The organism is Rhizobium sp. CG5 (assembly GCF_023701945.1).
Classification (GTDB): domain Bacteria; phylum Pseudomonadota; class Alphaproteobacteria; order Rhizobiales; family Rhizobiaceae; genus Allorhizobium.
This window is the reverse complement of record NZ_JABAEF010000007.1, coordinates 112176-168442: the sequence shown is the minus strand read 5'-3', so window position 1 is coordinate 168442 and position 56267 is coordinate 112176. Positions and strand designations below refer to the sequence as shown.

At 62.6% G+C, this 56267-nt stretch carries 58 protein-coding genes (2 of these 58 cut by a window edge); 29 read left to right on the top strand and 29 right to left on the bottom strand.

The genetic code is table 11. The annotated features are described in order from the left end of the window. A protein-coding gene (locus tag HGO38_RS13715) for a peroxidase-related enzyme (protein ID WP_250956457.1) crosses the window boundary here: on the top strand, window positions 1-501 show its 3' portion. Its footprint begins 66 nt before the window's first position; 501 of the gene's 567 nt are visible here — the last part of the coding sequence; its start codon lies off the left edge, out of view; the stop codon is at window positions 499-501. A gap of 137 nt (window positions 502-638) precedes the next feature. On the opposite strand, the gene HGO38_RS13710 is transcribed toward HGO38_RS13715, so the two are convergent. The 6 genes from HGO38_RS13710 to HGO38_RS13685 form a co-directional block, all read right to left on the bottom strand. Next, entirely contained in the window at window positions 639-1397 is a 759-nt protein-coding gene (locus tag HGO38_RS13710; protein ID WP_250956456.1) for an ABC transporter ATP-binding protein, read from the bottom strand. A 2-nt stretch (window positions 1398-1399) separates the two neighbouring features. Continuing rightward, window positions 1400-2464 carry a FecCD family ABC transporter permease gene (locus HGO38_RS13705; protein WP_250956455.1) on the bottom strand — a complete coding sequence of 355 codons (1065 nt, stop codon included), beginning with the start codon at window positions 2462-2464 and terminating at the stop codon, window positions 1400-1402. Continuing rightward, window positions 2461-3192 (bottom strand): hypothetical protein, encoded by a 732-nt coding sequence (locus HGO38_RS13700; protein ID WP_250956454.1) that lies wholly within the window; start codon window positions 3190-3192, stop codon window positions 2461-2463. The genes HGO38_RS13705 and HGO38_RS13700 overlap by 4 nt, the downstream gene beginning before the upstream one ends. Further along, a complete protein-coding gene (locus HGO38_RS13695; protein WP_250956453.1) occupies window positions 3185-3808 on the bottom strand; it encodes a hypothetical protein in 624 nt (207 codons plus the stop codon). The genes HGO38_RS13700 and HGO38_RS13695 overlap by 8 nt, the downstream gene beginning before the upstream one ends. A gap of 17 nt (window positions 3809-3825) precedes the next feature. Then, complete coding sequence (locus HGO38_RS13690) at window positions 3826-4920, bottom strand: ABC transporter substrate-binding protein (RefSeq protein WP_250956452.1); 1095 nt, start codon at window positions 4918-4920, stop codon at window positions 3826-3828. Window positions 4921-5156: 236 nt separating this feature from the next. Continuing rightward, complete coding sequence (locus HGO38_RS13685) at window positions 5157-6143, bottom strand: LysR family transcriptional regulator (RefSeq protein WP_284739410.1); 987 nt, start codon at window positions 6141-6143, stop codon at window positions 5157-5159. 106 nt (window positions 6144-6249) lie between these two features. Between HGO38_RS13685 and HGO38_RS13680 the strand changes: the two genes are divergently transcribed. From HGO38_RS13680 to HGO38_RS13650, 7 genes are all read left to right on the top strand, one after another. Next, window positions 6250-6690, top strand: coding sequence for a tripartite tricarboxylate transporter TctB family protein (locus HGO38_RS13680; protein WP_250956450.1), 441 nt, complete (start codon window positions 6250-6252; stop codon window positions 6688-6690). Between the two features lie 7 nt (window positions 6691-6697). Next, entirely contained in the window at window positions 6698-8209 is a 1512-nt protein-coding gene (locus tag HGO38_RS13675; RefSeq protein ID WP_250956449.1) for a tripartite tricarboxylate transporter permease, read from the top strand. 20 nt (window positions 8210-8229) lie between these two features. Beyond that, on the top strand, window positions 8230-9216 hold the full coding sequence (locus HGO38_RS13670; protein ID WP_250956448.1) for a Bug family tripartite tricarboxylate transporter substrate binding protein: 987 nt from the start codon (window positions 8230-8232) through the stop codon (window positions 9214-9216). A gap of 92 nt (window positions 9217-9308) precedes the next feature. Next, window positions 9309-10511 carry a CaiB/BaiF CoA transferase family protein gene (locus HGO38_RS13665; protein ID WP_250956447.1) on the top strand — a complete coding sequence of 401 codons (1203 nt, stop codon included), beginning with the start codon at window positions 9309-9311 and terminating at the stop codon, window positions 10509-10511. Window positions 10512-10572: 61 nt separating this feature from the next. Further along, window positions 10573-11028, top strand: coding sequence for a MaoC family dehydratase (locus HGO38_RS13660; protein ID WP_250956446.1), 456 nt, complete (start codon window positions 10573-10575; stop codon window positions 11026-11028). After that, window positions 11028-11963: an SDR family NAD(P)-dependent oxidoreductase gene (locus tag HGO38_RS13655; RefSeq protein ID WP_250956445.1), complete on the top strand. Its 936-nt coding sequence runs from the start codon at window positions 11028-11030 to the stop codon at window positions 11961-11963. Before HGO38_RS13660 ends, HGO38_RS13655 begins: the two co-directional genes overlap by 1 nt. A 1-nt stretch (window position 11964) precedes the next feature. Beyond that, window positions 11965-13161 carry an acetyl-CoA C-acyltransferase gene (locus HGO38_RS13650; protein WP_250956444.1) on the top strand — a complete coding sequence of 399 codons (1197 nt, stop codon included), beginning with the start codon at window positions 11965-11967 and terminating at the stop codon, window positions 13159-13161. Between the two features lie 51 nt (window positions 13162-13212). Here HGO38_RS13650 and HGO38_RS13645 read toward each other — a convergent pair whose 3' ends face one another. Beyond that, window positions 13213-13947 carry a GntR family transcriptional regulator gene (locus HGO38_RS13645; protein ID WP_250956443.1) on the bottom strand — a complete coding sequence of 245 codons (735 nt, stop codon included), beginning with the start codon at window positions 13945-13947 and terminating at the stop codon, window positions 13213-13215. A gap of 294 nt (window positions 13948-14241) precedes the next feature. Here HGO38_RS13645 and HGO38_RS13640 point away from each other — a divergent pair, with 294 nt between their 5' ends. From HGO38_RS13640 to kce, 7 genes are all read left to right on the top strand, one after another. Further along, window positions 14242-15474 (top strand): branched-chain amino acid ABC transporter substrate-binding protein, encoded by a 1233-nt coding sequence (locus HGO38_RS13640; RefSeq protein WP_250956442.1) that lies wholly within the window; start codon window positions 14242-14244, stop codon window positions 15472-15474. 72 nt (window positions 15475-15546) lie between these two features. Beyond that, window positions 15547-16488, top strand: a complete 942-nt coding sequence (locus HGO38_RS13635; protein ID WP_250956441.1) for a branched-chain amino acid ABC transporter permease — start codon at window positions 15547-15549, stop codon at window positions 16486-16488. Window position 16489: 1 nt separating this feature from the next. Then, on the top strand, window positions 16490-17770 hold the full coding sequence (locus HGO38_RS13630; RefSeq protein ID WP_502941554.1) for a branched-chain amino acid ABC transporter permease: 1281 nt from the start codon (window positions 16490-16492) through the stop codon (window positions 17768-17770). Next, window positions 17767-18528 carry an ABC transporter ATP-binding protein gene (locus tag HGO38_RS13625; RefSeq protein WP_250956439.1) on the top strand — a complete coding sequence of 254 codons (762 nt, stop codon included), beginning with the start codon at window positions 17767-17769 and terminating at the stop codon, window positions 18526-18528. Before HGO38_RS13630 ends, HGO38_RS13625 begins: the two co-directional genes overlap by 4 nt. Continuing rightward, window positions 18525-19235, top strand: coding sequence for an ABC transporter ATP-binding protein (locus HGO38_RS13620; protein ID WP_250956438.1), 711 nt, complete (start codon window positions 18525-18527; stop codon window positions 19233-19235). Before HGO38_RS13625 ends, HGO38_RS13620 begins: the two co-directional genes overlap by 4 nt. A 39-nt stretch (window positions 19236-19274) precedes the next feature. Next, complete coding sequence (locus tag HGO38_RS13615; protein WP_250956437.1) at window positions 19275-20063, top strand: SDR family oxidoreductase; 789 nt, start codon at window positions 19275-19277, stop codon at window positions 20061-20063. A 22-nt stretch (window positions 20064-20085) separates the two neighbouring features. Continuing rightward, on the top strand, window positions 20086-21021 hold the full coding sequence (gene kce / locus HGO38_RS13610) for a 3,5-dioxohexanoate:acetyl-CoA acetone transferase (protein ID WP_250956436.1): 936 nt from the start codon (window positions 20086-20088) through the stop codon (window positions 21019-21021). Window positions 21022-21042: 21 nt separating this feature from the next. Here kce and HGO38_RS13605 read toward each other — a convergent pair whose 3' ends face one another. From HGO38_RS13605 to HGO38_RS13575, 7 genes are all read right to left on the bottom strand, one after another. Continuing rightward, entirely contained in the window at window positions 21043-21981 is a 939-nt protein-coding gene (locus tag HGO38_RS13605; RefSeq protein ID WP_250956435.1) for a 3-hydroxyacyl-CoA dehydrogenase NAD-binding domain-containing protein, read from the bottom strand. A gap of 199 nt (window positions 21982-22180) precedes the next feature. Continuing rightward, on the bottom strand, window positions 22181-23284 hold the full coding sequence (locus HGO38_RS13600; protein WP_250956434.1) for an NAD(P)/FAD-dependent oxidoreductase: 1104 nt from the start codon (window positions 23282-23284) through the stop codon (window positions 22181-22183). Next, a complete protein-coding gene (locus HGO38_RS13595) occupies window positions 23274-24698 on the bottom strand; it encodes an NAD(P)/FAD-dependent oxidoreductase (protein WP_250956433.1) in 1425 nt (474 codons plus the stop codon). The genes HGO38_RS13600 and HGO38_RS13595 overlap by 11 nt, the downstream gene beginning before the upstream one ends. Then, window positions 24695-25012 (bottom strand): (2Fe-2S)-binding protein, encoded by a 318-nt coding sequence (locus tag HGO38_RS13590; protein ID WP_250956432.1) that lies wholly within the window; start codon window positions 25010-25012, stop codon window positions 24695-24697. The genes HGO38_RS13595 and HGO38_RS13590 overlap by 4 nt, the downstream gene beginning before the upstream one ends. Before the next feature lie 192 nt (window positions 25013-25204). After that, a complete protein-coding gene (locus HGO38_RS13585) occupies window positions 25205-25975 on the bottom strand; it encodes an amino acid ABC transporter ATP-binding protein (protein WP_250956431.1) in 771 nt (256 codons plus the stop codon). Between the two features lie 72 nt (window positions 25976-26047). After that, window positions 26048-26401: a RidA family protein gene (locus HGO38_RS13580; RefSeq protein ID WP_250956430.1), complete on the bottom strand. Its 354-nt coding sequence runs from the start codon at window positions 26399-26401 to the stop codon at window positions 26048-26050. Beyond that, entirely contained in the window at window positions 26398-27561 is a 1164-nt protein-coding gene (locus tag HGO38_RS13575; RefSeq protein ID WP_352230486.1) for an NAD(P)/FAD-dependent oxidoreductase, read from the bottom strand. Before HGO38_RS13575 ends, HGO38_RS13580 begins: the two co-directional genes overlap by 4 nt. 256 nt (window positions 27562-27817) lie before the next feature. Between HGO38_RS13575 and HGO38_RS13570 the strand changes: the two genes are divergently transcribed. Both HGO38_RS13570 and HGO38_RS13565 read left to right on the top strand, forming a co-directional pair. Further along, window positions 27818-28837: an ornithine cyclodeaminase family protein gene (locus HGO38_RS13570; protein ID WP_250956428.1), complete on the top strand. Its 1020-nt coding sequence runs from the start codon at window positions 27818-27820 to the stop codon at window positions 28835-28837. 10 nt (window positions 28838-28847) lie between these two features. Further along, window positions 28848-29996 carry an aminotransferase class V-fold PLP-dependent enzyme gene (locus tag HGO38_RS13565; protein ID WP_250956427.1) on the top strand — a complete coding sequence of 383 codons (1149 nt, stop codon included), beginning with the start codon at window positions 28848-28850 and terminating at the stop codon, window positions 29994-29996. A gap of 28 nt (window positions 29997-30024) precedes the next feature. Here HGO38_RS13565 and HGO38_RS13560 read toward each other — a convergent pair whose 3' ends face one another. The 6 genes from HGO38_RS13560 to HGO38_RS13535 all read right to left on the bottom strand — a co-directional run bounded on the left by HGO38_RS13560 (window position 30025) and on the right by HGO38_RS13535 (window position 37134). Continuing rightward, window positions 30025-30975 carry a LysR family transcriptional regulator gene (locus HGO38_RS13560; RefSeq protein WP_250956426.1) on the bottom strand — a complete coding sequence of 317 codons (951 nt, stop codon included), beginning with the start codon at window positions 30973-30975 and terminating at the stop codon, window positions 30025-30027. A 42-nt stretch (window positions 30976-31017) separates the two neighbouring features. After that, on the bottom strand, window positions 31018-31704 hold the full coding sequence (locus HGO38_RS13555) for an ABC transporter permease (protein WP_250956425.1): 687 nt from the start codon (window positions 31702-31704) through the stop codon (window positions 31018-31020). A 1-nt stretch (window position 31705) separates the two neighbouring features. After that, a complete protein-coding gene (locus HGO38_RS13550) occupies window positions 31706-32428 on the bottom strand; it encodes an ABC transporter permease (RefSeq protein ID WP_250956424.1) in 723 nt (240 codons plus the stop codon). Window positions 32429-32506: 78 nt separating this feature from the next. After that, a complete protein-coding gene (locus HGO38_RS13545) occupies window positions 32507-33280 on the bottom strand; it encodes a transporter substrate-binding domain-containing protein (protein WP_502941560.1) in 774 nt (257 codons plus the stop codon). Between the two features lie 58 nt (window positions 33281-33338). Then, window positions 33339-34673 (bottom strand): amidase, encoded by a 1335-nt coding sequence (locus HGO38_RS13540; RefSeq protein WP_250956422.1) that lies wholly within the window; start codon window positions 34671-34673, stop codon window positions 33339-33341. 178 nt (window positions 34674-34851) lie between these two features. After that, entirely contained in the window at window positions 34852-37134 is a 2283-nt protein-coding gene (locus HGO38_RS13535; RefSeq protein WP_250956421.1) for an FdhF/YdeP family oxidoreductase, read from the bottom strand. A 178-nt stretch (window positions 37135-37312) separates the two neighbouring features. On the opposite strand from HGO38_RS13535, the gene HGO38_RS13530 reads away from it, so the two are divergent. Together HGO38_RS13530 and HGO38_RS13525 are read left to right on the top strand one after the other, a co-directional pair. Beyond that, window positions 37313-38050: a cytochrome c oxidase assembly protein gene (locus HGO38_RS13530; protein WP_250956420.1), complete on the top strand. Its 738-nt coding sequence runs from the start codon at window positions 37313-37315 to the stop codon at window positions 38048-38050. A 6-nt stretch (window positions 38051-38056) separates the two neighbouring features. Continuing rightward, on the top strand, window positions 38057-38554 hold the full coding sequence (locus HGO38_RS13525) for a CopD family protein (protein WP_250956419.1): 498 nt from the start codon (window positions 38057-38059) through the stop codon (window positions 38552-38554). On the opposite strand, the gene HGO38_RS13520 is transcribed toward HGO38_RS13525, so the two are convergent. Continuing rightward, entirely contained in the window at window positions 38532-39026 is a 495-nt protein-coding gene (locus HGO38_RS13520) for a DUF2231 domain-containing protein (RefSeq protein WP_250956418.1), read from the bottom strand. The two genes, HGO38_RS13525 and HGO38_RS13520, sit on opposite strands and share 23 nt — an antisense overlap. Between HGO38_RS13520 and coxB the strand changes: the two genes are divergently transcribed. From coxB to HGO38_RS13500, 4 genes are all read left to right on the top strand, one after another. After that, window positions 38922-39752 (top strand): cytochrome c oxidase subunit II, encoded by an 831-nt coding sequence (gene coxB, locus HGO38_RS13515; RefSeq protein WP_352230477.1) that lies wholly within the window; start codon window positions 38922-38924, stop codon window positions 39750-39752. The genes HGO38_RS13520 and coxB overlap by 105 nt on opposite strands. Next, on the top strand, window positions 39752-42250 hold the full coding sequence (gene ctaD / locus HGO38_RS13510) for a cytochrome c oxidase subunit I (protein WP_250956416.1): 2499 nt from the start codon (window positions 39752-39754) through the stop codon (window positions 42248-42250). Before coxB ends, ctaD begins: the two co-directional genes overlap by 1 nt. Window position 42251: 1 nt before the next feature. Continuing rightward, window positions 42252-42572, top strand: coding sequence for a hypothetical protein (locus HGO38_RS13505; protein WP_250956415.1), 321 nt, complete (start codon window positions 42252-42254; stop codon window positions 42570-42572). Window positions 42573-42809: 237 nt separating this feature from the next. Further along, window positions 42810-43994, top strand: a complete 1185-nt coding sequence (locus HGO38_RS13500; protein ID WP_250956414.1) for a GGDEF domain-containing protein — start codon at window positions 42810-42812, stop codon at window positions 43992-43994. Between the two features lie 119 nt (window positions 43995-44113). Here HGO38_RS13500 and HGO38_RS13495 read toward each other — a convergent pair whose 3' ends face one another. Together HGO38_RS13495 and HGO38_RS13490 are read right to left on the bottom strand one after the other, a co-directional pair. Continuing rightward, window positions 44114-45460, bottom strand: coding sequence for an ATP-binding protein (locus HGO38_RS13495; protein WP_250956413.1), 1347 nt, complete (start codon window positions 45458-45460; stop codon window positions 44114-44116). Next, a complete protein-coding gene (locus HGO38_RS13490) occupies window positions 45457-46116 on the bottom strand; it encodes a response regulator transcription factor (RefSeq protein ID WP_250956412.1) in 660 nt (219 codons plus the stop codon). Before HGO38_RS13490 ends, HGO38_RS13495 begins: the two co-directional genes overlap by 4 nt. A 133-nt stretch (window positions 46117-46249) precedes the next feature. Here HGO38_RS13490 and HGO38_RS13485 point away from each other — a divergent pair, with 133 nt between their 5' ends. The 6 genes from HGO38_RS13485 (at window position 46250) to HGO38_RS13460 (ending at window position 51363) form a co-directional block, all read left to right on the top strand. After that, complete coding sequence (locus HGO38_RS13485; RefSeq protein WP_250956411.1) at window positions 46250-46528, top strand: PepSY domain-containing protein; 279 nt, start codon at window positions 46250-46252, stop codon at window positions 46526-46528. Between the two features lie 54 nt (window positions 46529-46582). Next, window positions 46583-46933, top strand: a complete 351-nt coding sequence (locus tag HGO38_RS13480) for a hypothetical protein (protein ID WP_250956410.1) — start codon at window positions 46583-46585, stop codon at window positions 46931-46933. 28 nt (window positions 46934-46961) lie between these two features. Continuing rightward, window positions 46962-47432 (top strand): DUF2271 domain-containing protein, encoded by a 471-nt coding sequence (locus HGO38_RS13475; RefSeq protein ID WP_250956409.1) that lies wholly within the window; start codon window positions 46962-46964, stop codon window positions 47430-47432. A gap of 18 nt (window positions 47433-47450) precedes the next feature. Continuing rightward, on the top strand, window positions 47451-49661 hold the full coding sequence (locus HGO38_RS13470) for a PepSY domain-containing protein (protein WP_250956408.1): 2211 nt from the start codon (window positions 47451-47453) through the stop codon (window positions 49659-49661). Continuing rightward, the gene (locus tag HGO38_RS13465) at window positions 49642-50583 is read left to right on the top strand and encodes an FAD:protein FMN transferase (protein ID WP_250956407.1); all 942 of its coding nucleotides are present in this window, start codon (window positions 49642-49644) and stop codon (window positions 50581-50583) included. Before HGO38_RS13470 ends, HGO38_RS13465 begins: the two co-directional genes overlap by 20 nt. An 84-nt stretch (window positions 50584-50667) precedes the next feature. Beyond that, window positions 50668-51363 (top strand): VIT1/CCC1 transporter family protein, encoded by a 696-nt coding sequence (locus HGO38_RS13460; protein ID WP_250956406.1) that lies wholly within the window; start codon window positions 50668-50670, stop codon window positions 51361-51363. 39 nt (window positions 51364-51402) lie between these two features. On the opposite strand, the gene HGO38_RS13455 is transcribed toward HGO38_RS13460, so the two are convergent. The 6 genes in view from HGO38_RS13455 to HGO38_RS13430 are tightly spaced (at most 44 nt apart) and all read right to left on the bottom strand, a layout consistent with a single transcriptional unit that may run on beyond the window. After that, window positions 51403-52239 (bottom strand): Pnap_2097 family protein, encoded by an 837-nt coding sequence (locus HGO38_RS13455; protein WP_250956405.1) that lies wholly within the window; start codon window positions 52237-52239, stop codon window positions 51403-51405. Between the two features lie 44 nt (window positions 52240-52283). Beyond that, window positions 52284-53558 (bottom strand): MSMEG_0569 family flavin-dependent oxidoreductase, encoded by a 1275-nt coding sequence (locus tag HGO38_RS13450; RefSeq protein WP_250956404.1) that lies wholly within the window; start codon window positions 53556-53558, stop codon window positions 52284-52286. Between the two features lie 10 nt (window positions 53559-53568). Then, window positions 53569-53856 (bottom strand): MSMEG_0570 family nitrogen starvation response protein, encoded by a 288-nt coding sequence (locus HGO38_RS13445; protein ID WP_250956403.1) that lies wholly within the window; start codon window positions 53854-53856, stop codon window positions 53569-53571. Beyond that, complete coding sequence (locus HGO38_RS13440; RefSeq protein ID WP_250956584.1) at window positions 53849-54979, bottom strand: MSMEG_0565 family glycosyltransferase; 1131 nt, start codon at window positions 54977-54979, stop codon at window positions 53849-53851. The genes HGO38_RS13445 and HGO38_RS13440 overlap by 8 nt, the downstream gene beginning before the upstream one ends. A 20-nt stretch (window positions 54980-54999) precedes the next feature. Next, window positions 55000-55968 (bottom strand): sll0787 family AIR synthase-like protein, encoded by a 969-nt coding sequence (locus HGO38_RS13435; RefSeq protein WP_250956402.1) that lies wholly within the window; start codon window positions 55966-55968, stop codon window positions 55000-55002. A 2-nt stretch (window positions 55969-55970) separates the two neighbouring features. Next, window positions 55971-56267: the 3' portion of an MSMEG_0567/Sll0786 family nitrogen starvation N-acetyltransferase gene (locus HGO38_RS13430; RefSeq protein WP_250956401.1), read on the bottom strand. 246 nt of this gene lie beyond the right edge of the window; 297 of the gene's 543 nt are visible here — the last part of the coding sequence; its start codon lies beyond the right edge, outside the window; it ends in the stop codon at window positions 55971-55973.

The following is a 56267-nucleotide window of genomic DNA, read 5'->3' as shown; positions in this document are numbered from 1 at the left end:
GATGCGACGCCCGAGCAACTCGATGCCATGAAGGTCACGCCGTCCGCCAAGAAAGTGTCGGACTATGTGCGCACGCTCGTGCATGACCCCGAGAGCTATGTGGCCCGCACAGTGCTGTTTAATGCCATCATGTATGTGGACGGCGGGCTGAATCGTCCCGACCGCGAACTGGGCGCTCTTGGCGCATCGCTCGTCAACGGCTGCCTGTTTTGCGCCGTGACCCATGCCCGTCGGCATGCCGAACTGACCAAGAGCGACGATCTCGTCACCACCCTCTACCTCGACAGAGCCGAGGATCTCGGCCCACGTGACGCGGCAATCTACCGCTTCGCCCGTCGTCTGTCGGTGACCCCATCCGAAGCGACCGCAGACGATATCGCCTCCCTTCGTTCGGTCGGCCTGGAGGATATCGAGATCATCGACCTGATCCACGCCATCTCGATCTTCGGCTGGGCCAACCGGCTGATGCACGTTCTGGGCCACGCCGACAGCGCAAAATGATCCGGCCTTTCCGCCTGTCGGGGCCAGTCCGACTGGACTGAACTGGCGAGGACAAGGACGTTCTTGCGAGCCGCGGCAAGGCGGGCCAAAGGGGCCTGACCTTTCATGAAGAATCGCCAAACCTGCAGCCGTGCCGCCTAAATGTCGATGGCCGAATAGCGGGCGACGATATGCGCCGTCCGCGCGTCACCGGCTTGATGTTCGAGCCGATCCATGGCAATGCCGTAGAGATCGGATAGCCGATCCTCGGTGCAGAACTGCTCCATCGGCCCCTGTTCGCAGCGCCCTTTGCCATAGAGCAGGGCCACCTGATCGGCGATCTCCAGCGCATGGGTCGGCTCATGCGTGGTCATGACGATCGTCAGTCCGCGTTCGCGCGACAGACGCCGCAGCATGGATAGCATGATGGCCTGGTTGTGGAAGTCCAGCGCCGAGGCCGGCTCGTCAAGCAGCAGGATGGCCGCTTCGGAGGCCAGGGCCCTGGCGATCAGCACCAGTTGCCGCTCGCCGCCGGATAGCGTGGCCACGGCTCGCTCGGTAAAGCCTACCATGCCGACCAGATCCAGCGCGTCGCGCGCCAGCCTTCGGTCACGGGCCGATGGTCGGGAGAAAAGCCCGACATGGCGAGCCCGCCCCATCAGCACCACATCCAAGACAGAATAGTTGAAGGCGGGAACGAATTGCTGCGGCACATAGCCGACAGCGCCACCGCACCGCACGCTGCCGATCACCGGCACAGCAAGGCCGGCCAGGATTCTCAGAAGAGTCGTCTTGCCGCGGCCATTGCGTCCCAGAAGGACGAGGGTGCGCCCCTTGTCCAAGGTGAAGGAGAGGTCCTGGAACAGATAGGAGCCCTGCGACGCATAGCGGAAGCCAAGGCGTTCAGCTTCGATCATGCCTACCACCCCTCCCCTTGAGCCCGGAGCAACAGGATCATGAAGACCGGCGCCCCGACGATGGCGGTCAAGACCCCAAGCGGAATTTCGGCGGCAATCAGCGTGCGTGCCATGGTGTCGACGATCAGCATGAAGCTGGCGCCCAGCAATGCCGTGGCGGGCAGCAGCCTATCATGGTCCGGTCCGACCAGCGTGCGCGCGAAATGCGGCACCACCAGGCCAACCCAGCCGATGATGCCGGAATTGGCGACGCTGGCGGCGGTAATGCCGGTGACGCAACAGAGCACCAGCCAGCGGGTGGGCTCGACGCGCAGCCCGAGTGACTTCGCCTCGTCGTCGCCGAGCGACAACACGTTGATGCGGAACCGCATCAGCAACAGCGGAAAGGCGAAGAGAGCGACGATCGGCAGCATCAGCATGGCGCGCTCGGGCGTGGCGCTGGCAAACGAGCCCATCAGCCAGAAGACGATCGCCGGCAGCGTATCGTTCGGATCGGCAAAATAGGTGGCGAGCGACACCAGGGCGGAAAACAGCGCCGAGATGACCACGCCGGTGAGCACCAGCATCAGGATGGAGGACCGGCCGCCCTTGCGGCTGAGCACCACCACCAGCAGCAGGGCCGACAGGCCCGAGGCGAAGGCCATGGACCACAGCGCCACGGCACCGAGGCCGAGAAGGATGGCGAAGACGCCGCCGAAGGCCGCACCCGACGAAACGCCGATCACATGCGGATCGACCAGCGGATTGCGGAATACGCCCTGCAGCACCGCGCCGCTGAGCGCCAGTCCGGCGCCGACACTGCCGCCCACCAGCATGCGCGGCAGTCGCACCAGTTCAACGACGCGCCACACGGGCTCGGCCACGCCGGCCCGGCCGGGACCCAGGCCGATCCAGCCACTCGCCAGCGTCACGACGTCCTGCACCGCAATGCCATAGCGTCCGATCGTCAGCGAACCCACCATGGCAGCCAGCAACAGAACGACCAGGGCCGGCATGACCAGGCGGTCGGCGGTCCGGTTCGCCGCAATCGGCACGGCAACCGGCGCATTGTCCGCCGACCTGCTCATGGCGTCGCGCCGAGCAGCACGGACGTGATGCCGTCGTCGCCCGCGTCCACCTTCGCCTCCGGCGGTTCATCGGAAAACACCAGTGCCTTGAGAATGTCATGTAGCAGGTTCGGCTGATGACGCGGATCGGAGCTGAACTGCTCGATATGGTCGCCATTGTGCATGAACACCTTGCCGCCGCCGGGCATGCGCCAGACCCAGTCCACGGGACCTTCGTGGATCGTTCCGTCAGCCGTTGGACCACCGATCATGCACAGGCACTGTCCGCCGCGCGGCAGGGCCGTATAGCCGCGCGAATATTGGCCGAGAATACCCTCGTGACGATGGAAATTCTCAAAATCCATGCGGCCGAAATAGCCTCCGGGTTTTGCCGGGCGGATCATCCAGTTTGTGAACGGGCGCGGGCTCACAGTCTTGAACTCCGAGAGACAGGGCAGCCACGGCAGAATGATATGGCCGTTGATGAGGAAATGGCCGCCGGAGGCCAGATACGCAACCAGTTTCGGCTCGATCGATTTCATGAAGATCTGGTCGTGCATGCCAGAGACGAACAGCACGTCGACCTCGGCGAGATCCCTGGTCTCCAGCTCGTAGATATCGAGGGCGCTGTAGCGCCAGTCCTGCGGGATCAGGCCGCCCATGCGGTCGATATTGTAGCTGCGCGTGGAGCGCACATAAAGCAGGTGCGGCCGCCTGCCGCCGCGGAACTTCATCGAATTCTCACCCACGGTTCTGCACCTCCGCCTTCAGCCAGGGATAGAAGCCATTGAGAAACCGGGTGGTCGCCGGCATGAAGCGCCGGCCGTGATGGGTATGCGGGTCGATGGTCGAGGCGATCAACCGCCCTCCGCCGGCCACCGGCTGGTCGTAGATCAGGCAGCCCTCGTCATTGTCGAGATTGAGGATCGGCGTGGCATTGTCCGGAAAGCGGAAAGCGCCGAAGAAATGCCAGCACATGTCGGCCAGCGGGATGGCCTGCGCCAGCGGGTGGCCGGGCTCGGGCTGATAGGCTTCCATGCGACCGCCGGGCTGCATCCACCATTTCCAGTCCTCGGTTTCACGCGAGAACCATTGAACCTCGACCACATCGAGCCATTCGTCCATGCGGTTCGGTTCAAAGACGATCAGGAAACCGCCGCCCGACAGGTAATGGTTCAGCTGTCGGGCATGGGCCTGCAGCAGGGCCTGGTTGGAGAAGTCGGGAATGACGATCGCCTTGAACTGCGTGAGATCGACGCGGTCGAGATGGCGTAGATAGATCTCCTCGTCCAGGTAGCGCTCGAAATCGCGATAGCACTGCAACTGCGCGCCATCGCCAGACGTGACGAAGCCGATATCCTTCATTCCCGCCTCCACCGGCTTTACTGGGTCTTGCCGAAGGCTTCGGCATAGCCGGCGCTGGCGCCGTTCCAGTCCATCTGCATCAGCTTGTCGAGCTGCGCCGCGGTCAACTGCTTGCCGTAGAGGAAGTCGAAGCCCTTGGCGACGGCAGTGCGCATGTCCTGCGTGAAGAGGTCGGGATAGCCGATCTCTGCAAACCACTGATAGGCAAGCTCGCCGCCGGCAGCCGTGGCCGGATCAATGGCCGGGGTCTTGTAGACACGGCCGTTCTTGACGGCATCGAGGCCCGCCAGAACCGGATGCTGGAGGATATCGGCCGGCTTGATGGCGTCGTTGTAATAGTTGACGAACACGATATCGGGTTTCCATTGCAGCAGGGATTCAGCACCCACCTTGACCGAACCCTCGGTGAAGCCGGCCTCCGTCGCCACGTTGGCAAGGCCGGACGCGGTGAAATAGGCTTCCTCGCGTCCGAAGACGACGAATTCATTGTCGTTCATGCTGTCGATGAAGACGATGCGCGGCTTCGGCCGGCCGGCAGCCTTCAGAACGGCGGCGATATCGGCCACGGTCTTGTCCTCCCAGTCGAGAAAGGCCTGGGCGCGGTCTTGCTTGCCGAGGATCTTGCCCAGCATGGCGACATAGCCGCGGCGGGTTTCGCGCGACTCGGTACTGACCGTCGCGACCGTGATGCCGGCATTTTCCATCGGCGCCACGCGTTCGTCGCCCTTGGCCTGCCACTGCAGCACGACGTCGGGCTGGGCTTTGAGGATTTCCTCGACATTGGGGATGAAATTCGGCGCGACCAGATCCGTGCGGATATCGCCGATCTCGGGAAAGATCTGCCCTATGACGCCGTTCATCAGTGCCGTCTTGGCGCGCGGATTGATCGCCACCAGGCGGCTGGTGCCCTGGTCGAGAGCGATCAACGCTTCGGGAATGGGCAGCGGGAAGATCGCAACCGACTGGACCGGGCTTGCAATGACAATGTCTTTGCCGCGCGAATCCTGAATGGTGATCTCGGCTGCTGTTGCGAAGGCGCTGGAGCCGAACAGGGCCGCGAAGCCGAGGGCGAGAAGCCGCGGCGACTGGCCGCGTATGGTCGTTGCTAACATGAACATCTCCTTGGTGAAAACGGCATGCGCACGGCGTATTAATCATGACTTTCATTGTCAAGTAATTTTGACCGGAACCACCCTCGATCGGCACAGGAGCAAAAAGGCGGGTGGGCGGCCCTACCGTTCATGCCCGTCCGCCAAGGCGCTCCCGGCGGGATCGTAAACGACGGAGGCCCTTGTTGCAGGGGGCTGAGCGAGAAGCAGTTCGGCGAGGATGCCGCAGCAGACCATTGTCAATCCTGCCCCGAAAACGGGGCTGCGATCTGGCCATCGACGGGTGGCCCCTCATTCGTGGCGGCCCGCTGCAAGGCTGCCCGCAGCAGGCCAATTTGAGGCAATGCGTCCATTTCCGCCAATGTCACGAAGTGGGTCAGGATCGGGCTGAGCTTGAGTTCCGGCACGGCCAGAGGAACGAGATCCGCGGCGCCGCTGATGGCACGGAAGGCGATCCGTGGAATACATATCAAGATATCGATCTGGGTTGCCATGGAGATGAAGGCATTCGGATCGCCGACCATCTCAATTTTCGGATCAGGGGGGAAAAGACCCAGATTGCGGAACGAATTGTCCAAGGACATCCGATTGTTGGTGTCCGGCGAGGTCAGCGCCCAGGGCCAATCCAGGAGTTCGCGTGCACTGACCTCCCGACGGCCCGCGAGAGGGTGACGGCGCGAGCACGCCAAGGTCAGGTCGGTTCCGGTCAATGGCGTGGCGCGCAAAAACGGCAAGGTATCTGCCGGCACCAGGTCCCAGTCGATACGTCCGACGTAGCAATCGAATGACCCGTCGAGCAGGCCTTGCATCATGGCCGGGACCACGCCCGCCACGATCTGGACCCTCATGTCGTTCTCGAGCAGTTTCAGTTCCTGCATCGCACGCGGTAGAAGGTCATAGCTGAGGGTGGGATTTGTGCCGATCCGGATCAAAGCGGGAGGTACGGTCGTCAACTCCCTGGCCAGATGTTCGAACGTCGCCAATCCGCTACGCGTGCGCTGCAGGGCGTGCCGCCCCGCGGCAGTCAAGGACGCGCCTCGCGCCGACCGATCGACGAGCGCCACGCCAAAGGCCGTTTCAAGATCCTTGACCATCTGGGAGATGGCGGGCTGGGTCAAATGCAGTTCATCGGCCACGACGCGAAGAGAGCCGTTCCGCTCGATCAATTCGAGAAGCCGCAGGTGTCTCAGTCGAAGCCGGTCCAGGTAGAGGGCTGAAGGGGTCATCAGCGAAAGTTATCACTTCCAAGAATCTTTTGAATTCTTTTTTGATCCAGTTTCTGTTTGCATCACTCGTGGAGGAGCCGCCCGTCCGGGCGGCGAGGAGGAAAAAATGAATCGTGCCGATATCTGGTCGGGCGCAGCCGTCTGCGTCATGGCCCTGGTCACCCTGTTTGTGGTGATCCCTTTGCAGATTGACGAAGTCGCGGATGGATATGTCTCCCCGCGACTCGTGCCTCAGATCACCATGGTATTCGTCGCGCTGCTTTCGGCGCTGCAGGTCATCAATGCCAGGCGCGCAGCCCATCAGCCGCAGTCTGCGCTCGTGACCCGTGCGGAAATAGCAGCACTTCTTAAATTGTCCGGCGCGTTCGCCTTATCCCTGGTCCTCTACCTTTATCTGGCTCCCGCCATGGGGGCGGTCAGTCTGATCGCTGGATCGCTGCTCGCCCTGGGGGAGCGTCGTCCCGTTCTGATCGTGGGGATAACCGGCGGCCTGATCTTCCTGGTGTGGCTGGTCTTCTACCGCCTGCTTGGCACGGCGATCGTGTGAGGCCGCCATGGATTATCTGATTGCAGGCTTCGGCAATATTTTAAACTTCCATACGATGCTCTGGATCGTCGTCGGCGTCACGCTCGGCTACGTCATCGGCGTCATGCCCGGATTGGGCAAGGGAACAGGGGTCGCCGTTTCGATCCCCTTGACCTTCTATCTGGACCCTGTCTCGGCGATCGCCATGCTGATCGGCATCGCCAAAGGCAGCGGTGCAGGCAGCGCGGTCTCGGCGATCCTGATCAACACCCCGGGGGAACCGTCTTCCGCTCCCACGGCCCTGGATGGCTATCCGCTGGCCCGGCAGGGCAAGGCGCAGAAAGCGCTCAAGATGGGACTTTATGCGTCAGTCATCGGCGATTTCGTCTCGACCGTCATTCTCATCGGCCTGGCGGCGCCGCTCGCCTCCTACGCCCTGCTGATCGGGCCCGTCGAACTGTGCGCCATTCTTCTGTTTTCGCTCACGTTTATCGGCGGCCTTTCAGGACACTCGTTGACCAAGGGGCTGGTCGCCGGGGCCCTTGGCGTCTTTTTCGCCACCATCGGGATCGAGACGGAGACCTTCGTCCCGCGCCTGACCTTCGGATTGCTTGAGCTCGATGAAGGCATTTCGCTGGTTCCGATGGCGATCGGCATGCTGGCCGTGGCCGAGATGTTCATTCAGGCCGGCAACATGACCCAGCTCGACATGGAGGCCCAGGTCATGGCTGAGGGGGAGACGGCGGACGACCGCCGCGTGACCGGGGCGGAATGGCGAAGGTGCCTGCCCGCGATCGCCCGAGGTTCGTTGATCGGCTCCGTGGTCGGCATCCTTCCCGGCCTCGGTGCAAGCGTCGGCTCCTTCCTGTCCTATGGTGCGACCGTGCGCGCCTCGAAGACGCCGAAGAAGTTCGGCACCGGCATGATCGAAGGCGTCGCTGCGGCCGAAAGCGCAGACAACGCCGTGGTTCCCGCCAGCCTCATTCCGCTGTTTGCGCTTGGAATTCCCGGAAGCGTCATCGCGGCGATCCTGATCTCCGCCCTGATCATGCACGGCCTGACGCCGGGTCCGCTGATGTTCAAGCAACAGCCGCAGATGGTGGGCGATCTTTATGCCGCGCTGTTATGCGCAAGCCTCGTCATGCTGATCGTCGGCTCCGTGGGCCAGCGCATCTTTGCGATGGTCATCCACTTGCCAAACCGGTTGATCATCCCGGTCGTGCTGTTTCTTTGCTGCCTCGGCGCCTACATGGAGACCAGCTCGGTTTTCTCGATCTATCTGATGCTGTTCTTCGCGGCGATCGGCTATTTCATGCGCAAGCTGGATTATTCGTTCATCACGTTCCTGATCGGCTTTGTCATCGGACCGAAGCTTGAACTGACCTTCCGTCAGTCGATCCAGATCCTCGACGCAAAGATCTTCAATCTCGCCCATCACCCGATCTCAATCGCCTTCATCGTGCTGACCGTTCTGACCGTCGTGCTCATCACGCGCGGCAAGCGTTCCGGCAGCATTCTCGATGAAACCGAAAGCGCATAACACAAAAGGGAGGACCAACCATGAACCAGACAAATCCGAGAACCCGGCCGAGCCGGTTTTCCATCACCGCTTTGGCAGCGGCCTTCGCAATCGGCCTAACGGCAATCTTGCCCACCCATGCCATCGCGCAGGATTACCCGTCAAAGCCGATCACCCTCTACATCGGCTATGGTCCGGGCGGACAGACGGATGTGGTCGGACGGGGCGTCGCCAAGGTGCTTTCGGAGGCGCTCGGCGTTCCGGTCAACGTGGTCAACAAGCCCGGCGCCGGCGGCGCATTGGCGGCCAGCCAGTTGCAGAAGGACGCGCCGGACGGCTACACGGCCATGTTCCACACGAACAGCGTGGTCGATGCCGATCCGTTCATGTCGGCGCGCATCAATTTCAAACCCGAAGACTTCGCCTATGCCGGCATGGTCACGGCCTTCCAGCAGGGCCTGGCGGCTCCGAAGGATGCTCCCTACAACTCTATTCAGGAATATGTCGCCTGGGCCAAGCAGAACCCCGGCTCCGTGTTCGGGTCGCTCAGCCCGCTTGCGAAAATGTATATCGACCAGATTGCCAAGCGCGAAGGGCTCGACGTCAACGTCATGCCGCTGGCCAGCGGCAGCGAGATGATCAACGCCCTGCTGGGCAAGCAGGCAGCGCTCGTCCTGTCGGGCGGCATACATTATCGTTACCCCGATGACACCAAGACAATCGTCGCGACGACGACGTTCCGCCATGTCTCGGCGCCCGATGTCGGCACGATAGACGAAGCCGGCTACGGCCTCGGAATCGATGCGCGAACGACCCTGATCTTGCCGAAAGGGACCCCGCGCGAAATCCTCGAAAAGCTGAGCAAAGCGCTGAAGGCGACCGAGACGGACAAGGACTTCAACACGCTGGTATCGGCGGCCGACATTCCGATCATGTACATGGATCTGGATCAGGCCGCAGCGGCGATTACCGAGGGCTACGCTCGAAACAAGGCAATCATCGAGGGTGCAGGTGTCGTCCCTCAATAACCTTGAGGCCCGCTGCAATCCCTCCGGCGGATCCCTGGTCGAGTCCGCCGCCCATTCTATTCCTTCATACAAGCGATGAAAGCGAGGACAATATGTTCGAACCGCTGAAGGGCGTTCGCGTTATTGATCTGAGCCAGGTATTGGCCGGTCCCTACGCGACCTATCTGCTGGCCCTGATGGGGGCCGAGGTGTTCAAGATCGAGAAGCCCGGCGAAGGCGACTGGACCCGGGTCGGGGGCACGGTCCAGGATCTGTCCGACCTCAAGATGGCGCCCAATTTTCTCACCCAGAACTCCGCCAAGAAGTCGGTGACAATCAATCTCAAGCTGCAGGAGGGCGTCGACATCCTGAAGACACTGATCGCGGACGCGGATATTTTCGTGGAGAACTTCAAGCCCGGCGTTGCCGCTCGGCTGGGCCTCGGATTTGACGAGGTCAAGGAGATCAATCCCCGCATCGTTTACTGCTCCATTTCGGCCTATGGGCAGACTGGGCCGCTGAGCCCGCGGCCGGCCTATGATCATGTCATCCAGGGCATGTCGGGCATCATGATGACAACAGGCAAACCCGGCGACGGACCAACCAAGGTCGGCGCGCCGTATATCGACTACGCCACCGGCATGAATGCGGCGATGGCGATACTGGCTGGCCTGCTGGAAGTGCGGCGGACCGGAGAGGCGGTCCAGGTCGACGTGGCCATGCTGGATACGGCGCTGATGCTGATGGCCTCCCTGATGACCATGCATCTGTCGACAGGGTGGAAACCGGCCCAGAACGGCAACGAGGCCTGGAGCGCCAGCCCCTCCTCCGGTGCATTCGAAACCGCCGATGGATTGCTGATGCTTGCAGCCAATCACGACATTCAGTTTCAGAATCTCTGCTGCGGCCTCAATCGCCTGGATCTTCTCGAGGATCCCCGCTGGAAGTGCGTCGATGACCGGGCCAAGAACTCCGATGCATTGCGTCTGGCCTTGCTGGAAATCTTTCGCACCCGCAGTGCAGCCGAATGGGAAGTCATCCTGGAAGCCGTTGCCGTGCCTGCCGCCCGTGTGCGCGGACTGGACGAGATCCTCGGCGAAGATCAGGTCCGCGCGCGGGGCATCATCAGCGAGGTGAAGATCGAGGGATATGAGGGCGCCATCCACGTTCCCAATCTGAGCTTTCTCGCCAACGGGACGAATTGCCCACCCAAGGCAGGCCCTTCGCTCCTGGGTGGCGACACCGATGAGGTTTTACGATCGCTGGGAATTGGTGACGAACGGCTCTCCGCCCTGCGGCGGGCAAACGCGATTTAGCAGCGGCAGACAGGATTTATCCACGGGCGAAAGGCAGGAGATCAGAGTGGAAGGACCGACAATGTATAGGCACGCGGATCTTAAGCGGAGCATCGGACAGGCGGTGGGGCAGTCGCGCTGGTTTACCATCAACCAGGGTCGGATCAATGCGTTCGCCAACGTGACCGAGGACCACCAGTATATCCATGTTGACCCCGACAGAGCGGTCGACGGACCGTTTGGCGCAACGATCGCCCACGGCTTTCTGACACTGTCTCTTCTCTCCGCCATGCTGTTCGACGGCGGCCCCCGGATCGAAGGCGAGGTGACGGGGGTGAACTACGGACTGAACAAAGTACGTTTCTTGTCCCCGGTTCGCGCCGGCAGCCGCGTGCGCGCCAATTTCACGTTGCGCGGCGTGGAGACGAAGGGAAATGCGGTCGATACGACCCTTGAGGTCACCGTCGAAATCGAAGGCGAGACAAAGCCGGCCTTGGTCGTGGAATGGATCACGCGCCACTATCTTGGAGACAATTGATGAACCCCATTCGCTTTGACGGCCGCACGGCCATTGTCACCGGTGCAGGTGCCGGGCTTGGGCGCAGTCATGCCCTCGGTCTTGCAGCGCGCGGCGCAAATGTCGTGGTCAACGATCTCGGCGTCGCAGCGGATGGCACGGCAAAGGGCTCGCGGGCCGCTCATGCCGTGGTGGAGGAGATCCGCGCGGCTGGCGGCCATGCGATCGCAAGCGGCGCTGACGTCACGGATTTCGAACAGGTGCGGGCCATGGTTCGAGATGCCATCGCCACCTACGGGGCCATCGACATCCTGGTGAACAACGCCGGGATCCTGCGAGACAAGACCTTCGCAAAGATGGAAATGGACGATTTCCATCTGGTCCTCGACGTCCATCTTGTCGGCAGTGCCAATTGCACAAAGGCGGTGTGGAACCACATGGTCGAGCGGGAGTACGGACGGATCGTCATGACCACCTCGGCCTCCGGCATGTACGGAAATTTCGGCCAATCCAACTATGGCGCGGCCAAGGCCGGCGTCGTCGGATTGATGAACGTCCTGGCACAAGAGGGTATGCGCAAGAATATCCGCGTCAACACGCTCGCGCCGACCGCGGCCACCCGAATGACCGAGGGACTGCTGACCCCGGACGTGCTGGATCTGCTGGCCCCCGAGACAATTACGCCCGGGCTGCTGGCGCTGGTCAGCGAAGATGCGCCGACCAAGTTGATCCTCGGTGCAGGCGCCGGCTGTTTCGCTGAAATCCGGATCTGCGAAACCCCAGGTGTCGCCCTGCACGACGAGGCGTTGAGCCCGGAAGGGGTCATGGCGTCGCTGGCGGCCATTCGCGACCCCGAAGGGCAGGACGTCATGGAGAATGCGTTTTCGCAGACCCGCAAATATGCTCGCATGGCCGCCGCGGCCCGTGGCCTGCCCCTCCCCTGGAACGAGGTTTGACATGCGCAGCGCAGTGATCGTATCGACGGCACGGACGCCGATCGGCAAGGCCTATCGCGGCGCGTTCAACACCACCTCGCCGCAGGAATTGATCGGCCATGCGATCAGTCATGCCGTGGCAAGGGCCTCCGTGGAACCCGCCGAAATCGACGACTGCGTGATCGGCTCGGCCATGCAGCAAGGCTATGGCGACTACAATATCGGCCGCCAGGGTGCCATTCGTGCAGGCTTGCCGGCATCTGTAGCCGGCATGTCGGTGGACCGGCAGTGCGCCTCGGGCATGATGGCGATTGCGATTGCCGCCAAGCAGATCGTCACGGACGGCATGGCCATCGTGGTCGGCGGAGGCGTCGAGAGCATCAGCCTTGTCCAAACCCCGGATTTGCGCCGCGACGTCGATCGATGGATCATTGAACACAAGCCGGCGCTTTACATGTCGATGCTGGAAACGGCGGAAATCGTCGCGCACCGCTACAAGGTGTCACGCGAGGACCAGGACGCCTATGCCCTTCAATCCCAACAGCGCACCGCCGCCGCTCAGGCTGCCGGCCTCTTCGACGATGAGATCGTGGCGATGCGCGCCACCCGGAAGATTGTCGACCGGGACAGCGGCGAGGTGTCATACGGCGAGGTCACGCTGACGCAGGACGAGGGCAACCGCCCTTCGACCACGATACAGGACCTGGTACGTCTGGCGCCGGTGTTTGCCGGCGGCCAGCAACTGAGCGCAGGTCATTCCATCACGGCGGGCAATGCCAGCCAGTTGTCCGACGGCGGCTCGGCGGCCGTGCTGATGGAAGAGACCGAAGCCCACCGTCGCGGACTGGAACCGCTGGGCAGGTATGTCGGAATGGCTGTCGCCGGCTGCGAGCCGGACGAGATGGGCATCGGGCCGATCCATGCGGTCCCTAAATTGCTGAAGGCAAACGGCCTGAAGGCGGATGATATCCAGCTCTGGGAACTCAACGAGGCGTTTGCCTGCCAGGTCATTGCCAGTGCCCGGGCGCTCGACATTCCCCCGGACCTGCTCAACGTCAACGGCGGAGCCATCTCGATCGGCCACCCCTATGGCATGTCGGGGGCACGGATGGTCGGCCACGCGCTGATTGAAGGCCGCAGGCGCGGCGCCAAATATGTCGTCTGCACCATGTGTGTCGGCGGCGGGATGGGCGCAGCCGGCCTCTTTGAAGTGCTGTAACCCCGAGGCAGCCATAGCGGACGAGGACCGCACGGGCCTTGCTCGCTTGGCTCAGACGTGCGTCTCGTTCGATGCGTTTGACGCCTGGATGTAGAACCGCCGTATCGCCAGATGCGAGGAGCGGATGTCCAGATTGATGGCGCGGCGAGCCGCCGCGCGATCGCGCTGTATGATAGCCTCGATGGCGTCGTTGTGTATCTTGACGCCGTTGTTGAACAGACGTTCGAACAATGCTTCGTCCTTGCGGGCAGACGCCACGATCGGACCGGTGCGAAGCCAAAGCGTGGAGATGATATCGAGCAACTGCGGGTACCCGCCCGCGCCATAGAGTTCGAAATGAAAGGCCTGGTTGCCTGCAAGCGCCGCGTCGAAGTCGCGGACCGCAAGCGCCTCGCCGATACCGTCGTTGTGGCGCCTGAGGGCATCGATCAGCATCGGATTCCTGGGGGCGCTCGCGGCCCTTTCGGCCGCGTAGCCCTCGAGCCGCATACGGATCCGAATGTAATTTTCATGGTCGGACGCCAGATAGGGCGCGACACGCAGGGTCCTTGGTCCAGACTGCTCGAGGGCACGCTCCGCGATCAGGCGCGCCACCGCGTCGCGGACCGGCATCGGGCTGGTGCCGAGCATCTCTGCCAGGGCACGGATCGAGACTTGTTCGCCGGGCAGGAACTCGCCTTTCAGCAGACCGAGCCGGAGGCTCTGGTACACGCGCTCCTGCACCGTGGTGATATCGACAGGGGCAAGGGCGGGCGGGCTCTTTTTGATCAGATCGAAAGTATTCACGTGATCGAGGCCTCTCGGGCTGCATCGAAGGAAAATCTCATGCCTGGCCAGACACGAGAGAGTGTGCGGGCCGTCGGCCGCCACGCATCGCGCGTTGTACGTCCTATTTTAGCGGCAGGCAACGGTGGGCTCCGCGTCCATGACATTATCCGATTCCGGTGTGATCACATATCTAATATCTTTACAGCTCCAGATTCTTGTGTCTAGACTGTGCGCAGTGCCCAAGGAGGGCGCCGGACCGCAATCGGCCCGGCTGCAGCGGCACGAACGGAAACATCCCGGGAGGAGAAACCCATGAGACGTCTTGCCATGATCACGGCTACGGCCGCCGCAGCTTTGGGTGCGACTGCACTTCACGCCGAGCCACTCAAGATTGGCATTATCGAAAGCCTGTCGGGCGCACAGACATCGACCGGCCGCCTGTACGCCAACGCCGTCAAATATGGCGTCGACCGCATCAACGAGGCAGGCGGTTTCAACGGCGAGCCGGTGATCGTCACGGAATATGACAATGCCGGTGGCGCACCCGATGCGGCCGACAAATTCCGCAATGCGGTCGCCGATGGCGTTCACGTGATCTTCCAGGGTGCTTCGTCGGCCATTGCCGGCCAGCTCACGGAAGACGTCCGCAAGCACAACCTCCGCAATCCCGGCAAGGAGGTGATGTTCATCAACCTTGGCGGCGAGGCGATGGAGCTTACCGGCGAAAAATGCCAGTTCTATCATTTCCGCTACACCACAACCGCGCCGATGCGGGTGAACGCGCTGGTCAGCGCCATGAAGGAGGCGGGTGATCTGGGCGAGAAAGTCTACTCGATCAACCAGAATTACTCCTGGGGACAGGACATGCAGGCGGCCGTCGCCGCAGCAGCGCAAACCGGCGGCTACACGGTCGTCGACGAAGTCCTGCACGACGTGAACAAGATCCAGGACTTCGCGCCGTTCGTGGCGCGGATCAGGGCCGCCGCCCCAGACACCGTCTTCACCGGCAACTGGTCCAACGACCTGCTGTTGCTGATGAAGGCCGTGGGCGATGCGGGGCTTGACGTGACCTTTGCGACGGCCTTCCTGGATCAACCCGGCAACATCGCCAATGCCGGCAAGACCGCCCTCGGCCACTATATCGCCAACAACTATGACAATGCCGCCACCGACGGCCAGTTCGCCGAAACCTACAAGACGGCGACCGGCCACTATCCCATCTTTGTCGAAGGGCATTCCGCATTTGCGCTTGGCGCCCTGCAGCAGGCGCTGGGTACGGTCAATTTCGGCGGCGGCGACATCGGGGTGACCAAGATCGCACTGGCCCTTGAAAACACGACCTATGACTCGCCCCTCGGCCCGATTTCCGTCCGCAAGGAAGACCATCAGACAATCCGTCCCGTTGTCGTCTCGAAGGTCATCGAAAATCCGAAATATCCGGCCGACGACACCAAAATGGGCTTTGCGACCGTCAAGGTCATTGCCGGAGACCAGGCGATCTATCCGGTGCAGGATAGTTGCAAGATGGAACGGCCCAAAGCGTAAGCGTCGCAGTGCGGGGTCCGGCCAGCGCCTTTGCCGGCTGGGCCACTCCTACCGTTACCATCAGGATCATCCATGGAATTCGCGATCATCTCCACGCTGAACGGCGTGACCTACGGCCTGTTGCTGTTCATGGTCTCGGCCGGCTTGACGCTCATCTTCGGCATGATGGGGGTACTGAACTTCGCCCATGCCTCGTTCTACATGCTGGGCGCCTATGTCGCCTATGCCGTCTCGTCGATCTTCGGCTTCTGGGTCGGTATCCTGGTGGCGCCCATCTTCGTGGGCCTTGTCGGCATGGCCGTGGAACGCTTTCTCCTGCCGCGGGTGCATGCCCATGGCCACGCCCACGAGCTTCTGCTGACCTTCGGCCTGGCGCTGATGATCGAGGAGCTGATCAAGCTCTTCTTCGGCGACTTCCCGGTCAACTACCAGATGCCGGGCGAGATGCGGTTTTCCGCGTTCCAGATCTTCGGTGCCGACTATCCCTTCTATCGCATCTTCATCGGCAGCGTCGCCGTGGTGATGTTCACGGCGCTCTGGCTGCTGCTGACCCGCACCCGCACCGGTATCGTCGTGCGCGCTGCCGAGCGATTGCCCGCCATGGCCGAAGCCCTTGGGCACAATATTCCGATGGTATTCATGTTCGTGTTCGGCACCGGCGCGGCCCTGGCGGGATTGGCTGGCGCCGTGGCGGGGGCCTTTTATCCGACCAATCCGAACATGGGACTGGAACTCGGCGTCATCGTGTTCGTCGTCGTTGTCGTCGGCGGTCTCGGATCACTGAAGGGATCGCTGCTGGCTTCGCTGCTCATCGGCCTCTTCTCCTCCTTCGCGGTCGGCATCGACTGGTCGCTGGCCAGCATGCTCAGTCATGTCGGCCTTGGGGACTGGGCCCGTTCGATTGGCGGACTGATGACGCTGAAGCTGTCTTCGATCAGCGCCACAATCCCCTTCGCACTCATGCTGATCGTGCTGCTGGTGCGGCCGGCAGGCCTCATGGGCGAGCGCAACTGAGATGGGATCCATGCGTAACATCCTGATTTCCGCCGTCGTGCTGGCGCTACTGGTCGCCATTCCGCCGTTCCTGGGCCTCGGCTGGCAGAACATGCTTGTCAACGTGCTGATCGCCAGCCTCTTTGCGCTGGCGTTCAATCTGCTGATCGGCCAGGCCGGTCTGCTGTCATTCGGCCATGCCGCCTATTTCGGCGTGGGTGCCTTCACGTCACTGCATCTGATGAGGGCGATCGAGGGCGGGTTCGCCTTCCCGACGCCGCTTGTGCCGCTGGCCGGTGCGGCGGCAGGCTTGCTGATCGGCCTGCTAGCGGGTTACTTCGCCACGATGCGCTCCGGCGTCTACTTTGCCCTGGTGACATTGGCGATTGCGGAACTGTTCCATTCGCTGGCGCCCCAGCTGCAGGGCGTTTTTGGCGGGGAATCCGGCATATCGTCGATGCGGATGCCCTGGAACGGGATCAACTTCGGCTCGATGCTGGAGGTCTACTACCTCACCCTGGCATGGGTCCTGATCTGCGGACTTGGACTGTGGGCCTATACGCGCACGCCGTTCGGACGGCTGACGCTGGCACTTCGCGACAACGAACAGCGTGTGCGCTTTCTTGGCTATAGCGCCCACACCGCCAAGGTGATCATCTTCACGGTCTCCGCCATGCTGACGGCGGTCGCAGGCTCGCTGCAGGCGATCTCGAACGAGACGGCGAACTACTCGCTGTTTGCCAGCGGCGTTTCCGCCCAGGTGGTCCTGCAGACCTTTGTCGGCGGCTCGACCGTGTTCTTCGGTCCGGTGATCGGCGCGGCCGCCTTTACGCTTTTCTCCTTCCTGGTTTCGGACGTCACGCGGTCGTGGGTCTTCTACCAGGGCCTGATCTTCGTGCTGGTCATGCTCTATGCACCCACCGGCATCGGTGGCGTCCTCCAGCACCACATCCGCAACCGCCGGCAGCTCAACTGGAGCCAATTGTCCGGCCACTACCTGCTGGCACTGGCCGGTGGCTTTCTGATCGCTGCAGGGGTGGTGCTGGTCACCGAGACCGTGGCTGTGGTCTTCGGCGAGGAATACGCGATGATGCGTCGGACTGCCGGGGCATCGTTCCCTCCTTACCAGCTCTTCGGCTTCACCTGGAACCCGACTGGCATCGTCACATGGTTGCTTCCGGCTGCCTTGCTGCTAGGAGGCGGAACGGTCCTCACCCGTGCCCGCCGGCGGATCAGCACAATCTGGGACAGCAAGAGCCATGACAAGGACGCCAACTCTGCCGTGCCGGGAGGTGTGAAATGACAGTGACAGAACAGCCGGCACTGCGGCTTGCGAGCGTGGTAAAGTCCTTCGGACCGATCGAAGTGATCAAGGGCCTCGACCTCGACATCCGGGCCGGGGAGCGCCACGCGGTCATCGGCCCCAACGGCGCCGGCAAATCGACGCTCTTCAACCTGATCTCGGGCATGTTCGCCCCGTCTTCCGGCGAGATCTTTCTAAACGGAAACGCCATTGCAGGTCTCTCGCCGCACCTGATCAACCGGGCCGGACTGGCGCGTTCCTTCCAGATCACCAACATCTTCCATCGGCTCAGCGTCTTCGAGAACCTACGCATCGGCGTGCTTGCCCGTCATGGGGTAAGATACGGACTGTTCCGCCCGGTTTCAGCCATGCGCGACATCAATGACGAGACCGCCGAAGTCCTGGCCCGCGTCGGATTGGAGGCGCGCGGCAGCGATCTCGCCGGCGATCTGACCTATTCCGAACAACGAGCCCTGGAGATCGGCATGACCCTGACCACGGGGGCCGAGGTGATCCTGCTGGACGAACCGACGGCCGGCATGTCCCGCGAAGAGACCGAAAAGGCAATCGACCTGATCCGCACGGTCACCGAAGGCAAGACGCTGCTCATGGTCGAACACGATATGGGTGTTGTCTTCAGCCTCTGCGACCGGGTGTCCGTGCTGGTCTATGGAGACATCATCGCGACCGACACGCCGGATCGCATCAGCGCAAACCGCGCGGTCCAGGAAGCCTATCTGGGCGAGGAGGCCCTATGAGCTTGCTAGAAGTGAAGGGCCTGCACGCCCATTACGGCAAGAGCCACATCCTGCACGGCATCGACATGGAGGTACCGGAAGCGGCAATCGTTTCGCTGCTCGGGCGCAACGGTTCGGGCCGGTCGACGCTACTGAAGGCGATGATGGGCCTCGTGCCGCCGACCGCCGGGACGGTGACGCTGGACGGTCGCTCCCTTGCCGGGCAGCGGCCCTACAGCATCTGCCGGCAGGGCATCGGCTACGTTCCCGAAGAACGCCTGGTGTTCCCGAACCTGACGGTCGAAGAGAATCTCGCCATGGGCATGCAGCAGGGCGCACCCGGCACGCATCGCTGGTCCGTCGACGAGATGTATGACTATTTTCCCCGGCTGAGGGAACGGCGCGCCATCCGCGCCGGTTATCTGTCGGGTGGCGAGCAGCAGATGCTGACCATCTGTCGGTCGCTGCTGGGCAATCCCCGTGTGCTGCTGATCGACGAACCGACCGAGGGCCTCGCGCCCCGCATCGTCGAGGTGGTGATGGAGGTCATCCTCGATATCGGCCGCCGCGGCGTCGCCGTCGTGCTGGTCGAGCAAAAGCTGACCATCGCCCTCAAGGTCGCACAGCAGGTGATGGTCATGGGCCATGGCGAACTGGTCTTCCGCGGGACACCTGCTGAACTTGAGGCCCATCCCGACATACGCCGAAACTGGCTTGAGGTCGCTTGACGTGACACGGGCTTTAAAACCATCTCGACTGGAATGCCGATGAACCTGATTGAACGGATGCTGCCTCGCCCCGGCCTGCGGGTCCTTGTCACCGCCGGAGCATCGGGCATCGGCGCCGCCATTGCCCGGGCCTTCCTCGAAGCGCAGGCGAGAGTGCTGATCTGCGACATCGACCAGCAGGCCCTGGCAGAATTTGCGGTGGCACATCCCGCTGTCTCGGCGCTGCGTGCCGATGTCTCCGACGAGGCCGAGGTCGACACCCTGATCCAGACCGCCTCCGAACGGCTCGGCGGCCTCGACATCCTGGTCAACAATGCCGGAATAGCCGGACCGACGGGCGCCATAGATGAACTGTCGGTCGAGGATATCCGCCGCACCCTCGACGTCGACCTGATGGGGCAGTTTCTGGTCGTGCGCCGCGCGGCCGCGCTGCTGCGCGCCAGTGACGCCGGCGTGATCCTCAACATTTCGTCGGTTGCCGGCCGGTTGGGTTATGCGCTGCGGACGCCCTATGCCGCCTCGAAATGGGGCATCGTCGGATTGACCCAAAGTCTTGCAAAGGAAATGGGCCCCGATGGGATCCGCGTCAACGCAATCTTGCCGGGCGTCGTGCGCGGCGCGCGCATCGAGGCCGTGATCCGCGAGCGTGCCGAGGCCTCGGGCCTCAGCTATGCGGACATGGAGGCGCAATACCTCTCCAACATCTCGCTGCGCCGCATGGTCGAGCCCGAGGACATCGCGGCCGCTGCGCTGTTCCTGGCCTCACCCGGGGGCGCCAACATCTCGGGCCAGGCCATCAGTGTCTGCGGCAATGTCGAAACCATCTGAGACCAAGGAAAGCTACAGCAGCATGGCCAAGTCACCCCGCAAGGTTATCGTCACCTGTGCCATCACCGGCGGCATCCATACCCCCAGCATGTCTCCCTATCTGCCGGTGACCGCCGACCAGATCGCCGAACAGGCCATCGAAGCCGCCGAGGCGGGAGCGTCGATCCTCCACCTGCATGCCCGCCATCCGCAGGACGGCCGACCCACCCAGGACCCTGACGCTTTCGCGGCCTTCCTGCCGCGCATCAAGCAGGCCACCGACGCCGTGCTGAATCTGACCACCGGCGGCAGCCCGACGATGACGGTCGAGGAGCGCCTGCAGCCGGCCCTGAAATTTGCACCGGAGGTGGCTTCCCTCAACATGGGATCGATGAATTTCGGCCTTTATCCGATGCTCGGCCGCTATGAAAAATTCCAGCATGACTGGGAGCCGGACTATCTCGAAAAGACCCGCGATACGGTCTTCAAGAATACGTTCAAGGACATCGAGGGCATTCTCGAGCATTGCGGCGGCAATGGCACACGGTTCGAGTTCGAATGTTACGACACCAGCCATCTCTACAACCTGGCGCACTTCCGCGATCGCGGCCTGGTCGAAGGGCCCCTGTTCATCCAGACCGTCTTTGGAATCTTGGGCGGCATCGGCACCCATCCCGACGACGTCTCGCACATGAAGCGCACGGCCGATCGGCTGTTCGGCGACAGCTATGTCTGGTCCGTGCTGGGTGCCGGACGGCATCAGCTTCCCATCATCACGATGGCTGCGGCGATGGGCGGCAATGTCCGCGTCGGGCTGGAGGATTCCCTGTGGGACGGTCCCGGAAAACTGGCGGAATCGAATGCCGCTCAGGTGCGCCGAATCCGTCAGGTGCTGGACGGGTTGGGACTGGATGTCGCCACGCCAGACGAGGCACGTCTCATGCTGGCGCTGAAGGGCGGCGATAATGTGAATTTCTAGTCCTGCGATCCGAAAGGCGGATCAGTCCGAGGTGTTCGGCGCCTTCACAGCCAGCACCTGCCGCAATTGCCTGTCCCGCTCCTTGGCCAGCGCCTGCACAGACCGACCGGCGTAGCAATGCTCGACGGCCTCTGTGACACGGGCCTGCAGGCCGGCATCCGGCAAAGGCGCCCCCAATTCGCCCCAGAGCTTCTCCTGCATCGGCGCGAACATGTCCCAGAACCCTCTCATGCCTTTCTCGCCGCCAGCCAGGCGATACGTCAGCAGCGGTCCCATCAAGGCCCACCGCAGCCCAGGTCCTTCGGTCACGGCACGATCGATATCCTCCGCAGAAGCGACGCCGCTTTCGAGCATGTGGATCGCCTCCCGGAAAAGCGCGGCCTGCAGCCGGTTGGCGACATGCCCGTAGATCTCCTTTTTCAAGCGGATCGGAACCTTGCCAAGGCGGGTGTAGAAATGCTCGGCACGGTCCAGAGCGTTTTCGTCCGTCCGCGCCCCGCCAACCAGTTCGACCAGGGGTATCAGATGCGGTGGATTGAAGGGATGGCCGAGCACCACGCGTCCGGGATGGGCGCAGGCGCTCTGCATGTCGGTCACGGAGATCGCCGAAGAACTCGATGCGATGATGACGCCCGGAGGTGTGGCGGCATCGATGCGACACATCAGGTCGATCTTGGCGTCGAGCCGTTCGATGGCATTCTCCTGGACGAAATCGGTCCCCGCGCAGGCGGCCTCCAAATCGGCGGCAAAGCGCAGCGTGCCGCGTCGGGGCGTGCTTAGGACCGTTTCGGGAAGAGACGGCCAAAAGCGGTCGACCAGGGTATCGAGGTCCGCTGCGGCACCGTCGCGAATGTCGGTGGCGACCACGTTCAACCCATGTGCAAGGAAAAGGCAGGTCCAGCTGGCCCCTATGATCCCGGTTCCGACCACCGTGACGGTAGCGATCTCTTGCCCCTCCAACTGCTGCCCTCCTATGTGCATGATCAAGCGAAAACCCCGGACCAGATCCTCCCGGTTCGCTCTTGGTACCATGCGGACCGCCTGCACCGAAGCAAATCCGTCGAGCATCGACAGATGTTGGCCCTCATGCGCTCGGTGTTGTGAATGGCCTGTCGTCTCCCGCCGCCCTGCGCGCTCCCTATGGCGGTTCCAGAGGTACCTATTGCGAACCTGCGAAGCGCCGCAGGCCGAAGTCGCGCATGGCATCCGGGATAGCCCCATCGGCAATCCAGCCGGCCGTTTCGTCCGCATGGATCGCGGCAAGCGAAACACCGCTGTGGCATGTCACCAGAAATGCACCCGGCAGCACTTCTTCATAGACCGGCGCGGCATCGGGCGTGATGATGCGGAGCGCCGCCCAGCTGCGCATGATGCGGACATCCTTGAGGAAAGGGAAGAAGTGCAGCGCATCGTCGGCGATCCGGCGGGTGACGTCGAATGTGGTGCCAAGATCGAAGCCGACTTCTTCCCAGCTGCCGCCGATCATCAGGGTGCCGTCTTCCGTCTGGCGGACCTGCTCGATCGCGATATCGAAAATCGGCGGCACGCGCTCGGTCACCAGGATCTGGCCGCGAACGGGTTTGACGGGAATTCCGACCCCAAGCATCTGACCCAGGGTGGCATTGCCAAGGCCAGCGGCCAGCACGATCCGCCGGGCCACCACCTGCCCGCCCGGCGTCGTCACGACGAATTTGTCGCCCCGCTGGCCGATATCGGTGGCGCCACCATTCGACAAAACCCGACCGCCGCGCGCCAGGTAGCCCCGATGCAGGGCGTGAAGCAGCCGCAAGGGATTGGCCTGGCCGTCATAGGGCGAATAGCTGCCCCCCACGACATCAGGGCCGATCTCCGGCACCCGCTTGCGGATTGCCGCATTGTCGAGCATGTCAAACTCGTAGTCGCCGGGGAAGCGCTGCTGCACGGCCGCCAGGTCACGAGCGCGCTGCTCGAAAGCTTCCGGGCTTCTGCTCAGATAGAGGCCACCCTTCTGCGTCAGACCGACATCGATACCAGTTTCCGCGATGAGGCGAGCCGCCAGTTCAGGCCATTGCTCGACGGCCCGCATGGCCCAACCGGTATAGGCCGGCAGCGCGAGCCCCTTGCCCTGGACCCAGACCAGGCCGAAATTGCCGCGACTGGCGCGTATGGCACCGTCGCTTTCGTCCAGCACGACGCTTTGCACATTGCGCTTGGCAAGGCCATAGGCGACCGAGATCCCGACCAGGCCACCGCCGATCACCGCAACATCTGTCTCAAGCAACATGTTCGGTCCCCTCATGCCGTTCCTCGTCCACGCCGCAGCGGGCCATGTCAAAGAGGGTCACGGGCTTCAGCGGATAGCGGATGTTGTACTGCCCGACATCGCCGATGGGCCGTCCGGTTTCGCTGGCGATCAGCTGGGAGACGATGGGGCCGCAAACGCGTCCCTGGCATGCGCCCATGCCGCACCGCGTGAAGACCTTGGCCTGCGAAGGACCGATCGCGCCATCCTTGAGGGCGGAACGCAGCGTTCCCGCACTCACCTCCTCGCAACGACAGACGAGAGTGGCGTCACTTTGGCGGGCGGCAGCGAGACGCGGTGTGTAGAGTTCATCGAGAAAGGGGCGAAAGGCGCGTTCGCGCGCAAGCGTCGCGGCGGCTTTTCGAACCGTGGCCCTTGAACGCTCGTCGCTGCGTCCGTCTCGGTCCAGGATGCGGCCGATCGCGATTTCGGCCGAGGCGGGTGCCGCGATAGCGCCGGTGATCGCGGCGCCATCGCCGACAATGAAGACCCGCTTGAGACTGCTTTCGCCAAACCGATCGATGTCCGGGCGCAGGCATTGCTGGCCCTCGTCCCAGACGTGCCGGCAGCCAAGCGCCCGCGACAGCTGGGTATTGGGAATGATGCCCTCATGGATCAACAGCGTGTCGACGCTAAGAGTGGTCTGTCCCTTATCCCCATCGAAGGTGACGGCCGCGATCCGCTCAGAGCCCGAGGCCGACAGGCTGGAGACGTTGCGGTAGACCGGAACGCCGGCGCGGCGGATGGCGCGGATCAAACCAGCACCTTTCCGGATCTTGTCGCGATTGAGCCAAAGTCCGCGGGCATGTCTGATCGCGGCAGCGACCCTGCTGACCTTTACCGACGTATCGAGAATGGCGGATATTTCGACCCCGAGCTGCAGCAACTGTGTTGCAAACAACAGCATCAGAGGACCATTGCCCGCCAGCACGAGACGGCGCGACGGCACGATCGCGGACGTCTTCAAGAGAAGCTGGGCCGCGCCGACGCCCATGATGCCGGGCAGTGCCCAACCCTCGAAGGGGACGGGACGCTCCATGGCACCGGTCGCCAGGACCAGATCGCCAAATGCCAGACGCCGGGACGCGCCGGCCTGGCCATAGCTGGCGACGCCGCCAGTGTCGGACAGGTCGACCCGCCAGAGATTTGCGCCAAAGCAGACACTCAAATCGGCATTGCGCAAGCTGGCGATCGCCTTGCTGCCTTCCTGGTATTCAGCGCCGAGAGCGGCCGAATGCCGGAAAGGCCCGTCTTCCAGACCACGATAGATCTGACCGCCGGCACTCGGTCGTTCGTCCAGCAGCGCCACGGAAAGCCCGTGTCGCGCCGCCATGACGGCCGCCGCCATTCCGGAAGGCCCGGCGCCCACCACGCAAAGGTCGAATCTCGGCATCATGACATCGCCCTCCCCTCGGAGGTCGCCATTGCCACGGCGATCTGGCGCCTGATCCGCATGCCGGGCTCGACGCGCCGCAGGCAGCCCTGCTGGTTGGGAACGCCGTCAATCTCGATCAGACATTCGAAACAGATGCCCATCATGCAGAACGGCGCCCGCTCGGCGCCGGAGAGAATGCTGTGCCGGTAGGGTTGCGGTCCGTGGAGCAGGACCACGGCGGCGACCGTGTCACCTTCCCGACAGATCACGTCGCGCCCGTCGATCTCGACGTTCACGGATGGCCGGCCATCGATCACATCAGCCTTGCTGAACATGGATCATTCCTCTCCATTGGTATCGCTCTTGCGCCCAGGCTGCGGCATCCTGCGCCTTCCGGACACCGTGCGGCGGGTGCTTGCTGCTTCGGGAGGCATTATCCAAGCCAGAACCGCCGATCGCAAATATCGAAGCCGGGCGCGGTCATCGTCAAAACTCATGAACTCGACTGGCCGCCGCCAGGGTCGCGGTCAGTGGAGGATCTGGCTGAGGAACAGCTTGGTGCGCTCATGCTGCGGGTTGTCGAAAAACGCGGCCGGCGCATTCTGTTCGACGATGCGGCCCTGATCCATGAAGATGACCCGGTCGGCAACCTGGCGGGCAAAGCCCATTTCATGGGTGACGCACAGCATGGTCATGCCCTCATCGGCCAGGCCCACCATCGCGTCGAGCACTTCCTTCACCATTTCCGGGTCGAGGGACGAGGTCGGTTCGTCAAACAGCATGATCTTCGGCGTCATGCAGAGCGCCCGGGCGATCGCCACGCGCTGTTGCTGGCCGCCGGAGATCTGGCCCGGATACTTGTGCGCCTGCTCGGGAATCTTGACCCGCGTCAGATAGTGCATCGCCACGTCCCTGGCTTCCTTACGCGGCATCTTGCGCACCCAGATCGGCGCGAGCGTGCAATTTTCGAGGATCGTCAGATGGGGGAAAAGGTTGAAATGCTGGAACACCATGCCAATCTCGCGGCGCACTTCGTCGACCTTCTTCAGGTCGTCGGTGAGTTCGATCTGGTCGACGATGATCTTTCCCGACTGGTGTTCCTCCAGCCGGTTGATGCAGCGGATCATCGTCGACTTGCCGGAGCCGGACGGTCCGGCAATGACGATACGCTCGCCCTTCGCCACCTGGAGGCTGATATCGCGCAGCACGTGGAAATCGCCGTACCACTTGTTCATGCCGACGATTTCGATCGAATAGTCCGAAGCGGACGCGAGCGCTGCAGATTGAACTTTGGCCATGGTCGGTGTCCTGATTTTGTGCATCGAAGCAGGAGGCCGGAAGGCGACAAGCGGTTTCCGGCCCTCGATTTTTCAGTCCGGCATGGCAACCGTGAACTGGATCTCGACCAGGATCTCCGGCAGACCGAGTTTGGCTTCCACCGTCGCCCGTGCCGGCGGCGCATCCTTGTCGATCCAGTCGACCCAGGCCACGTTCATCTCGTCGAAATCGTCAATATCGCGAAGCCAGATCATCGCACTGATGATCGCGGCGCGATGGGAGCCAATTCGATCGAGGTAGCCATCGGCCTTGGCGAGGATCTGTGCTGTTTGCCCGCGCACATCCTGCTGCTTGTCATCGGCGGTCAGCCCGGAAAAGTAAGCGATCCCTTTGTGCACGACGACGCGGCTGAGCCGCTCGGTCTTGTCAAGTCTCTGGAGGATCATGATCTCTGTCCCATCCCGTTTTTGGCTGCGATAAACCGATCCGGGCGAAAGTCGGCCAGGCTCTGGTGAACGTGTCCGCGAACGACCTCGTCGGCGACAGCCTTGCCCAGATAGGGGGCGATGGTCACACCGCTATGGGTGACCGCTGCGTAGTAGCCGCTGACACCGGGCACCCAGCCGCTGCAGGTCAGGCGATCGCTCGGGATCGGACGCATGGTCGTGCGGATGGATTCCAGGTCATCGGGCTGCACCGCCGGCAGCACCTTTCGAACGGCGTCGATCAGGAGGCCGGCTTCCCGGCCCTTCGGATCGAGGTCACCCAGTTCCGGGACGACATCATCCACCGAGATCTTGTGGATCATCAGGCGGCCGGCACCGTCGGGCCGGACGTCGAGATCGTCCATGTGGAATTGCCGCTGCAGCGTCGAGGCCACCGGCAAGGTAAAGCCGAGAACGCCGATATTCGATGCCATCGGGATGGATGGAACGCCGTCCAGCTTGCGGTCGGCCCAGCTGCCCGTGCAGTTGATCACCACATCGGCCTCGTAGACGTCGCCCTTGGTCGTGCGAACGATCTTGGTTTCACCGCTCAGATCGATTGTTTCGACGGGGGAAAATGCGTGGACCGATGCATTCCAGCGCTCCCTGGCCGCCCGCAGGAGACCGGCAGAATAGAGCACCGGATGGACCCAGCCTTCTTCCGGGTAATAAATGATCGGAGACTGTCCGATCGCCGAAAGATCGATTTCGGGTTCCAGTTCGGCCAAGCGGCTCTTGCTGATCCACTCGACACCATAGCCCCAGTCCTGCATCTGGTCGGCATTCTCCTGCTGCGCCGCCCAATCCTCCTGCCGCGAATACCATTCGAGGCTACCGGTCTGATGAAACCATGGCGCATTGCCGAATTCGCGGCTCAGATCGAGATGCGCGCGCATGCCTGCAACATTCAAGGCAAAATAGCTCTGCGGTCTCTTTCCGGTCGCATTGGTCCAGGCGAAGCTGGCCGCAGACGCTCCACCGGCAATCTTGCCGGCCTCGATGACAGTAACCCGGGCGCCGGCTTTGGCCGTTTCATATGCCACCGAACTCCCAATGATCCCTGCCCCTATGACGACGACGCGCATTCTCTTCTCCGGTACCCATTGTAACGATTTACGGATTGCTTCTTGGCGAAGCTTTCACCCACCGGGCGATTTGATCCGTTTTGGAGAAGGGGCGCTTTGCGGTCAAACAACCGCATCGGGGGCGCTTATAATGAATAGTTATGAACGGCGATCCGACGCCTCTAAGAGCCCGGAAACGTGGGTGTTATGAGAAACTCGATGAACATGTCGTTCCTCAGTTATGAACTTTTCCGACCTGGGCTCCTGTCACGATGTTATCTCTGGGACCACCTGAAATTATCAGAGGTCCTGCATGGCTTTGTATCCCTCCCAATCCGTCAGACCGACCGCCGGCTTGCTCGTCGTTGACGGCAGGACCGTCGAGGCGCTGGTCACCGCGCAGGATGCCATCGACCTCGCGGACGCGGCCTTGCGAAAGACGTCGAATGGCGTCGCCCATCAGGATGTCAGGCGGACGCTGGACCTGCCGGGGGTGCCCGGCGCCTGCCTCTCGTTGATGTATGCCTCACCTGCTGACCGCCCGCTGTTCGGCGCCAAGGTACTCTCGGTCAGCCCGCAGAATTTCGAAGACGGCCTGCCGTCGCACCAGGGCGGCGTTCTCCTGTTCGAAAGGGAGCACGGGCGACCCGTCGCGCTGATCAACGCACACGCCATCACCGGGCTGCGCACACCGGCTGCCAGTGCCGTCGCGACCAGAACCCTGTCGCGGGCGGACTCATGCGACCTCACTTTGATCGGCTATGGCGAGCAGGCCGAACGCCATGTCGACGCAATCGCCCTCGTGCGTCCGATCACGCGGATCCGCGTATGGGGCCGCGATCCCGGCAAGGCGGCCCGGTTTGCCGAAGCCCAAAGCCGCAAGGGCTATTCGACCACGGCCTGTTCGACCGTCCGGGACGCCGTCGAAGGCGCCGATATCGTCTGTACGGTCACCTCGGCGAAATTCCCGATCCTGGAAGGCAAGTGGATCTCCGCCGGCACCCATATCAACGCCGTCGGAGCCAGCATCGCCTCCCTCAAGGAACTGGATGTGGACTGCGTCACCCGTTCCAGCATCTGGGTGGACTACATGCCGATGGCGATGACCTCAGCATCCGACCTGACGGAGCCACTCGGCGACGGCCGCCTCGATCCTTCGCAGATCATCGGGGAAATCGGCGCCGTGCTGAACGGGGATGTCCGGGGCCGCCGCGACCCGTCCGAAATCACTCTGTATCGTTCGCTGGGCGTTCCCGCCCAGGACATCGAGCTTGCCAACTTCATCTATCTGAAGGCGAAAGACCTTGGTCTTGGCGTCGAAGTGTCATTGTAAGGATTTTCCCATGCTGACTTGCCAGAAGCATCTGTTTTCCATTCCCGACGACGTCACCTACCTCGATGTGGCCTATATGTCGCCGATCCCCAAGAGCGCCGTGGAGGCCGGTATCAAAGGCGTGCAGGTCAAGGCGGCTCCCTGGGAAATGACGATCAATTCCTATTATGACGACGTCGAGAAGGCCCGCGCCCTGGCAGCCTCCTTCATCGGCGCGCAGACGGACGACATTGCGATCGTTCCGGCGACCAGTTACGGCATCGCGCTGGCGGCCGGCAACGTGCCGCTGACGGCCGGATCCGTGATCCTGATGATGGAGAACGAGCACACCTCCCATCGGTACGCCTGGTATGAGGTCGCCAAACAAAAGGGCGCCCGCGTCGTCACCGTTCCCCGGTCGCCGGATGAAACCTGGTCGGATTGCCTGGTTGCCGCAATCCGGAATTCGCAAGCTCCGGTCTCGGTGGTCGCCGGAACGATCGTTCACTGGTTCGAGGGCACCCATGTCGATATCGAAGCGGTCGCCGAAGCGAGCCGCGCCGCCGGCGCCAGCCTTGTGATGGATGGCACGCAATGGGTCGGGGCCGTGCCCTTCGACGTGACCCGCGTGCGGCCCGATTTCCTGACCTTTGCGACCTATAAATTCCTGCTCGGACCGTATCGCCTGGCGTTTCTCTACGCCAACCAGGATTGGCAGAAGACGGGACGGCCTCTCGAATTCCACTCCTGGAACCGTGCCGGTGGAGAACGCTCGGATTTCTACCTGGAAACCATGCTGGACTACCAGCCCGGCGCCCGCCGCTTCGACATGGGAGAGCGCTCCGATTTTGCCGTCCTGCCGATCGCGATCGACTCGATGCAACTCTTGCAGCAATGGGGTAGCAAAGCCGTTCATGAACGGCTCCTGTGGCTCAACCGCCTGATCTGGCAGGAGGCGGAACAGCGAGGCTATTCCGGTCCGATCGAGGCCTTGCGCGCAGGCCATATCTCGGTGGTCGATCTCGGGGAGCGCTACCGCGACGACCTGGCAAGACGCCTTAGGGAACAGAAGGCCTTCGTCACTATCCGCGGCAGCAAGATGCGCATCACGCCGCATGTCTACAACGATGAAGGCGATATCCGGACCCTGTTCGAGATCATCGACACGCTGACCCGCTAGACCTCCGATCGAACCGCGTCCGGGGCACTCAGAACTCCGAGAGTGCCCGGACGCCGCGATCGACACCGTTCATGTAGTCCCGGGTCGACTGGATGAGATGTTCGACAAAGGTATCGGCGACCGAAGAGGCGATCGTGCCCCATGGCCTGTAGACACTCAGGTTGATGTCGAGATGGGGCTGGAAGTCGCGGATCTCGATGGGAAGATCCTTTGCCATCCATGCCGATAGCCTGTCGATGACCGCAACCCCCACACCATTGGCCACCAGGTTCACGCAGGTGTTCGATAGCGCCGCCTCGACTTTCAGTGCCCGGTTGACCCCACGCTCTTCGCACAGGGCATCCAGTTGCCTCCGCATTGGGTCACCCACACCTAAGGAAACGAAGTTCAGGCCTTCCAGGTCATCGGCCTGAACGACCGAGAGCCGGCTCAACGGATGGCCCTTGGGCATGATGCAGACCGGCGGCGTGGCCACCAGGGCCCGCCGCACGACGGACGGGGTTTCATCATTCACTTCGGCCGCCACGCCAATATCGAGCTGGTTGCGACTGGCCCGCTGAATGATGGTGGAGGAACTGCGGATATCGACCGTCACGGCCACATCCGGATATTCCTTTGTGAAGCTGGCGATGATCGACGGCAGCAATGTCAGGCCGAAGGCAGGCAGCGCCGAAATATTGAGCCGGCCGCTGCGCAGCTCCTTGATCTCGCGCGCCACCCGCGAAATGCCGCGCACGGTGTCATAGACACGCCGGATCTCGGCGTGAAGCATGTGCGCCTCAGGCGTGGGGATGAGACGCTGGCGATGGTTGCGAAACAGCGGAAAGCCGGCCTTTGTCGTCAACTGAAGCAGAATCTTGCTGACGGCCGGTTGCGTGATATTGAGCGCATCGGCCGCCTTGGTCGTCGTGCCATGCGACATGACTGCGGCAAAGACCTCGATCTCCCGCGGCGTAAATTCACCATCATTGGTCAGCAATTCGATCTCCAGATGGGTTATGAAGCGCCCAATATCGCCCGTTCAGGAATAGGCGGGCAACCGCTTTTCCACAAACCTAAATCCGGATGTAATGACGATTGCCAGCATAAAATAGGCAAAGGCGGCTGCCAGAAGCGGTTCATAGATGCGGAAGGTCTGCGCCCGCACGAGATTGGCAGCACCCATCAGTTCGAAAAGCGTGATGGTGGCGGTCAGGGCGGTGCCTTTCAGCAGCAGTATGTTCTGGCCGCCGATCGCCGGCAGCGCCAGTCGGAAGGCTTGCGGCAGCAGGAGCAGGCGCAGGATCTGCCCTTTCGATAGCCCCAGCGACCTGCCTGCTTCCCTCTGGCCACTGGGAACCCCTTGCAAGGCTCCCCGCCAGATCTCGCTGCAATAGGCCGCCGTGTTGAGCGAGAGCGTGAAGAAGGCATAGCTGTAGGCGCTTTTAAACAAAGGCCAAAACGGACTGTAGCGGATCGCCGGGATGCCGGCCAGGATCTGCCCTACCCCGAAATAAACGAGATAGAGCTGGACGAGCAGAGGCGTTCCCCTGAAGGCGAGCACAAATGCGATGGCGGGATATCGCAGCCAGCGCGACGAGGAAAGCCTCGCAAGCGCGACCGGGATGGCCAGCATATTTCCAACCAGCGCACAGCCGACGAACAGCAGAATCGTCGATTGAAACCCGGTCAGCAGCTGAGTGACCAGATAGGTGCCGAATTCCGTCATGCTACGCTGGCCTCCAGACACGATAAGATTTCACTTCGCAGACGTGCAGCAAGGCGGTCGAGACGGCCGACATCACCAGAAACACGACGGCCACGGCCGAATAGAACAGGAAGTAGTGGCGCGTCGCACCGGCCGCCATCTTGCCGGCCAGCACGAGTTCGGTGAAGCCGATAAGGCTGACGAGCGAACTCTCCTTGAGCACGACCAGCCAGAGATTGCCCAGTCCCGGCAAGGCCAGCGGGACCATCTGCGGCAGGATGACCAGGAGAAAGGTCTGCCGGCGGGTCAAGCCGACGGCATAGGCGGCTTCCGTCTGCCCGGCAGCGACCGCAACGATCGCGCCGCGCAGCACTTCGGTGCTATAGCCGCCCTGAACGATCCCCAGGGAAATCGCCGCCGCCACGAAGCCGTTGAGCTGGAAATCGGCCAGAAGTCCGGTCATCCCCAGAAGGGATCTCAGAGCATCGGTTGCCGAGTAATAGACCAGAAAAATGATCAGGATGTCCGGGATGGAACGGATGATCGTGGTGTATCCGGAGGCCAGGCCCCTGGCAACGCGGCTGTTCGACAGTTTGGCCAGCGCTCCGATCAGGCCCAGCATCAGACCGATGAGGTAGGCGCTAATTGAGATACCAAGGCTGAGGCACGCACCCCGAACCAATTCATCGCTCCAGCCCTGGTCACCAAAACTCAGTAGAGTTAGCCAAGACAGTGTCGAGTCCATGCGGCATGTTCCAGTTCGACAAGGATTGTGCCGGCTGTCCAGTGGACAGCCGGCATCGACTTTGAAGTCAGTCAGAGATCAATCGCCGTAGATATCGAAGTCGAAGTAGCGCTTGGTGATCGTGTCGTATTCACCGCTGGCGCGCACCGCCTTGATGGCTGCATTGAGCCGATCCCGCAGAACCGTGTCTTCCTGGCGAACACCGCCGCCGTCGCCGTAGCCGAACATCTTTTCATGCGGCATCTCGACCTTGATCTCGTAGCTCTGCCCTTCGGGCTTTTTCAGGAAATCAGAGATCTGGATGGCCGAGGCCGCCATGAGATCGACACGTCCTGCCTGCAAGTCTGCGATCTCGTCGTCCAGTGTCGGATAGAGCTTGAGATCGGCCACGCCGCCGAACTTTTCCTGCATGTAGGTTGCCTGCAGGCTGGCGCTCTGCGCGGCGACAGCGACGCCCTTGAACGTATCAGGCTTGGTAACGTCGAATTCTCTCGTATCAGCCTTGGCACCGACGAGCACGTTCGCCGAATAGTAATATTTGTCGGTGAAATCGATCACTTCCTTACGCTTGTCGGTGATCGACATCGAGCTCCAGATCACGTCGAACTTCTTTTCGAGCAGAGCCGGGATGATGCCATCCCAGGCGATATCGACGATCTCGCACTTCGCCTTCATTTCCGCGCAGACGGCATCCATGAGATCGATTTCCCAACCCTGCCATTTGCCGCTCGCATCCTTGACGGAGAAGGGTGCGTAGGGCTCGGCGGCGACGCCGAAGCGCAACACTTCGTCTGCCGCCATAGACGAGTTCACTGCGCCCAACGGCGCCACGAGAATAGACAATGCAACAATTAATCTCTTCATTTTTCATTCCCCTTGTTGGTTTCTGTAGACGTCTTGGATTCTCCTCTCAGCGCGCCTCCACCGGGCGAAGCGCTTCGCATATGGAAAACAGCGTCGCTTCGGTATCAGGTCGCGTCGAGATTTGAAGGGATGCCGGCAACCCGCCCTGCGTTGGAAGGGGCATGGCGAGCGTCGGAAGGCCGAGAAAATTTGCCCAGCGGCGGAAGGTGCCGCCCGCCAGGCCGTAAGGTACGAAATCCGGACCGACCGCCGTCATTTCGTCGGTCAGGCGCGGCGCCAGTCCGGGTGCCACGGGTGCAGCGAGAAGATCGACGGCCGACATGAGGTCCAGGAAGATCGCTTGGGCGTGGCTGCGAAACGCCACCGCTGCCTGATAGTCCGTCGCATCCATTGCCCTGCCCGCCGCGATGAAACCGCTGACGGCCGCCCCGACATCCTGCGGGGCGCTCTCGACAAGCGCGCCATACTGCGCGGCAAATTCATATTGCAGGATCACAAGTCCCGCCTCCATGACCTTGCCGGCCAGCGGAAATTCAAGCGTCCGCACCTGAACACCAGCCGCCTGCAATCGGGCGAGCCATAGCGCCTGGGCATCCGCCACGACGGGGTCGACAGCCGCGGCATGCAGATCGGGACAAAGGCCGATCCGAAGGCCTGAAAGGGCGACCGCCAGCGGCTCCGGAGCCTCTGCGCCCTGCATGGCGAAATGCACCAGGCGGGCGTCCTCAACGCTATTTGCGATCGGGCCGATCGTGTCTAGACTCGGGGCCGTTGGGCGAACACCCGAGGGATCGCCGCGGCCATTCGTCGGCTTGAAGCCAAAAAGCCCGGTGGCAGCCGCCGTGGAGCGGTTCGACCCGCCGGTATCCGTTCCGATGGCGGCGACACAATAACCGGCAGCGACGGCCGCCGCCGAACCGCTGCTCGTGCCGCCGGTGCCGCGCGTCGGATCCAACGGGCTGACCACCTTGCCAAACCAGGGATTTTCATGGTTGCCGGCCGTCAATTCATGCAGATTCGTCTTGCCGACGATCACGGCACCGGCGGCGCGCAGATTGCGGATGCAAGCCGCATCCTCTTCGGCGACATGGCCCCTGAACAGCTGCGAGCCCGACGTCGTCGGCCACCCCTTGACGTCGATGACATCCTTGACCGCGATCGGGATACCATGCAGCGGGCCGCGGCGCCGGCCGGAGCGAAGCTCCGCGTCCAACCGCCCGGCATCCTCAAGCGCTTGCTCCCGGGCGACGAATATCATCGCCTTGATCTGATCGTTGTTGCGCTCGATCCGCTCGAAACACCCTTCGATGAAACTCACCGTGGACAGGCCGGCGGCAAAGCGCCGCTGTATGTCGCCTATCGACTGAGGAGAGTCTTCCATCATTGCATTCAGCCCGTGTGTCCGGTCCCTGCGACCTTCACATGCAAGCTAACAGGAAGCTCCAGCCCGCCCTAATTCCTTGAAGCGCGCGGTTAATTACCAATTGTTATTAACCCGGCAATGAGGCGCCGCTGGTTGGAGAGATCGTCTCCGTCCTTGCGCGGGTCGTGCAACCAACTCATGCCGGGGTGATCCGCACCGGAACGGATTTGGCGGCCGGCGTTTTGCTGTCCTCGTCATGCTGCCAGAGCGGGATCAGCGAGTTGCATTCCGGGAAATAGGCAGCACAGGTGCCGGGCGGCAGATCATAGTCGATCACCTGCATGCCGGTGAGAGTCCGCTCGATACCGTCATCGACTGCGGTGGTGATGCGGGCAAGCCCGTCTTTCGCCAAGCCCAGGCGGATGCGGTCGTCGGCATTCATCATGATGATCATGCGGGATTTGTGAATGCCGCGCAGCCGGTCATCGTAGCCATACACCGTCGTATTGAACTGGTCGTTCGATCTCAGCGTGACCAGACGCAATAGGTCGCGATCATCGCTGACCGAAAAGCTGGCGTCGAGAGATTTCGGCAGTTTGAAATTTGCTTTCCCGGTCTCGGTTTTCCAGACACGATCACGCGCCGGCACCGGGCGCGGGAAACCGCCGGGGGTGTCGAGCCGTGCGTTGAAGTCTCGAAACTGTTCCGGAAACGTCGCCTCGATGGCGTCTCTGACCTTTGCATAATCCGCCACCCATTCATCCCAGGGCACGGTCGGGTTTGGCGGCAGCGTATGCTTTGCGATTTCCGCCACGATGCGCGGCTCCGACAGCAAAGCCGCACTTGCGGGCTGATATTTGCCGCGCGAGGCATGGATGCAGGTCGTCGAATCCTCCATCGTGACGATCTGCGGCCCGCTCGATTGTTCGTCGATCTCGGTCCTGACCAGGGTCGGCAGGATATAGGTCGTTGCGGCGGTGATCAGGTGGCTGCGGTTGAGCTTGGTGGCAATCTGGACCGACAGGTCGAGGCCGCGCCATTTTTCTTCCATCAGCGTGCGTTCGGGGATGGCGCGGACAAAATTGCCGCCCAGGCTGATAAAGGCTTTCACGTCGCCTTTGACGATTGCCTCGCAGGCTTCGACGGTATTCAGGCCATCCTTGCGCGGCGGCTCGAAATGATATTGCTCGGCCAGACGATCGAGTGGCACGAGATCCGCCTTCTCGGATATGCCGACCGTGCGCTGCCCTTGCACATTGGAATGCCCCCGTACCGGGCAAATGCCGGCACCCGGCCGGCCGATATTGCCGCGCATGAGCAGGAGATTGACCAGCATCTGAATGTTGCTGACCCCATAACGATGCTGGGTGAGGCCCATGCCGTAGATCGCGATGACGGAGCGGGCCTTTGCGTAGGTTTTCGCCGCCGCTTCTATGGACGCATACGTCAGGCCGGATGCCTTGAGGATATCAGGCCAGGCGGTCGAGCGGACATGCGCCTCGAACTGTTCGAAGCCGTGCGTATGGGCCGCGATGAAGGCCTCATCGAGAATGCGCGCAGCGCCGGTTGCGATCGCCTCATCGTCCCAGTCAAACAGACACTTGGCCATTCCCATGATGGCGGCGATGTCGCCGCCGGCATTGACCTGATAATACTGCGTGGCGATATCGGTCGGCTTGTTCGTCGCCATCTGGCCAGGGCGCTGCGGATTGACGAAGGCCTGCCATCCCCGCTCCTTGAGCGGATTGAACACCACCACCGGCGCGCCGCGCTCTCTCACCTCCTGCAAGGTGTGCAGCAGCCGAGGGGCATTGGTGCCGACATTCTGGCCAAAGGACAGAATACAGTCGGTGTGGTTGTAGTCGTCGAGCAGGATCGTTCCGACCGGCGTGCCGATGCTTTGCGGCAAGGCCACCGAAGTCGTCTCGTGACACATGTTGGAACTGTCGGGAAGGTTGTTGTTGCCGTACAATCGCGCCAGCAACTGGTACATGTAGGATGTCTCGAGCGAGGCTCGCCCCGACGCATAGAACACGACCTTTTCCGGGTCGTAGCCTTTCAGTTTCGAGCCTATGTCGGCAAAAGCGTCGGCCCAGCCGACTTCCACAAATGTATCGCTGGCCCGATCGTACCGCACCGGATGGGTCAGCCGGCCCTCGTTTTCGAGGTCGTAGTCTGCCCATGTCAGAAGCTCGGTGACGGTATGTCTGGCAAAGAAATCCGGCGTCGTGCGCTTCGATGTGAGATCCCAGAACGTGGCTTTCGCACCGTTTTCACAAAACTCCGCCAGATGCGGTTTGCCGGGCTTGGCCCAGGCGCAACTGGTGCAGGCATAACCGCCGACCTTGTTGTGATCCGTCATCAGCCCCGGTGTCGTCTTGACGGCGCCTTGTTTGATGGCGTGTTTCACAACCGATTTGATGGATCCCCAACCGCCGGTCGGCATCTCGTATGTTTTGAACTCTGCTTTTTTATCCATGCTGCGCCCTTTCCTTTGATGCGCAACCGCTCCGCAAGCCGCAGGGTTCCATGGATCGGATAATCTATTTCGGGCTGCAGCGGAGAAACCGGAAACGATGGAACGGATGCCTGCCTGCCACGTTGACGCGTTAACGCACGAATTTTGGCGCTGACCTTCCAACCGACGGACACTGAGCTTGACGAGCACGCTAGACCCCTATTGCGGCCCAGCCCCAACCTCCGAGACTCTGCTTGCCTCGTGGAATTTCGATGTGGTCCTGATTGTGGCTCTGGTGGTTGTAACCGCCGCGGCTCACTTTGCAGACCCGCGCCGACGCAACTGGCGGACCGCTGTTCTGGCAACGCTGCTGTTCATGGCCTTCGTATCGCCTTTGTGCGCCATGACCACCGCGCTGTTTTCGGTCAGACTGTCCCATCACATCCTGATCGGATCGGTCATCGCCCCGCTGATCTTCATCATGGCACGTCCTCAGCTCGGATGGATCGCACGATTGCCTGCCGAGGCGGTGTTCCTGACGCATACCGCCCTATACTGGGCCTGGCATCTACCGGCCGGCTATGGCTTTGCCCTGTCGGGAACAGCGCCGTATTGGCTGATGCAGTCCGGCTTGATTGCCGCCTCGATCGCACTCTGGGGTCAAATGCTGTCACGGCATGTATCACCTGTCACCGCCATAAGCCTGGCATTGGGAACCATGGTGCAGATGGGGTTCCTTGGCGCCATCCTCACCTTCGCGCCCGATGCTCTGTTCGAAGCGCACCTTGGCACAACCAGGGCGTTTGGCATGGGCCCGCTTCAGGATCAACAACTGGCCGGCGTGTTGATGTGGACGGTTGGCTTTGCGCCTTACATCATCGTCGCGCTCTGGAGCATCCGCACCCGTTTGCTGTCCCGTCATGCCACAGGGCCGTAGACCGCAATGATTTTCCTGAAATTCATCCACATCATTGCCATTTCCATCTGGGCGGCCGGGCTGGTCAGCCTTCCGGGGCTCTACGTGCAGAGGGCCCGCATCCAATTGGATGAAGACCTCTACCGGCTCCAGAATGTCGTCCGCTTTTCGTATGTAAAAGTCCTATCGCCCGCGGCCTTCATCGCCATTGGCACCGGCACGGCGCTGACCTTTCTGCAGCTGCCGTTCAGCGAATGGTTCTCCATGAAGCTCGCGCTGGTCGGCGCCATGGTGGTGATCCATGTGATGACGGGTCTCGTCATCATCCGGCTTTTCGACGAGGGCGAGGCATATCCTGTCTGGCGTTTTCTGCTGGCCACCATCGCCAGCACGCTCATCGTCGGCGGCATCCTGTTCATGGTGCTGGCTCGGCCGGACGCGCCGGCCATCCTGCCCGCCAACTGGTCGGAACCCGGAGCCCTCAAAAGGATGATCGCGCAGATCAGTCCTTGGGCGATACCATGAGGCCAATGCCGTGATCGAATATCAGCTTGCCGCCGTGCCAGCCCGCCAGCCCCGCCAGCAGGGCTGCAAGGACCGAAAGCCCCAGGCCATGGGGAAGGACGTCGATCATCTGCGTGAACCGTCCGCCCCAATTGGCACCGGCCACGGCGATGAGCGACATGGCCGCAATGCCATGGGCCCAGCTGGCAACGCGGGCCCGAATGCCGGCGACCAGCAAGAGTTCGGCCGTGCCGATCAGACCTGCGGCGATCCCTCCGAAGAACCCGCCGCCTGCAGCCCACAGTCCGGCGCGCATCCAGAACGGGTCTGCGCTCCACCAGTACATGACGTCGGCCGCCAAGGTGGCCATGACCAGCGCGATGGGGAAATGCACTGTCATGGCATGAAGCGGGTGCCCGGCGACCGCCACGGCAGAACTCGTCGTCTGTTCCTCGATCTTCGTGATGACCGGGTTCTCGCTGCCATTTTCCATCAAAAGGGATCTCCATTCAGGCTACCAACACCAGGACCGCCTTTCAGGTTCCTCGCGCTTTTCGGTTTAAGCCTGTTTTCGCCTCTCCTGGCCGGTTGCCAGGGCGACCTCTCCGCCCTGGATGCGGCAGGTCCGTCCACAGCCGCAATCGCCCGACTTTGGTGGGCCATGCTAGCGGGTGCCGCCGTCATTTTCGGCCTCGTCATGGCGCTGCTCTGCGTGGTCTTCTTCGCGCGCGATAAAGTCAAACACATCAGCCCGCAGCGCTGGATCGTGCTCGGTGGCATCGTCATGCCCGTGCCGATCCTGCTCGCACTGCTCGGATACGCATTTTACCAGGGCGAGACGCTGTTTGGCGACCGCGTCTCCGATGCCGAGATCACGGTTGTCGCCACATCGAGAATGTGGACTTGGGACTTCGCCTATGAACTCGACGGCAGGACCGTCACGTCCCGCGACATTCTCCATCTGCCGGTGGGACGCCCCGTGCGCATTGAGACGACGAGCGTCGACGTCATCCATAGTTTCTGGGTTCCGCGGCTGGGCGGCAAGATCGACTCCATTCCCGGACAGGTGAATGCGATCGTTCTGCAGGCGGACGTCGAGGGAACCTTTGGCGGCATCTGTTCGGAATATTGTGGAGTGGGTCATGCCGGAATGACCTTCCGGGTGACCACGCACAGCGTCGCAGAGTTTGAAAACACACTGAAAAAGTTGGGGCCATGATGACACCACCTCCTGTGGCTGAGAAGATTTCTGCCATCGCCCTGCACCGGCAGCTCGACGCCATCTGGAACTCCGGCACGGGGTGGCGACGATTTGCGGCGGTCAATCATAATGTGATCGGCAAGCGGTTCATGATCACCGCACTGGTGTTCTTCGCGATTGGCGGCTTTCTCGGCATGCTGATCCGCGCGCAACTGGCAACGGCCAACAATGCCTTCATGGATGCCGCGCAATATGCGCAGGTTTTTACCATGCACGGGACCATCATGATGTTCCTGTTTGCGATCCCCTTCTTCGAGGGCCTGGCCATCTATCTTCTGCCCAAACTGCTAGGCGCCAGGGACCTCGCCTTTCCGCGCATATCCGCCTACGGCTTCTGGTGTTATCTGTTCGGCGGATCGATGCTAATCGTGGCGCTTGTCAGCGGGATCGCGCCGGATGGCGGCTGGTTCATGTACACCCCGCTGTCGTCGTCCAAATACAGCCCCGGCATCAATGCCGATATCTGGCTGCTGGGCATTACCTTCGTCGAGATTTCGGCGATCAGCGCGGCCATAGAAATCGTCGTCACGATCATCCGCATGCGCGCGCCCGGCATGTCTCTGATCAGAATGCCGATCTTTGCCTGGTACATGCTGGTGGTCGGCGGAATGATGCTGGTCGGATTTCCGCCGCTGATCCTCGGCTCGATCCTGCTCGAAGCGGAGCGGGCCTTCGATCTGCCGTTCTTCGACCCGGACCGGGGCGGCGATCCGCTATTGTGGCAGCACCTGTTCTGGCTGTTCGGCCATCCCGAGGTCTATATTATCTTCCTGCCGGCCGCCGGCGCCCTGTCGACCATCATTCCCGTCCTGGCGCGAACGACGCTGGCCGGCTATGAAATGATCATCGCGGCGCTGATGGCCATGGCATTTCTCTCCTTCGGATTGTGGGTCCACCACATGTATACGGTCGGCATCCCCCACGTCGCCCTGTCCTTTTTCTCCGCCGCCAGCGCCCTTGTCGCGATCCCCACGGCGATCCAGCTCTTCGCCTGGCTCGGCACGCTGGCCCAGGGGCGACCGCAATGGAACGTGCCGATGCTGTACGTCCTCGGGTTCTTTTTCGTGTTTGTCGCCGGAGGACTGACCGGCGTCATGCTGGCCATGGTGCCATTCGATCAGCAGGCCCACGACACGCATTTCGTCGTCGCGCACCTGCATTATGTGCTGGTCGGCGGCTTTCTCTTTCCGATGCTGGCCGGCATATACTACTGGCTGCCTCACATCAGCGGGCGCCAGCCGGTCCAACATCTCTCCCGTGCCGCCTTCTGGATGATCTTCATCGGCTTCAACCTGACATTTTTCATGATGCATCTGACGGGCCTGCTCGGCATGCCGCGCAGAACCTTCGCCTACCCGGACGGCTCGCCCTGGGAATGGCTCAACCTGCTGTCGTCCTTCGGAAGCTTCGTGATGGCGATGGGTTTCATGCTGGTCGCACTCGATGTCGTGCTGATCTTCCTGTTCGGCAAACCGTTTCGGCGCAATCCCTGGAAGGCGGGAACGCTGGAATGGGCCATGCCGACGCCGCCGCCATCCTACAGTTTCGCCTCCCTGCCGCAGATCTCCGCCCGCGCCGACGCTCTGGCTATCGACACGCTCGGTGCCGAACTTGCGGCTGGCAAGGGCTATCTCGGCTTCGCCCGCAATGGCTGGATGGAAACGATGGGGGTGGATGCGGTATCCGGCGCGCCTAACCAGATCATCGTCCTGCCCCGTCCGACCTATCTGCCCTTCTTCACGGCAGTCACCACGGGTGGCGTCTTCATCGGGCTGCTTTTGAAAATCTATCCGCTGGCAATCGTTTTCGCGCTGGTGACGCTTGCCATGTTCCTGCGCTGGACGCCCAATGCTGAAGCGAAGATCGACCGGGGTCTGGTCGACGCGTCTGAAGATTGCCGTGTTCCCCTGCATTTCGAAAGCAAGGATGCCCCGTCGATCCTGGCCATGCGCCTGACGCTGCTGGCCAATGCCACCTTGTTTGCCTCGCTGTTGTTTGGCGGACTTTTCCTCTGGGTGTCCAACACCGGCGCCCAGCCCCTCCTGCATACGCCGACCGGGAGTGCCGCTCTCATCGCGCCGGTGGCCCTTCTGGCCACATGCGCCGGTGCTGCTGCAGGGACAAAGATGAGCCTCTGCCGACCCTTGCTCATCGTGTCCCTGGTCTCCTACGCCATCACATCCTGTCTGACCGGACTGGAGCTCTACTGGCACACAACGGCGACCTCGTTTGCGCTGGAAGCCGTGAAATTCGCCGTCTCCAGCTATCTGCTTCTCCATTTGGTCATCGGTCTGATCTTTGCCGGATTTTGCCTGTGGCGGACGGGTGAATACATCTCCGAAACCCGCCAGAACGACATGCGGATCGCGACCCTTTGGCATGGCTACGGCATCGCCATCACCGTTATCACCGCGCTCTATCCCCTTCTGCTGACAAGCTTGCGTCCGGGAGGCTGACATGCGCTATCGTCTGATATTCTTCATCATCGGGCCGTTCGTGCTGTGGAGCATCTCCTTCACGACGCTCTATGGCGTTCAGGGTTTGGGCTGCAGGGCTGATTGGGACACGGTGTTGCTTGCCGGATTTCCTCTGCTGCGGCTAGTCCTGATGGCTCTTCTTGTGCTGGCCACAGCCCTGTCTGCAGCCCTGTACCTGGCCGCGCGAAGCATGGATACACACCAACCAGGCATGGGCCGCATAGCCCGCTACAGTGCGCTTGCCGGCATGGTCTCGACAGTGATCACATTCCCGGGCGTGTTCTGGCTGCAACTTTGCTGATCTCGGAACCAGCAGGACAAGGCATGGTGGCCGCGATCAGCCTACGGCGGCTGATGCTCGCCCCCGTGCGGCGTTGATTGACGACCCGCTAAAGTTCTTTTCGCTCACGGAACGTTAAGCAGTAGAGGGTTAGGACTCTGCTTATCGAATAGATCCGGAAAATGTCCGAAGCAGATCCTGCCATTCCAAGGCACGTTGACCGCGGAATAGAATGTCCAGAAACGGATAGACAACGCCATGCCTGCTGCCGCCTTGCCGATACTCGTCAATATTTTCGTTGCAGGCATGTTCGTCGCAAGCTTCCTGACCATCGCGCAGCTCAATCCCGGCTTCGGCCATATCCGCTGGTTCGCACTCAGCTACGCCATCGGTATGCTTACGCCGCTATCGGAGTTTGTGCTGCCCCTCTCGCCCTCGCCGACACCTTTCATGATAACAAGTTTCGCCGGTCTTTTCGGCGGTATCGTCCTAATGGCACCGGCCATCTCGCGCCTGCATGGACGGCGACCGGCATGGTGGATAGGCGGCGTCATCTTCATCAGCGGTCTTTGCCTTCGTGGACTGGTTTGGGGCGGCGAGCGCAATGAATTCTGGTATGAACTGACCTATCAGATCCCATTTGCCTGTGCTTCCTGGTTTTGTGCCGCGACGTCCTACCTGCATGGTCGCAAGACGCCCCTTGATCGTGCCGCAACGGCACTGTTCACGGTGATCGGCGCCCACTTCCTTCTCAAGCCCTTCGCCGCTGTCCGCTTCGGTTCCGGTGCAACGGCTTCCGATTATGTCGGCACAACCTATGCCACCGTGTCACAAGCCAGTTCCGGAATTCTGCTGATTGCAGCTGGCCTTCTCGTCCTGATTGATGCCCTGCAAACCGTGGTCCTCAGGGATCGAAGAGAGGCCATTTCGGACCCGCTGACCGGACTGCCCAACCGGCGCGGCTTGCATGCTTCGTTTGAGGACATGGCGCGCCGCCACCGCAGCATTCCGGCCGCAATCGCGATTATCGACATCGATCATTTCAAACGCATCAACGACACCTGGGGGCACCAGAAAGGCGATGACGTCATTCGCGCAGTGGCCCTGTGCCTGGAGGAAAATTGTCCCGCTCTCAGCACGGTAGCGCGGATCGGCGGCGAGGAATTTGTGCTGCTGTTTCCCTGGGAAGGCCCCGCTCTGGCGCAACTGGCGTGCGAAAATATCCGCATGGCTGTTGCGCAACTTGAATTCAAGCGCGTGGAAACAGTGACGGTCAGCATTGGCCTCACGCCTGTCGCCGCGCATGAGGATTTATCCTCGGCCATGAAGCGGGCAGACGGGGGCCTCTACAAAGCGAAGCAATCGGGGCGAAACACATCTGTCCTCGAACCAAATGAAACAGTGGACATCCCCTCGGACCGGGACCTTCAGGTGGCGAAATAAGCCGTCGTGTCGCCCGGCAGAACCCGCACCTGCACCCAGAGCACATGCCGGCCCTCCGGCGCACTCGACGGGTCCACGGCCGTCGGCTGCCATCAGAACAACCGGTCGAAAGATGAGGTTCACGCGAGCGGCAGTTGAACCTGGACCTCGACACCTTGCTGCCTGACCGGTCTCGGTGACAGGACGGTCATGGTCATGCCGGTGCGGTCGGCGATCGCCTTGATGATGGAGAGGCCAAGGCCGCTGCCGCCGATCTTTCCCTCGCCACGCTCGAACCTTTGCATCAGCCGGTTCATCGCTTCGGCCGGCAGAACCGGACCGTCATTGGCGACGCAAAGCAAACCGTCCGCCTGAAGGACCGCCTCGACCAGACCGTCCTGCGCGCCGTGCTTCAGGGCGTTTTCGATCAGGTTGCGGTATAGAATGCCAACGGCATCGGGATCCAGCTTGGAAAGCACGGCGCCTTGCGGAAGGCTCAGGACGATCCGCCCCTCCCCGGCCCGGGTGAAATCCTGGGTGATCATCTGCAAGACGGGCCTGAGATCGGAGGGCTGATCGCTTTGCAGCCGTCCGCCTTCGGCGCGGGCAAGCTGCATCAGCTTTTCCGACATGCGCATCAGCCGCTTCAGGGTGGTTTCGATCTCCGTTGCCCGCTGGCTTGTCAGTTCTTCCGTCGTTTCGGAGCGAATGCGCTGCGCCTGGGCAATGGCGCCTGCCACCGGCGTTCGCAGTTCGTGTGCCGCATTGGCCGCAAAGGCGCGTTCGGCATTGAACGCCGCCTTCAGGCGGTCCAGCAGCTGGTTGACGCCTGCCGAAATCGGACGAAGCTCGCTGGGCAGGCTGCTATCGGGCAAGGGTGAAAGATCCTGGGTGCCGCGATGAGCAAGCTCCTCTCGCAGGCCGCGCACCGGGCGCAAGGACCGGCGCACCGCCACAACGATTGCCAGAAGGCTGAACGGGATCACCACGATCAGCGGCAGCACCAGACCCAGCAACATCTTGCGTGACAGTTCCCTGCGGCGATCGAGCGGTTCGGCCACGGCAATCGTCATCCGGCCGTCGGCGCTGACGTCGTAATAGAGCTGGTGCGTTTCGGTCCGGACAAAACCCCGTTGGGCAAAAGCCGGAAAGATCGAGGCGTCAGCACCTCGCGAGGCGAGCAGGATCCGCCCGTCGCGGTCGCGCACGATGAAGGTCACGTCCTCGCCGTACCGCGTCTCGCGGCCGCCGCGCGTTTCGCCGTCCTCTTGCTCGACGGCACCACGATGGTCGCGGCCTTCGCGCAGGTCGTGCCGGGCAATCGGCAGGATGCGCTGTGCCGTGGCTTTCAGCCCGTCATCGTAGACTTGCTGCATTTCCCCGCCGAGGCGATGGGCGGTGACCGCGGCCGCCGCCAACCACAGCAGCGTGACCGAAAGCCCGACCGCAAGGGCCAGGCGCGTCTGGAGCGATGTACCGATCTTCATGCGCGCCCCAATCGGTAGCCGAGACCGCGTTCGGTCTCGATCACATGGGCGCCGAGTTTCTTGCGCAGCCGGCTGACATGCACTTCGATGGCATTGCTGTCGATTTCCGTATCGAAGGAATAGAGCCGTTCTTCCAGCTGCGCCTTGGAAAGGAGCTGACCTGGACGCTGCAGGAAGGCCTCGAACAGGACCCATTCGCGCGCCGTCAGGATCACCGCCTTGCCGTTCAGCGCGACGCTGCGGGCAGCAAGATCCACGGTGAGCGGGCCCAGCGTGACGAGGGGGTTGGGGTTGCCGGTATAGCGGCGGGCGACCGAGCCGATGCGGGCCGACAGCTCGGCCAGATCGAAGGGCTTCACCATGTAATCGTCCGCCCCGGCATTCAGCCCGGCAATCCGGTCCGAGACCTGGTCGAGGGCTGTCAGGATCATCACCGGGGTGACATCGCCCCGGCCGCGCAGCGCTTTCAGAAAAGCAATGCCCAAGCCGTCGGGCAGCATGAGATCGAGCAGGACAAGGTCGTAGCCGGCGGCGGCCAGCGCGTCGCCGGCCCGATCCAGCCGCATCACCCAGTCGACGGAATGGCCGTCAGCGGCGATCTGGTCGCGAATGGCCGCACCCAGCGCCGTATCGTCCTCGATCAGCAGAACCCGCATCATTGCCTCCCTTTGCTCTCAAGTCCTAGTCCACCCGCCAGCTTACGGGAAGCTGAAGCAATGTCGCGCCGTTTGTCAGGTGCCTGTCAGTTTGCCGCTCCATTGATCGCTCCGACACTGAGAGGAAACGATGATGAAGACCGGCATTCTGCCCACCGTGGCCCTGGCGATCCTGGCCGCGACATCCGCCCAGGCCAGGGACGATTGCGATATTCCGATGGCCCACTGGCAGCCACGCGAGGCCGTCCGCGCCATGGCGGAAGAACGCGGTTGGACGCTGAAGCGCATCAAGATCGATGACGGTTGCTACGAAGTCTACGGCACCGACAGAGAGGGCCGCCGCTTCGAGGCGAAAATCGACCCTCAGACCCTTGAGGTCATCGACATCGAAGAACGCCACGACCATCGCTGACCTTCCGAACCCGATCCCCATCCCCATCATGCCCCACCAACCGGAGACACTGATATGACCTACCGCAAACTTCTTCTGGCTGCCTGCGCCGGCACCGGCCTTCTCGTCGCCTTCGGCAGTCTGGCCATGCCGCTCGATGCCCTGAAAACGAAGACCTCAAGCGCCTTCGGCCTGGTGGACTATGACCAGACCGACAGCGATGGCCATCACCGGGGACACCATCGCCATGACGATGACCACGGTCGCCAGGCCTCCAACGACTGCCGCAGCGACGAAGAGGATGATGACGACGACGATGACAGGGCCTGCGGCGGTCGTGGCGGCGCCATGCCGCAGCAGAACGCCACCCCGCCGGCCAATGGTCTGTTCGCGCCCGGATCCAAGCCAAACGTCCAAGTGAACTGAACCGTCCAGATCCGCACAGGAGATTGAAATGAAGCGCTTTCTTGCCATGCTCGCCGTCACCACGGCCCTCACCATTCCCAGTCTCGCCATGGCGGGCCAGGTGACATTTACCACCACGCTCAGCAACTACGGCGGCGATGGCGCCTATCTTGCCTATTACGTGACCGACGCTGACGGCAAATATGCGGGCAGTCTGTGGATGGCCGGCGGCAAGGCCAGATACTACGAACACCTGAGCGGCTGGTACCGCGCCACGGCTGGCGACACCGCCGAGATCAACGGCATCACCGGCGCCAGCGTCGGGGCGGGCCGTTCGCTCAAGATGACCGTCGATCTGGCCGATACGCTGTTCGATGCCGGCTATCAGCTGCACATCGATTCCGCCGTCGAAGACATGCGCGACAGCCCGAACGACATCGTCGTGCCGCTGACATCGACGGGTTCGGGCCAGACGGTGAAGGGCAAGCGCTACATCGCCGGCTTCACCTATGCCCGTTAAGCAGGAAGGACGCTTGTCATGATCCGGTCGCTCCACCGTTGGTTCGGGCTGATTGCCGCCGTGCTGCTGACCACTGTCGCGTTGAGCGGCATGGCCCTGTCGGTTTTCCCGGTCTCCGAGGCCTTCACCCGGCCCGCCGCCCAGGCAATCAGCGTTGCCGAGCTTGCCGCGCGCGTTCAAGTGGCCGAACCCTCGGTGGAGCAGATCCGCAGGGCGCCGTCCGGGCGCCTGACTGCCTATTATTTCGAGGGCGATCAGCCCGCCTCGGCCGTCATCGATCCCACCACCGGCAAGCCCGCCGGCAGCGCCGATACCTCGGCACTGCAGCGTTGGCTGACCAATTTTCACCGCTCCCTGCTGCTGGATGACACGGGTCGTCTGGTCACCGCGGCTGGTGCTGCCATCATGCTGCTGATGACCGTATCCGGCCTTTTCCTTCTGGCGCGGCGCGCCGGCGGGTGGCGGGCGCTTTTGAAGCCGATGCGCGGCCAAGGCGACGGGCGGCTGCATGCCGTGATGTCGCGGCTTGCCCTGCCAGGGCTATTGCTCTCCTCGCTCACCGCCCTCTGGATGACCGCCGCCACCTTCGGCCTGCTGCCCGACGGCGCCGGCGCGCCACCTTTCCCGGCAGAGGTCAGCGGCCAGACAGGCGTGGCGCTCGCCGCCATTCCCCTGCTTCAGGAGACCCCGATCGAAGAACTTCGCTCCTTGAGCTTCCCGGCGAAGACCGACGCAACCGATGTCTTCACCCTGAAGACCGCTGCCGGTGAAGGCTATATCGATCAGGGCAACGGGCGGCTTCTGGCCTGGACCGATGCCGGCTGGACCGATCGCGTCTCCCATCTCGTGATGATGCTGCATACGGGCCAGGGCCTGGCTTGGCTCGGTCTGCTTCTGGGGCTTTCGGCGCTGAGCGTTCCAGTTCTGGGATGGACCGGCGTGTCGGTCTGGCTTGCAGCATGGCTTGCGAGGCGCCGCGATGGCAAGGCGGCATCCGTGCCTGCCGCCGACGCCGATACCATCGTCCTGGTCGGCAGCGAAGGCGGCACGACGCGCGGCTTTGCGGCAACGCTTCAGTCTGTCCTTTCCGCGCAGGGCCTTGGCGTCCATGTGGGACCGATGACGGGCTTTGATCCCAACCGTTGGCCGAAGGCGCGACGCATCATCCTGCTCGCGGCCACCTATGGCGATGGCGCGGCACCGGCCTCGGCCAGTGGCTTTCTCGCAGAGTTCATGCACTGTCCGGCAAAACCCGGCCTGCCGCTTGCCGTGCTCGGCTTCGGCGATCGCAGCTTTCCGGCTTTCTGCGGCTTTGCGGCGGAGATCGCGAGGATCGCAGATCAAAAAGGCTGGAAGCTGCTGACCCCGTTCGACACGGTCGACCGCCGGTCGCCGCAGGATTTCGCCCGCTGGGGACGCAGCCTTGCGCAGGCCCTCAGCCTCGACTTCGAGCTGAACCATCAGCCGGCGGCATTGAAGACATGGGCGATGTCGCTGGTGTCGCGACGCGACTATGGCGCCGACGTGCAGGCGATGACGGCGATCCTGCGCTTTGCCCTGCCGAAAACCTCGCTCTGGCATCGCCTGACAGGCCAAGGCCTGCCACGTTTCGAAGCTGGCGACCTGATCGGCGTCGTGCCGCAAGGCTCCGACCTGCCGCGTTTCTACTCGCTGGCGTCAGGCACCAGGGATGGCTTTCTCGAAATCTGCGTGCGCAAGCAGGCCGGCGGTCTCTGCTCCGGTCAGTTGGCGGCGCTGGAACCGGGCGACACGATGACCGCTTTCGTGCGGCCGAACCCTGCTTTTCGCCCCGTGCGCGGCCGCAGGCCGGTCATCCTGATCGGGGCCGGCACCGGGATCGGGCCCCTCGCCGGCTTCGCTCGCGCCAATCGCTCGCGCAGGCCCATGCACCTCTATTTCGGCACCCGTCACCCCGCCAGCGATGCGCTATACGCCGAGGAGCTTTCCGCCTGGAAGGACGACGGACATCTCACGTCGGTCTCGACAGCCTATTCGCGGACAGCAACGCCAGCCTATGTGCAGGATATTCTGCGCCAGGATGCGGCCCGGCTTGGCAAGCTGATTGCCGCCGGCGGTCAGGTTCTGGTCTGCGGCGGACGGGAGATGGCGGCCGGCGTCGCCACCGCACTTGCCGATATTCTCGCACCGCAAGGTGTTACCCTTGCCACGCTCAAGGCGGAGGGCCGTTATGCCGAAGACGTTTACTGACCTGACGCGCCATGCGCTGAACGGGCCGACCATGGGCACGCGCTGGTCGGCGCTGTTTCATACGCCGGCCGATTTCGACGCCGAGCCGGCACGATTGGCCATGGCCAATGCCGTGGCTGAGGTGGACCGACAAATGTCCACCTGGAAACCGAACAGCGATCTCAATCGCCTGAATTCAGCAGATCCCGGCGAATGGATCACGCTGCCGGAGCGGCTCATCACCGTTCTCACCGCCGGCCTCATCATCGGCCAGGCCTCTGGCGGTGCCTTCGACATCGGCATGGGCGATGCCGTTGCCGCCTGGGGTTTTGGCCCGGACGCGGCAGATCAGGACCGGATCAAGGCCGCACGCCTTTTAAGCCGCAGCCCGGCACACGACATCCTGGAACTCGACAGATCGGGCTGTCGCGCCCGAAAACATGCCGACATGCGTTTCGATCTGAACGGCATCGCCAAGGGCTACGGCGTCGACCGGCTGACGGAGGTGGCGCGCGAGCATGGCATCGAGGCTGGCCTCTTTGCCATCGACGGCGAGTTGCGGGCGCTCGGCGCCCAGCCGGACGGCAAGGGCTGGACCATCGCCGTCGAGAAACCTGACCTGGACGCCCGCGCCCCGCACTCCGTCCTCGAGCTGCACGATGCCGCCGTCGCCACCTCAGGCGATTACCGCCACTGGCTGGATGTCGGCGGCCACCGCCTATCGCATACCATGGACCCGCGCCTCGGAATGCCGCTCAAGCAATCCCCCGCGTCTGTCACCGTCATTGCCCGCGATTGCAGGAGCGCCGACGCCTGGGCGACGGCGATGATGGTTCTCGGCGAAGCGCGCGGTCTTGCGTTGGCCGAAAAGCTCGGGCTTTCCGTGCTGTTCCTGTATGATGGGCCGCAGAGGCGTGCCGGATGCGGTTTTTTCACCCCGTGAGCAGGCCTCGAATTCGCTATCCCTTCTGTTTTCCAGCATGCGTCGATCATGGCGCGAACCCTTATTCTTGACCGGAGCCACCCCATGTCCCGATTGCACGCCGAAAACCATCTCGTCTCCCGCATCGGCTGGCTTCGCGCCGCGGTTCTGGGAGCCAATGACGGGATCGTCTCGACGGCGAGCCTGATCGTCGGGGTCGCCTCGGCCTCCACGGCGTCCTCCGATATCCTTGTGGCCGCCATCGCCGGCATGGTCGCCGGTGCCATGTCGATGGCCGCCGGCGAATATGTCTCCGTCAGTTCGCAGGCCGATACCGAACAGGCCGACCTTGCCCGTGAACGCAAGGAGCTGGACACCCTGCCGGAAGCCGAGCTGGAAGAATTGACCCAGATCTATGTGAAGCGCGGCCTCACCCCTGACCTGGCCCGCCAGGTTGCAGATCAGCTGACCGCCGGCAATGCGCTCGATGCCCATGCCCGCGACGAATTGGGCATTGTCGAGCATATGGCCGCGCGCCCGATCCAGGCCGCCTTGACTTCGGCCCTCACCTTCGCCATCGGCGCAGCACTTCCCCTGGCACTGGTTTTCGTCTGGCCGACCGAGACGCTCGTCTATGCGGTTTCCGGTGCGTCGCTCATCTTCCTCGCATTGCTTGGAGCAATCGGGGCGAAAGCCGGCGGCGCGAACATTCTGAAGGCCACCGTGCGCGTCACCTTCTGGGGCGCCGCCGCCATGGCGCTGACGGCCGGCATCGGCGCACTGGTCGGAACGGCTGTCTAGAGACCGACATCAAGGCTGCGAATCCCGGCCACCATTTCCCTAGCCAAACAGAGCGCGAACCAGAACAGAGCCGTCCGGCCTCTGGATCACGCAACGGCTCGCCTGCTTCTGGTCGCAGGTCGAATAGAGCCCAATGCGGAGCTTCTCACCCTGATTGATGTTGCCGGAGAAGAGCACCGCCAGGGGCCGGTCCAGCCTCTGCGCCGCCGCCTGTCCCTCCCACTGGCAGAAGGCACGCCCCATCAGCCCAACATATTCGGCAAAGTAGAGCAGACCGGCGCCGTTGAACTCTTCAAAGGGACAGGGCTGGAACGACATCTCCCGCTCGGGGAGACCATCCGGTTCGTTGCAAAGGCGCAAGGCCGCGATATCCTCCGTCAGCAGGCTCTCGGCAACGGGCCCCTCGGTCCGGAAATGACGAACCAGCGACCGCCGGATGGACCGGTTGTCCTGCCCGGTGCGGGCCACGAAGACCGATTGCAGCACGACCGTGCCGATGTCGTGACCATCAATCTGCAAGGCATGGAGGCTTTCCGTGCGCGTGTCGGACACGCGGTAGAGGTTGGAACGGATCGTCAGAACCGCATTGGGGCGGCCCCGCGACAACCGGGCATCGATCTTCAGAGCCGAAAAGGCAGCATAGGCTTCGTTGCCGTCCGGGGTGCGGAAATCCGCATCATCGAGGCCCAGCCGACCGGCCAGCAGAAGCCAGTGCCGGTGCCCGAGCTCCTTCAGCAACCATGTGCGCGACAGGCCGAAGGGCGTCAGATGCGGCATGCCGAGCAGGATCTGCGGACAAAGCGCTGCTTCGACGAGCGCCCGGGACCGGACGCCGGACTTGCAAAGGGTGGGGAGATCGCCGGGCATCATATTCATGATGGGTTTCCTTATCGCAAGAGAACGGCAATCCGGCCGCGGCCTCAACCGGCCATAGCCCGGCTTGCAGCAGGCTGGTTTTCGCCGACGAAATCCGTGAGGTGACCGACCACATGCTCGGCATCCTTGCCGACGCTGAGGAAGCGGCCGGAGCCCCAGGTCCACAGCCAGGGCAGGCCGAGAACATAGACGCCGGGGATGCCGGTCACGCCGCGGCGCTGCACCGGATAGCCCGTGCCGTCGAAGATCGGCAGGCCGACAAAGGACCAGTCGGGTCGAAACCCGGTCGCCCAGACGACCGACGTGATGCCTTCGGCGACGAGGTCGAGTTCGGTGACCTCCTGTTCGGGAGACCAGAGCGGCTGATACTCGGAGCCGTCCGGCGCCGCGATGCCCTTTTCCGCGATATGGCGGTCGATCAGGGCGTTGATGCCGTTATAGACCCGGTCGGCCTCGTCGAGATTGGCTTTCAGGTTCGCCGCGAAGATCATGCGGCCGCCACTCACCGTCTCCATGCGGCCATAGAGCGCCATGCCTTCCAGCGCGAATTTCCTCAGATCGATGTCGCGGCCGCCATCGCGGCCGGTGAGGTAGTGGTTGGTGTCGTGCCTTTTCTTGCCCATGCCGTCATGGGCGATGGTGATGTCGTATTGGCCGATATCGGCGAGCCAATCCACCACGTCGCGGCCGCGGTAGAAGCGGGCGCAGCGCGGCGCGTTGCCGGTCACCATATGCACCTTGCGGCCGGCCAGATGCAGATCCTCGGCGATCTGGCAACCGGACTGGCCGGAGCCGACCACCATGACGGCGCCCTCCGGCAACTGGCCCGCGTTGCGATAATCGGCGGTATGGACCTGGGTGATCGTTTCCGGCAGCCGTTCTGCGGCGCGCGGAATGGCCGGTTCGCTGTAAAGGCTGGTGGCGATGATCACGGCATCCGCCGTCACCGTCCCGGCGGAGCTTTCGACGCGAAAGCCATCGCCGAGCCGTTCGACCGATGTCACGACGGTGTTTTCGAGGATCGGCGCATCCACTTTCTCGATAAAGCGACCGACATAATCGAGGATCTCGTCCTTCACCATGAAGCCATGGGGGTCCGGCCCGTCATAGGCATGGCCGGGCAATTGGCATTGCCAGTTGGGCGTGACGAGGCAAAACGCGTCCCAGCGCTGGTCGCGCCATTTGTGGGCGGCGGTCTTCTTCTCGATCACCACATGGCCGATGCCCTGCTTCTTCAGATAGTGGCTGGCGGAAAGCCCCGCCTGGCCGCCGCCGATGACGACGGCCTGGTAGTGGCTCTCTAGGGTAAACGGGGTCATGGTTCGCTCCTTAGGCGAGAAAGGTCTTCACGATGACGGATGCCGCCTCGCGATCATGGAAGTGGCTCGCGGCGGTCTCGATGCGGGCAAGCTGGCCGCGGGCGAGCGAACAGGGAAATCCGTATTTGGCCTCCACCCGATCGCTGGCGATGGTCAGCGCCTGTCGGCTGCGGTCGATGAAATCGGCCAGCGGATAGCTCTGCCCCTCGGCAAAGAAATCCTTGATGATCAGCGAGGGCGAATAGCATTCCTCGTCCCGGCCGTCGGGCCAGGTGACGACAAAGCGCATTTCAGGCATGGGCGGGCTCCCTGAGTACAAGATAACTGGCGATATGGGCCTCGGCGGTCTTCTGCCAGCCGTGACGGGTGGCGACGGCAAGTCCTGCAGGCAGCAGCCGGCGGCGGATCGGCTCGGCAAGCGACAGCATCATGGCCTCGGCGATCGACGCCGGATTGCGCGGATCGCACCAGATCGCGTCGTCGGGCGAGAGATATTCGGTAAACGGCGCGATGCAGGAGACGACGGCCGGCACGCCGCTTGCCATGGCCTCCAGCACCACAAGACCGAAGCCTTCCTTCACCGAGGGAAAGACCAGCGCATCGGCCAGTCGAAACAGCGCCGGCATGTCCTCATCCGCAACCGCGCCGATCAGGTGCACGGCGCCGCGAAGTGCGGGCAACTCTGAAAGCACGGCGTGGAATTCGCTTTGATAGGCTCCATGATCGAGCAGCGACACGCCGCCGGCGATCACCAGTTGCGCATCCGGCCTGACCGCCTTGAGCTGGGCGAAGGCTTCCAGAATGCGAAGCGTGTTCTTGCGGGCCTCGACGCCGCCGATGCTGAGAAAGACGGGACCTGACGGCAGATTGAGCCGCGCGTGCAAGCCAATGTCCCGCCCGTCCTGCCGGGGTGAAAAGCGGCTCGTATCAACGCCGTTTCCGACATTGACCGATGCCTTGCCCTCGGCGGCGAGCATCTCCTGCCACACCCGGCTGACGGTGAAGAAGCGGTCGGCGCGGTCGATCGAGCAGCGTTGCAGGCTCATCAGGCGCGGATCGGCAAACTGGTCGATATGGTGGACGGTGCGGGCGAATCCGCGGATCAGCCCGCGCGCCTTCAAGGTCGCCAGTGCATTGCCCGATATGCCGTCATGGGCATGGTAGAGGTCGAAACCCCGCGCCGACGGTCGTTCGAAATGGGCCACATAGTCGGCTATGCGCTGCTCGACCATTTCAGTCATGGACGTGGACGCGGGGGCGACGGGCAAGCATGCGGTGCCACAGCGCGGCTGGCGGAAGAAGCCGTGGCCGCTGGCGTCGGGTGCGTGCAGGACCACCTCGTGACCCAGCGCCACAAGGGCCTCGCTGAGATGCATGGCATGCACCACGCCGCCGCGCGGATTGGTCGAATGGGTCAGCATGGCAATGCGCAAGGGGCGGGTCAAAGGGCGGCCTCCCTGGCAAGTTGCATCAGCGGCGTGGCCTGGTGGTCGCGGATCAGTTCGCGCTTGCCATCCGCAGTCACCGCGATTTGCGAACCCGGCGTCACCGCGCCGATGACGGCGGCGACAATGTCTCTCTTAGCAAAACGCTCCAGGACGACAGCGGCGTTTTCCTCCGGCACCGCGAGCAGATACCCGAAGCTCGGAAAGGTTTGCAGCCAGCGATCCATGGCCACGCCGTCGGGCACCGGAATGGCCTTGAGGTCGATCTCGATGCCGACGTCGGAGCATTCGGCCAGCATGATCGCCGTGCCGACGATGCCGCCCTGGCTGATATCCTTGGCGGCATAGGCCAATCCGGCCTCGGCGATGTCGGGCAGGATGTCGAGGTCGGCACGCAGCCGTTCCGGCGGGGCTGTTGTCGCGGCTTCCCAGTTGTTGAACGGTACGCGGTAGCGGCCGCGGTGATCCACGGCGGCGATCAGCCGGTCGCCCGGCCTGGCGTCGAAACTGGTCAGCAGACGCCTGGCCCGGCCGAGGATCGCAACGGACAACTGGCCGCGGTCGGTCCGGATATTGGTATGGCCGCCAACGATCGGCACGCCGAAGGTCTCGGCCGCCGCCTGCATGCCGTCGAGCACCGGGGCTGCCCCGTCCTCGCCATTGGCCCAGACGGCATCGACCACGGCGATGGGGCGTCCGCCCATGGCGACGACATCTGAGATATTGACCATGACCCCGCACCAGCCGGCAAACCACGGATCGGCCGCGACGAATTCGTTGATGAAGCCTTCGATGGCCAACAGCAGGAAGCCGTCGCCATCCGGGATGGCCGCGCAATCATCGCCGACCGCGACAGTCTGGCCGGTGAGCCCCAGCCGCGCCGCCACGGCGGAAATATCTGCCTTGGCGGATATGCCGGCGCTGGCCCGGAGCGTGTTGGCGATGGCGACGAGATCGAAGGACATGCTCAGGCCGCCTTTTTCGGGAGCGCGACAAACCCTGTCTCGGGCGTCACACAGGGCGGGTAAAACGCCAGATCAGCCTGCATCCTGAGATGCGGCTTGCCGTAGATCTCGAACTCCTCGATCACGTCCCAATGCAGCCGGCGGAACAGCAAGCCGTTCTGCACCTGGACATTGGCAAGGAAACGGTGGCAGCCCATGGCATTGGCGGAAGAGACCGCAAGCTTGATCAAGGTGGCGCCGAGTGCGCCGATCTTGCGGAAATCCTCGTGCACCGCCAGCCGCGATCCCCACCAAACGCC

Coding starts and splice junctions, on each gene's coding strand:
- HGO38_RS13710 (WP_250956456.1), bottom strand. CDS start 1,397: ATGATCGAAGCTGAACGCCTTGGCTTCCGCTATGCGTCGCAGGGCTCC.
- HGO38_RS13705 (WP_250956455.1), bottom strand. CDS start 2,464: ATGAGCAGGTCGGCGGACAATGCGCCGGTTGCCGTGCCGATTGCGGCG.
- HGO38_RS13695 (WP_250956453.1), bottom strand. CDS start 3,808: ATGAAGGATATCGGCTTCGTCACGTCTGGCGATGGCGCGCAGTTGCAG.
- HGO38_RS13690 (WP_250956452.1), bottom strand. CDS start 4,920: ATGTTAGCAACGACCATACGCGGCCAGTCGCCGCGGCTTCTCGCCCTC.
- HGO38_RS13685 (WP_284739410.1), bottom strand. CDS start 6,143: ATGACCCCTTCAGCCCTCTACCTGGACCGGCTTCGACTGAGACACCTG.
- HGO38_RS13680 (WP_250956450.1), top strand. CDS start 6,250: ATGAATCGTGCCGATATCTGGTCGGGCGCAGCCGTCTGCGTCATGGCC.
- HGO38_RS13675 (WP_250956449.1), top strand. CDS start 6,698: ATGGATTATCTGATTGCAGGCTTCGGCAATATTTTAAACTTCCATACG.
- HGO38_RS13670 (WP_250956448.1), top strand. CDS start 8,230: ATGAACCAGACAAATCCGAGAACCCGGCCGAGCCGGTTTTCCATCACC.
- HGO38_RS13665 (WP_250956447.1), top strand. CDS start 9,309: ATGTTCGAACCGCTGAAGGGCGTTCGCGTTATTGATCTGAGCCAGGTA.
- HGO38_RS13660 (WP_250956446.1), top strand. CDS start 10,573: ATGTATAGGCACGCGGATCTTAAGCGGAGCATCGGACAGGCGGTGGGG.
- HGO38_RS13655 (WP_250956445.1), top strand. CDS start 11,028: ATGAACCCCATTCGCTTTGACGGCCGCACGGCCATTGTCACCGGTGCA.
- HGO38_RS13650 (WP_250956444.1), top strand. CDS start 11,965: ATGCGCAGCGCAGTGATCGTATCGACGGCACGGACGCCGATCGGCAAG.
- HGO38_RS13640 (WP_250956442.1), top strand. CDS start 14,242: ATGAGACGTCTTGCCATGATCACGGCTACGGCCGCCGCAGCTTTGGGT.
- HGO38_RS13635 (WP_250956441.1), top strand. CDS start 15,547: ATGGAATTCGCGATCATCTCCACGCTGAACGGCGTGACCTACGGCCTG.
- HGO38_RS13630 (WP_502941554.1), top strand. CDS start 16,490: ATGGGATCCATGCGTAACATCCTGATTTCCGCCGTCGTGCTGGCGCTA.
- HGO38_RS13625 (WP_250956439.1), top strand. CDS start 17,767: ATGACAGTGACAGAACAGCCGGCACTGCGGCTTGCGAGCGTGGTAAAG.
- HGO38_RS13620 (WP_250956438.1), top strand. CDS start 18,525: ATGAGCTTGCTAGAAGTGAAGGGCCTGCACGCCCATTACGGCAAGAGC.
- HGO38_RS13615 (WP_250956437.1), top strand. CDS start 19,275: ATGAACCTGATTGAACGGATGCTGCCTCGCCCCGGCCTGCGGGTCCTT.
- kce (WP_250956436.1), top strand. CDS start 20,086: ATGGCCAAGTCACCCCGCAAGGTTATCGTCACCTGTGCCATCACCGGC.
- HGO38_RS13600 (WP_250956434.1), bottom strand. CDS start 23,284: ATGTTGCTTGAGACAGATGTTGCGGTGATCGGCGGTGGCCTGGTCGGG.
- HGO38_RS13595 (WP_250956433.1), bottom strand. CDS start 24,698: ATGATGCCGAGATTCGACCTTTGCGTGGTGGGCGCCGGGCCTTCCGGA.
- HGO38_RS13590 (WP_250956432.1), bottom strand. CDS start 25,012: ATGTTCAGCAAGGCTGATGTGATCGATGGCCGGCCATCCGTGAACGTC.
- HGO38_RS13585 (WP_250956431.1), bottom strand. CDS start 25,975: ATGGCCAAAGTTCAATCTGCAGCGCTCGCGTCCGCTTCGGACTATTCG.
- HGO38_RS13580 (WP_250956430.1), bottom strand. CDS start 26,401: ATGATCCTCCAGAGACTTGACAAGACCGAGCGGCTCAGCCGCGTCGTC.
- HGO38_RS13570 (WP_250956428.1), top strand. CDS start 27,818: ATGGCTTTGTATCCCTCCCAATCCGTCAGACCGACCGCCGGCTTGCTC.
- HGO38_RS13565 (WP_250956427.1), top strand. CDS start 28,848: ATGCTGACTTGCCAGAAGCATCTGTTTTCCATTCCCGACGACGTCACC.
- HGO38_RS13555 (WP_250956425.1), bottom strand. CDS start 31,704: ATGACGGAATTCGGCACCTATCTGGTCACTCAGCTGCTGACCGGGTTT.
- HGO38_RS13550 (WP_250956424.1), bottom strand. CDS start 32,428: ATGGACTCGACACTGTCTTGGCTAACTCTACTGAGTTTTGGTGACCAG.
- HGO38_RS13540 (WP_250956422.1), bottom strand. CDS start 34,673: ATGGAAGACTCTCCTCAGTCGATAGGCGACATACAGCGGCGCTTTGCC.
- HGO38_RS13535 (WP_250956421.1), bottom strand. CDS start 37,134: ATGGATAAAAAAGCAGAGTTCAAAACATACGAGATGCCGACCGGCGGT.
- HGO38_RS13525 (WP_250956419.1), top strand. CDS start 38,057: ATGATTTTCCTGAAATTCATCCACATCATTGCCATTTCCATCTGGGCG.
- coxB (WP_352230477.1), top strand. CDS start 38,922: ATGCACTGTCATGGCATGAAGCGGGTGCCCGGCGACCGCCACGGCAGA.
- HGO38_RS13520 (WP_250956418.1), bottom strand. CDS start 39,026: ATGGAAAATGGCAGCGAGAACCCGGTCATCACGAAGATCGAGGAACAG.
- ctaD (WP_250956416.1), top strand. CDS start 39,752: ATGACACCACCTCCTGTGGCTGAGAAGATTTCTGCCATCGCCCTGCAC.
- HGO38_RS13505 (WP_250956415.1), top strand. CDS start 42,252: ATGCGCTATCGTCTGATATTCTTCATCATCGGGCCGTTCGTGCTGTGG.
- HGO38_RS13500 (WP_250956414.1), top strand. CDS start 42,810: ATGCCTGCTGCCGCCTTGCCGATACTCGTCAATATTTTCGTTGCAGGC.
- HGO38_RS13495 (WP_250956413.1), bottom strand. CDS start 45,460: ATGAAGATCGGTACATCGCTCCAGACGCGCCTGGCCCTTGCGGTCGGG.
- HGO38_RS13490 (WP_250956412.1), bottom strand. CDS start 46,116: ATGCGGGTTCTGCTGATCGAGGACGATACGGCGCTGGGTGCGGCCATT.
- HGO38_RS13485 (WP_250956411.1), top strand. CDS start 46,250: ATGAAGACCGGCATTCTGCCCACCGTGGCCCTGGCGATCCTGGCCGCG.
- HGO38_RS13480 (WP_250956410.1), top strand. CDS start 46,583: ATGACCTACCGCAAACTTCTTCTGGCTGCCTGCGCCGGCACCGGCCTT.
- HGO38_RS13475 (WP_250956409.1), top strand. CDS start 46,962: ATGAAGCGCTTTCTTGCCATGCTCGCCGTCACCACGGCCCTCACCATT.
- HGO38_RS13470 (WP_250956408.1), top strand. CDS start 47,451: ATGATCCGGTCGCTCCACCGTTGGTTCGGGCTGATTGCCGCCGTGCTG.
- HGO38_RS13465 (WP_250956407.1), top strand. CDS start 49,642: ATGCCGAAGACGTTTACTGACCTGACGCGCCATGCGCTGAACGGGCCG.
- HGO38_RS13460 (WP_250956406.1), top strand. CDS start 50,668: ATGTCCCGATTGCACGCCGAAAACCATCTCGTCTCCCGCATCGGCTGG.
- HGO38_RS13455 (WP_250956405.1), bottom strand. CDS start 52,239: ATGAATATGATGCCCGGCGATCTCCCCACCCTTTGCAAGTCCGGCGTC.
- HGO38_RS13450 (WP_250956404.1), bottom strand. CDS start 53,558: ATGACCCCGTTTACCCTAGAGAGCCACTACCAGGCCGTCGTCATCGGC.
- HGO38_RS13445 (WP_250956403.1), bottom strand. CDS start 53,856: ATGCCTGAAATGCGCTTTGTCGTCACCTGGCCCGACGGCCGGGACGAG.
- HGO38_RS13440 (WP_250956584.1), bottom strand. CDS start 54,979: ATGCTGACCCATTCGACCAATCCGCGCGGCGGCGTGGTGCATGCCATG.
- HGO38_RS13435 (WP_250956402.1), bottom strand. CDS start 55,968: ATGTCCTTCGATCTCGTCGCCATCGCCAACACGCTCCGGGCCAGCGCC.